The sequence below is a fragment of the Mammaliicoccus sp. J-M41 genome, from assembly GCF_022385935.1.
GTDB lineage: Bacteria > Bacillota > Bacilli > Staphylococcales > Staphylococcaceae > Mammaliicoccus > Mammaliicoccus sciuri_A.
Genome location: NZ_JAJNIR010000022.1, coordinates 1 through 44293 on the forward strand (window position 1 = coordinate 1; position 44293 = coordinate 44293).

48 protein-coding genes are annotated in these 44293 nt (G+C 31.5%); 13 read left to right on the forward strand and 35 right to left on the reverse strand.

All coding sequences use genetic code 11. From position 1 onward, the window contains the following. The first annotated feature begins 517 nt into the window (after positions 1-517). Complete coding sequence (locus LQ686_RS09010; RefSeq protein WP_037590543.1) at positions 518-958, forward strand: YgzB family protein; 441 nt, start codon at positions 518-520, stop codon at positions 956-958. Between the two features lie 25 nt (positions 959-983). Here the strand turns inward: LQ686_RS09010 and perR are convergent, their stop codons facing one another. From perR to bcp, 3 genes are all read right to left on the reverse strand, one after another. After that, on the reverse strand, positions 984-1436 hold the full coding sequence (perR, locus tag LQ686_RS09015) for a peroxide-responsive transcriptional repressor PerR (RefSeq protein ID WP_025907200.1): 453 nt from the start codon (positions 1434-1436) through the stop codon (positions 984-986). A 78-nt stretch (positions 1437-1514) separates the two neighbouring features. Then, positions 1515-2468, reverse strand: coding sequence for a phosphoglycerate dehydrogenase (locus tag LQ686_RS09020; RefSeq protein ID WP_107565630.1), 954 nt, complete (start codon positions 2466-2468; stop codon positions 1515-1517). Between the two features lie 5 nt (positions 2469-2473). Next, positions 2474-2932: a thioredoxin-dependent thiol peroxidase gene (gene bcp / locus LQ686_RS09025; RefSeq protein ID WP_103361890.1), complete on the reverse strand. Its 459-nt coding sequence runs from the start codon at positions 2930-2932 to the stop codon at positions 2474-2476. An 84-nt stretch (positions 2933-3016) separates the two neighbouring features. On the opposite strand from bcp, the gene LQ686_RS09030 reads away from it, so the two are divergent. Further along, positions 3017-4303 (forward strand): glutamate-1-semialdehyde 2,1-aminomutase, encoded by a 1287-nt coding sequence (locus LQ686_RS09030; RefSeq protein WP_239733284.1) that lies wholly within the window; start codon positions 3017-3019, stop codon positions 4301-4303. A 95-nt stretch (positions 4304-4398) separates the two neighbouring features. After that, on the forward strand, positions 4399-5493 hold the full coding sequence (locus LQ686_RS09035) for an FUSC family protein (protein ID WP_103361888.1): 1095 nt from the start codon (positions 4399-4401) through the stop codon (positions 5491-5493). 36 nt (positions 5494-5529) lie between these two features. Here LQ686_RS09035 and LQ686_RS09040 read toward each other — a convergent pair whose 3' ends face one another. From LQ686_RS09040 to mutY, 4 genes are all read right to left on the reverse strand, one after another. Further along, positions 5530-7116, reverse strand: a complete 1587-nt coding sequence (locus LQ686_RS09040) for an FMN-binding glutamate synthase family protein (protein ID WP_107565628.1) — start codon at positions 7114-7116, stop codon at positions 5530-5532. A 66-nt stretch (positions 7117-7182) separates the two neighbouring features. Beyond that, the gene (locus tag LQ686_RS09045) at positions 7183-8922 is read right to left on the reverse strand and encodes an ABC transporter ATP-binding protein (RefSeq protein WP_103360895.1); all 1740 of its coding nucleotides are present in this window, start codon (positions 8920-8922) and stop codon (positions 7183-7185) included. Positions 8923-8989: 67 nt separating this feature from the next. Next, the gene (gene ntdP / locus LQ686_RS09050) at positions 8990-9538 is read right to left on the reverse strand and encodes a nucleoside tri-diphosphate phosphatase (RefSeq protein WP_025907189.1); all 549 of its coding nucleotides are present in this window, start codon (positions 9536-9538) and stop codon (positions 8990-8992) included. Positions 9539-9617: 79 nt separating this feature from the next. Beyond that, on the reverse strand, positions 9618-10649 hold the full coding sequence (gene mutY / locus LQ686_RS09055) for an A/G-specific adenine glycosylase (protein WP_103360894.1): 1032 nt from the start codon (positions 10647-10649) through the stop codon (positions 9618-9620). A 93-nt stretch (positions 10650-10742) separates the two neighbouring features. Here mutY and LQ686_RS09060 point away from each other — a divergent pair, with 93 nt between their 5' ends. Next, positions 10743-11717 (forward strand): metal-dependent hydrolase, encoded by a 975-nt coding sequence (locus LQ686_RS09060; protein ID WP_103360893.1) that lies wholly within the window; start codon positions 10743-10745, stop codon positions 11715-11717. Between the two features lie 46 nt (positions 11718-11763). Here the strand turns inward: LQ686_RS09060 and LQ686_RS09065 are convergent, their stop codons facing one another. From LQ686_RS09065 to sgtB, 5 genes are all read right to left on the reverse strand, one after another. Then, positions 11764-12534 carry an ABC transporter permease gene (locus tag LQ686_RS09065; protein WP_049320376.1) on the reverse strand — a complete coding sequence of 257 codons (771 nt, stop codon included), beginning with the start codon at positions 12532-12534 and terminating at the stop codon, positions 11764-11766. Positions 12535-12543: 9 nt separating this feature from the next. Next, entirely contained in the window at positions 12544-14091 is a 1548-nt protein-coding gene (locus tag LQ686_RS09070) for an ABC transporter ATP-binding protein (RefSeq protein ID WP_107565626.1), read from the reverse strand. Between the two features lie 12 nt (positions 14092-14103). Continuing rightward, entirely contained in the window at positions 14104-14421 is a 318-nt protein-coding gene (locus tag LQ686_RS09075) for a YfhH family protein (protein ID WP_025905625.1), read from the reverse strand. Next, on the reverse strand, positions 14414-15217 hold the full coding sequence (recX, locus tag LQ686_RS09080; protein WP_103360891.1) for a recombination regulator RecX: 804 nt from the start codon (positions 15215-15217) through the stop codon (positions 14414-14416). Before recX ends, LQ686_RS09075 begins: the two co-directional genes overlap by 8 nt. An 82-nt stretch (positions 15218-15299) precedes the next feature. Further along, entirely contained in the window at positions 15300-16115 is an 816-nt protein-coding gene (gene sgtB, locus LQ686_RS09085) for a monofunctional peptidoglycan glycosyltransferase SgtB (RefSeq protein ID WP_103360890.1), read from the reverse strand. A 161-nt stretch (positions 16116-16276) separates the two neighbouring features. On the opposite strand from sgtB, the gene LQ686_RS09090 reads away from it, so the two are divergent. Continuing rightward, on the forward strand, positions 16277-18010 hold the full coding sequence (locus tag LQ686_RS09090) for a pyruvate oxidase (RefSeq protein WP_107565624.1): 1734 nt from the start codon (positions 16277-16279) through the stop codon (positions 18008-18010). Between the two features lie 219 nt (positions 18011-18229). Here LQ686_RS09090 and LQ686_RS09095 read toward each other — a convergent pair whose 3' ends face one another. The 4 genes from LQ686_RS09095 to LQ686_RS09110 form a co-directional block, all read right to left on the reverse strand. Then, on the reverse strand, positions 18230-19114 hold the full coding sequence (locus tag LQ686_RS09095) for a nuclease-related domain-containing protein (protein ID WP_107565623.1): 885 nt from the start codon (positions 19112-19114) through the stop codon (positions 18230-18232). 91 nt (positions 19115-19205) lie between these two features. Further along, positions 19206-19721 (reverse strand): type 1 glutamine amidotransferase domain-containing protein, encoded by a 516-nt coding sequence (locus LQ686_RS09100; RefSeq protein WP_025905630.1) that lies wholly within the window; start codon positions 19719-19721, stop codon positions 19206-19208. Positions 19722-19786: 65 nt separating this feature from the next. Beyond that, positions 19787-21148 carry a 23S rRNA (uracil(1939)-C(5))-methyltransferase RlmD gene (rlmD, locus tag LQ686_RS09105; RefSeq protein ID WP_103360887.1) on the reverse strand — a complete coding sequence of 454 codons (1362 nt, stop codon included), beginning with the start codon at positions 21146-21148 and terminating at the stop codon, positions 19787-19789. 12 nt (positions 21149-21160) lie between these two features. Then, the gene (locus LQ686_RS09110; protein ID WP_049320382.1) at positions 21161-21322 is read right to left on the reverse strand and encodes an SE1561 family protein; all 162 of its coding nucleotides are present in this window, start codon (positions 21320-21322) and stop codon (positions 21161-21163) included. A 136-nt stretch (positions 21323-21458) separates the two neighbouring features. Between LQ686_RS09110 and yfkAB the strand changes: the two genes are divergently transcribed. Beyond that, positions 21459-22586, forward strand: a complete 1128-nt coding sequence (yfkAB, locus tag LQ686_RS09115; protein WP_103360886.1) for a radical SAM/CxCxxxxC motif protein YfkAB — start codon at positions 21459-21461, stop codon at positions 22584-22586. A 49-nt stretch (positions 22587-22635) separates the two neighbouring features. Here the strand turns inward: yfkAB and LQ686_RS09120 are convergent, their stop codons facing one another. The 4 genes from LQ686_RS09120 to LQ686_RS09135 form a co-directional block, all read right to left on the reverse strand. Next, on the reverse strand, positions 22636-23148 hold the full coding sequence (locus LQ686_RS09120) for an acyl-CoA thioesterase (protein WP_103360885.1): 513 nt from the start codon (positions 23146-23148) through the stop codon (positions 22636-22638). Positions 23149-23220: 72 nt separating this feature from the next. Then, positions 23221-23400: a hypothetical protein gene (locus tag LQ686_RS09125; RefSeq protein ID WP_048540679.1), complete on the reverse strand. Its 180-nt coding sequence runs from the start codon at positions 23398-23400 to the stop codon at positions 23221-23223. A gap of 77 nt (positions 23401-23477) precedes the next feature. Beyond that, positions 23478-24707 (reverse strand): aminopeptidase, encoded by a 1230-nt coding sequence (locus tag LQ686_RS09130; protein WP_107572625.1) that lies wholly within the window; start codon positions 24705-24707, stop codon positions 23478-23480. An 18-nt stretch (positions 24708-24725) separates the two neighbouring features. Beyond that, a complete protein-coding gene (locus tag LQ686_RS09135; protein ID WP_025905159.1) occupies positions 24726-24929 on the reverse strand; it encodes a DUF1128 family protein in 204 nt (67 codons plus the stop codon). 137 nt (positions 24930-25066) lie between these two features. Between LQ686_RS09135 and LQ686_RS09140 the strand changes: the two genes are divergently transcribed. The 4 genes from LQ686_RS09140 to LQ686_RS09155 all read left to right on the forward strand — a co-directional run bounded on the left by LQ686_RS09140 (position 25067) and on the right by LQ686_RS09155 (position 27587). Beyond that, the gene (locus LQ686_RS09140; protein WP_103360883.1) at positions 25067-25432 is read left to right on the forward strand and encodes a PH domain-containing protein; all 366 of its coding nucleotides are present in this window, start codon (positions 25067-25069) and stop codon (positions 25430-25432) included. Between the two features lie 162 nt (positions 25433-25594). Next, positions 25595-25894, forward strand: coding sequence for a YtxH domain-containing protein (locus LQ686_RS09145; RefSeq protein WP_025905157.1), 300 nt, complete (start codon positions 25595-25597; stop codon positions 25892-25894). Positions 25895-25966: 72 nt separating this feature from the next. Next, the gene (locus LQ686_RS09150) at positions 25967-27034 is read left to right on the forward strand and encodes a YihY/virulence factor BrkB family protein (RefSeq protein ID WP_025905156.1); all 1068 of its coding nucleotides are present in this window, start codon (positions 25967-25969) and stop codon (positions 27032-27034) included. Next, on the forward strand, positions 27018-27587 hold the full coding sequence (locus LQ686_RS09155) for a beta-class carbonic anhydrase (protein ID WP_103360882.1): 570 nt from the start codon (positions 27018-27020) through the stop codon (positions 27585-27587). The genes LQ686_RS09150 and LQ686_RS09155 overlap by 17 nt, the downstream gene beginning before the upstream one ends. 39 nt (positions 27588-27626) lie before the next feature. On the opposite strand, the gene LQ686_RS09160 is transcribed toward LQ686_RS09155, so the two are convergent. The 5 genes from LQ686_RS09160 to map all read right to left on the reverse strand — a co-directional run bounded on the left by LQ686_RS09160 (position 27627) and on the right by map (position 31323). Further along, complete coding sequence (locus LQ686_RS09160; RefSeq protein ID WP_025905154.1) at positions 27627-28256, reverse strand: response regulator transcription factor; 630 nt, start codon at positions 28254-28256, stop codon at positions 27627-27629. Next, positions 28246-29289, reverse strand: a complete 1044-nt coding sequence (locus LQ686_RS09165; protein WP_037590451.1) for a sensor histidine kinase — start codon at positions 29287-29289, stop codon at positions 28246-28248. Before LQ686_RS09165 ends, LQ686_RS09160 begins: the two co-directional genes overlap by 11 nt. Continuing rightward, complete coding sequence (liaF, locus tag LQ686_RS09170; RefSeq protein WP_025905152.1) at positions 29286-29996, reverse strand: cell wall-active antibiotics response protein LiaF; 711 nt, start codon at positions 29994-29996, stop codon at positions 29286-29288. The genes LQ686_RS09165 and liaF overlap by 4 nt, the downstream gene beginning before the upstream one ends. A gap of 15 nt (positions 29997-30011) precedes the next feature. Continuing rightward, complete coding sequence (locus tag LQ686_RS09175) at positions 30012-30422, reverse strand: hypothetical protein (protein WP_233670693.1); 411 nt, start codon at positions 30420-30422, stop codon at positions 30012-30014. Between the two features lie 145 nt (positions 30423-30567). Continuing rightward, entirely contained in the window at positions 30568-31323 is a 756-nt protein-coding gene (gene map, locus LQ686_RS09180; RefSeq protein ID WP_025905150.1) for a type I methionyl aminopeptidase, read from the reverse strand. A 97-nt stretch (positions 31324-31420) separates the two neighbouring features. Between map and LQ686_RS09185 the strand changes: the two genes are divergently transcribed. Further along, the gene (locus LQ686_RS09185; protein WP_103360881.1) at positions 31421-32416 is read left to right on the forward strand and encodes an FUSC family protein; all 996 of its coding nucleotides are present in this window, start codon (positions 31421-31423) and stop codon (positions 32414-32416) included. 133 nt (positions 32417-32549) lie between these two features. On the opposite strand, the gene gatD is transcribed toward LQ686_RS09185, so the two are convergent. Together gatD and murT are read right to left on the reverse strand one after the other, a co-directional pair. Then, positions 32550-33272, reverse strand: a complete 723-nt coding sequence (gene gatD, locus LQ686_RS09190) for a lipid II isoglutaminyl synthase subunit GatD (protein WP_025905148.1) — start codon at positions 33270-33272, stop codon at positions 32550-32552. Then, complete coding sequence (gene murT / locus LQ686_RS09195) at positions 33272-34582, reverse strand: lipid II isoglutaminyl synthase subunit MurT (protein ID WP_103360879.1); 1311 nt, start codon at positions 34580-34582, stop codon at positions 33272-33274. The genes gatD and murT overlap by 1 nt, the downstream gene beginning before the upstream one ends. A gap of 146 nt (positions 34583-34728) precedes the next feature. On the opposite strand from murT, the gene LQ686_RS09200 reads away from it, so the two are divergent. Then, positions 34729-35235, forward strand: coding sequence for a ferritin (locus LQ686_RS09200; protein ID WP_239733285.1), 507 nt, complete (start codon positions 34729-34731; stop codon positions 35233-35235). 144 nt (positions 35236-35379) lie between these two features. Continuing rightward, positions 35380-35934 (forward strand): 3'-5' exonuclease, encoded by a 555-nt coding sequence (locus LQ686_RS09205; protein ID WP_103360878.1) that lies wholly within the window; start codon positions 35380-35382, stop codon positions 35932-35934. Positions 35935-35987: 53 nt separating this feature from the next. On the opposite strand, the gene LQ686_RS09210 is transcribed toward LQ686_RS09205, so the two are convergent. The 8 genes from LQ686_RS09210 to LQ686_RS09245 all read right to left on the reverse strand — a co-directional run. Beyond that, on the reverse strand, positions 35988-36203 hold the full coding sequence (locus LQ686_RS09210) for a hypothetical protein (protein ID WP_048540669.1): 216 nt from the start codon (positions 36201-36203) through the stop codon (positions 35988-35990). A gap of 118 nt (positions 36204-36321) precedes the next feature. Further along, positions 36322-37389 (reverse strand): DNA polymerase IV, encoded by a 1068-nt coding sequence (dinB, locus tag LQ686_RS09215; RefSeq protein ID WP_103360877.1) that lies wholly within the window; start codon positions 37387-37389, stop codon positions 36322-36324. A 69-nt stretch (positions 37390-37458) separates the two neighbouring features. Further along, positions 37459-38004 carry a DUF3267 domain-containing protein gene (locus tag LQ686_RS09220; protein ID WP_058591878.1) on the reverse strand — a complete coding sequence of 182 codons (546 nt, stop codon included), beginning with the start codon at positions 38002-38004 and terminating at the stop codon, positions 37459-37461. A gap of 95 nt (positions 38005-38099) precedes the next feature. Continuing rightward, positions 38100-39224: a PQQ-dependent sugar dehydrogenase gene (locus LQ686_RS09225; RefSeq protein ID WP_239733286.1), complete on the reverse strand. Its 1125-nt coding sequence runs from the start codon at positions 39222-39224 to the stop codon at positions 38100-38102. A 106-nt stretch (positions 39225-39330) separates the two neighbouring features. Next, positions 39331-40704, reverse strand: coding sequence for a 23S rRNA (uracil(1939)-C(5))-methyltransferase RlmD (gene rlmD, locus LQ686_RS09230; RefSeq protein WP_103360874.1), 1374 nt, complete (start codon positions 40702-40704; stop codon positions 39331-39333). A gap of 60 nt (positions 40705-40764) precedes the next feature. Next, entirely contained in the window at positions 40765-41730 is a 966-nt protein-coding gene (locus LQ686_RS09235) for a diacylglycerol kinase (protein WP_025905139.1), read from the reverse strand. 71 nt (positions 41731-41801) lie between these two features. Beyond that, the gene (locus LQ686_RS09240; protein WP_103360873.1) at positions 41802-43253 is read right to left on the reverse strand and encodes a helicase HerA-like domain-containing protein; all 1452 of its coding nucleotides are present in this window, start codon (positions 43251-43253) and stop codon (positions 41802-41804) included. A 218-nt stretch (positions 43254-43471) separates the two neighbouring features. Beyond that, positions 43472-44293, reverse strand: an 822-nt coding sequence (locus LQ686_RS09245; protein ID WP_239733287.1) for an IS3 family transposase, incomplete at its 5' end; no start/stop codon positions are given.

Consider the following 44293-nt stretch of genomic DNA (forward strand, 5'->3'; position numbering starts at 1 on the left):
TCATCCTGAGCCAGGATCAAACTCTCCATAAAAGAAGTAAGCTTGATAAGCTCATTTTTGATTGGTTAAGCCAATCACTCTGAAGTACTTTCAGTACTCAATTATTGGAATTAACGTTGACATATTGTCATTCAGTTTTCAATGTTCATTTTAATCGCTACAAGAAACAATTATACTAGTTATTAAATATCAAGTCAAGTATTATTTTTAAAAAATAATAATTTGTTTTGTTCGGTTTGACTCAGCTTTTCAAGTGGTCGTTTCCGTTTCAATCAACTTGCATAATTTATATTACATTGTTATTTAGTTAATTTCAAGCGTTAAATTTACACTTTATTAACCTTTTTAACAATCGTTTTATTTTGCGATGTCTGTCTGTTTTGACGACTTTTATATAATATCAAGATATATACTATACGTCAACGATTTATATAAACAAAATTGTGTATTATTTCGCTTTATTAGGGACTATATATTTTAATAGAAATTATGCTATACTTTATCAGTATTAATAAGTATGGAGGGAATAGATTTGAAGCTATTTCGCAAAAAACCTACTAGTAAAATAAATAGAATTAGATCTTTTGCATTAGGATTAATCTTCTTAGGTATGATTGTTATGTACATAGGTGTATTCTTCTTTTACTATTTTAAGAGCCAAATTGTATTTAGTATATTCTTAGTTTTAGGAATGTTAGCTCTTGGTCTTTCATTTATAGTTTACTTTTGGATTGGCATGTTGAGTTCTCGGACTATACAAGTGCAATGTCCAAACTGTGATCATTATACAAAAATGTTAGGACGAGCAGATATTTGTGCTAATTGTAATCAACCTCTTACATTAGATAAGAATTTAGAGGGTAAAGCCTTTAATCAAGATTATAATAATAAGCGCAAATCTAAGAAACTAGAAGAGCAGCAAACTGAAGAACATACTGAAGAAAAGAAAAAAAGCTAAAGGCATCCGCCTTTAGCTTTTTGTTTTATTTATTCTTGTTTTGACATTCTGGACAAACACCATATATTTCCATTCTGTGGTGCGTTACTGAAAAACTAGTGACATGTTGTGCCAATTGTTCTACTTCATCTAATCGTGGATAATGAAAATCAGATATCTTACCACATTGATCACAGATAATATGATAGTGATTATGTGTTTCAAAATCAAAACGACTTGAAGCGTCACCGTATGTTAATTCTTTAACAAGCCCAGTTTCTTTAAAAACTTTTAAGTTATTATAAACTGTAGCAACACTCATATTTGGAAATTGTGGTGAAAGTGACTGATAAATTTCATCAGCAGTAGGATGACTATCTGTTTCGATTAAATATTGAAGTATCGATTGACGTTGTGGTGTAATTCTAACACCAGTACTTCTTAAAGTACCAATTGCATCGTCTAACATATGTTCAACATTCTCAATATTTTGTTGCATCCTTACACCCACCTTCTAATTTATAATGATTATTATTTATAATATATCCCTTTTAGTAGCATTTTGTCAAACAATTAATCAGTATCCCGCTTCTGAGTTAACAATGTTTATTAACTTATCTGACTCATCATTTTCAATATGTTTGAGATTTTCAATTAGAATATCTGTACTTCTCTTTAAATTGTTAAGATCATTACCTGTAATATGAGCTGTGATAAACACATTATCTAAATCATATAGTCTAGAGTTTTCAGGTAATGGTTCTTCTTCAAATACATCTAAAGATGCATATCTAATTTCTTTACTATCCAATGCTTCATATAAGACACTTTCTGATACGACTGTACCTCTACCTACATTTATAAAATGTGTATCTTCATTCATATGTTTAAAGTCTTCTTTCTGTAGTAAATGTATCGTATCTTCTGTTTCAGGTAATACATTCACAACAAAGTCAGCTTTATGATATACATGACGTCTTTCTTCTATAGAATAAACTTCATCAAATCCAGGCACTTCATGTCCAGTTGTATTAATACCAATAACCTTCATATTAAATGCTTTAGCTACTTCAGCAGTTCTTTGCGGAATCTTGCCTGTACCTAAAAATAGAATCGTCTTTTCATTTATTGAATCAGGTTTAAGCTTATGATTAAATTCACGTTTCCTTTGAGACTCATATGAAGTACTGAATAATTTAATATCATTTAGAATATATGCAAAAATAAATTCAGCGATTTGAATGGCATGTACCCCTCTTGCATTAGTCAGTTTAATTCCTCTATCTTGAATGTAACCTAATGGTAATTGATTCACGCCTGTAGCAAACCATGCGATCAGTTTGATGTTCTTACATTTATCTAAAAATGAAGGAGTTACTTCTCCATGATAACTAACTAGTACATCAACATCTTCTAAATCTTCATCACGTGCTTCATTCGGATGCTTATAAAATTTAAAATCTACATTAGGAAATGTTTCTTTTAATCTCTCTTCTTGTTCTTTTAGCCTCATTAAAGTAACGACTTTCATTTATATCATTCCTTTATAAAGTTTTTTAAGTCTTCAATTTGAGTTTTAACTTTTACTTTGTCAATTTTATGTATGACAGTACCTCCTTCATCTAAAACAAAAGTCGTTCTAACGATCCCCATTGATTCTTTACCAAATGATTTCTTCAATTGATATACGCCTACTTCTTCAGAAAGCTTATAGTCTTCATCTACTAGTAAATCAAAATTCAAATTATGTTTATTAGAGAAATTAGCATGTTTCTTTTCACTATCTCCACTAATACCATAAACTTTCGTATTTAACTCATTAAAATCTTCTAAGTTATCTCTAAAATCACATGCTTCTGTCGTACATGTCGGTGTATTATCTCTAGGGTAAAAATAAACAACGACTTTAGACCCTTTTAAGTCCTCATTACTAATTAATTCACCATTTTGATTCTTTAACTTGAAATCCGGAAATTTTTCACCAATTTGTATCATATTTTACACTCCTTATAAACGATAGATGTTTAATTTTATGATACGATATAAATGAAAATAATTAAATTAAAAGAGGTTGATAATATGGAATTTACAAAAAGTGAGTACTTACAAACACTTTCAAATGAATATATTCTTGGTGGTGTCAATTCACCATCTCGTTCATATAAAGCTGTAGGTGGTGGCGCACCTGTAGTTATGCAAAAAGGTAAAGGTGCGTATTTTTACGATGTTGATGGCAATAAATATATTGACTATCTTCAAGCATATGGACCAATCATAGCTGGACATGCACATCCACATATAACGGAAGCTATAAAAGCTGCAGCTGAAGATGGTGTATTATTCGGTACACCTACTGAATATGAAATTACGTTTGCTAAAAAACTACGAAATGCTATTCCATCATTAGAAAAAATTAGATTTGTAAACTCTGGTACTGAAGCTGTTATGACAACAATTAGAGTTGCACGCGCTTATACTAAGCGAGATAAAATCATTAAATTCGCTGGATGTTATCACGGACATTCTGACTTAGTACTTGTTGCTGCAGGAAGTGGCCCATCTCAACTTGGCACACCTGATTCTGCTGGTGTACCGAAAAGTGTAGCACAAGAAGTTATTACAGTTCCTTTTAATGATATAGATTCATTTAAAGAAGCTATGAAACATTGGGGCGATCAAGTTGCTGGTGTTTTAGTAGAACCAATCGTTGGAAACTTTGGTATGGTTGAACCTAAAGAAGGCTTTTTAGAAGCAGTAAATGAAGTAACACATCAATACGGTGGTTTAGTTATTTATGATGAAGTTATTACAGCATTTAGATTCCATTACGGTGCTGCACAAGATTTATTAGGCGTTTATCCTGACTTAACTGCATTTGGTAAAATTATTGGAGGCGGCTTACCAATCGGTGCATATGGTGGACGTCAAGAAATCATGGAACATGTTGCACCACTTGGTCCAGCATACCAAGCAGGTACAATGGCGGGTAACCCACTTTCAATGAGAGCTGGAATTGCTTTATTAGAAATATTGGAACAACCTGGTGTTTACGATAAATTGAATCAATTAGGTCAACAATTAGAAGAAGGTTTATTGGAATTAATTAAAAAGCATAACGTTAAAGCAACAGTTAATCGAATCAAAGGTGCTTTAACACTTTACTTTACAGACGAAAAAGTTGAAAACTATGTTCAAGCGGAAAATACTGACGGTGAACAGTTCGCAAAATTCTTTAAGTTAATGTTAAATCAAGGTATTAATTTAGCACCTTCTAAATATGAAGCATGGTTCTTAACAACTGAACATACTGAAAAAGACATAAATCAAACATTAAATGCAGTTGATTACGCTTTCTCTCAATTATAAACTTGAAAAGTTAGCCAAAACGTTGTATAACCAATATATACTAGGCTTGTGATATTTGTTACAACCCTGTTTTAAAAACAAAAAGGAATGGTTCTATGAAATTTGGGGCAAGAATATTTAAAACTGGTATCGCGATTGTCCTAGCAATATTTATAGCTAATTTACTCCCAGGACCGGCAATGATAACATCAATAGCTGGTGTTGCTGCAATGGTCGCCATGCAACCAAGTGTCTATCGTTCGTTCAAAACGATTGTAGAACAATTTCAAGGTAATGTTATTGGTGCGATTACAGCTGTTGCCATATTCTCTATATTTGGTAACAATGTTGTATTTATAGGCTTAACAGCGATTATCATTATTTCAATACTTTACAAATTTAATCTACAACATGTTTCTAACTTAGCAGTTGTAACAGCTTTAATCATACTTGGACATCACGAAGGAGATTTCTATATCTCTGCGTTCTATCGTTTCGTCTTAGTTATGATTGGTGTGTTAAGTGCTTTCCTTGTTAACTTTACGTTTTTACCACCGAAATTCGAAACTAAAATGTATTATAACTCACTTAATATTTCTACTGATATATTTAAATGGTTTAGATTAGTGTTAAATAGTACAACTGAGTTTCACTACGTAAAGCAAGATTTAGAAACAATCAGAACACGTATCGTAAAGCTTGAACAATTTTATTTATATTATAAAGAAGAAAGAGCTTACACTAAGAAACAAGCTTTTAGTCAAATGCGTAAGAAGATTCTTTTCAAAGAGATTATTGCATCAACACGTAGAGCATATGAAGTATTAAGGAAAATGAATCGTTACGAAAACGATATTCATAACTTAAATGATGATCTCAAAGTACAAATGAAGTTTGAACTGGATGAACTGATGGCACAGCATGAACAAATATTAGTAAGGATATCACAAAAAGCTAAACACGAAATTGATCAAGTTCCTGATTATTTAGTAGAACCTTATAAAGAAGATTTAATGGAAATATTCATTAAAGATATTATGGAAAATCCTGATCAAGAAGATTACTATATTGAGAACGTCATGCAAGTTATTTCAGCAATGTTAGATTATAAAGCGACTATTTTACATTTAGACAAATTATCTTCTAGTTATTTCAAATTTCATCCAGAAGATAGCGACATACAAATTGAAGATGAAGATTTTGATTTATAAAAGTAGACCTGAACAGATAACTGTTCAGGTCTATTTTTAATTCTCTTTATATATGGATTTTTTATATTGATTAACATTCATGACATTTCCATTAGCACTTCTATATAATAAATGGTTTTCATTTATTTGATTAGGACTTTTCACACCTACTGCTGCTGCTAAATTAAATAACCCTTCATGTAAACTCACAATATAATTTGAAACTCTGTATTCTTTTTCTGATACAACTAAAGCAGATTCTTTTTTTGGATCTGTAGTAGCTACACCTACTGGACAATTATTTGTATGACATTGTTGAGCCATAATACAACCTACATTAATCATTAAACTTCTTGCTACATTAACGAGGTCTGCACCTAACGCTAAAGCAATAGCAATTTGATCAGGTGTGATAAGTTTTCCAGATGCAAATACTTTCACTTTATCCCTTATTTTAAATTTTTTAAGTTCTACATCTAATATTGGTAATGCAGAAAATAATGGCAAACCAACTGTATCGACAAGTTCTTGATAAGTCGCACCTGTTCCACCTTCTCCACCGTCGACTGTAATAAAATCAGGAATAATGTTTGATGATACCATTTCATGTATTAATTTCTTTAAATCATTTATGTTTCCGACAACTATTTTTATGCCAACTGGTTTGTCAGATAGTTCTCTTAACCTCTGTACAAATTGTAACAACTCTTTATTATTATGAAGAAATTCAAACCTATTAGGTGAGTTAACTGTTTCAAAAGGCGTTACATTTCTAATTTCAGCAATTTCTTCTGTTACTTTTGCCCCTTCAATATGTCCACCTCTCGTTTTGGCACCTTGCGCTAACTTTAATTCAAATGCCTTCACTTGTTTCATGTTAGCTTTTTCAAAAAATTCTTTCTCATCAAAATTCCCTTCTTTATCTCGAACGCCAAATAAACCTGGTCCTATTTGAAAGATGATATCACAATCTCCACTTAAATGATGATTGCTTAATCCTCCTTCTCCTGTATTCATCCATGAACCGCTTCTGCCCAAACCTTTTGACAATGCAGTAATTGCATTTTTACCTAGTGCACCATAGCTCATACCTGATTGTCCAACCAACCTATTAACGATAAATGGATGTTTTAAGTCACCACCTATAATTATCTGGTTATCTGTTGTTAATTTATATGGATCAACATCTTTTTGTTTTTGTTCTTCTTTACGATCAAAAAGTCCTTCATTAGAAATTTCATAAATAAAAGTAGACATTTGTTCATCTTGGTTAATTTCTAATTCGTCTTGGTCTACTGGAAACATTGTATTTTGTAAATAAAATCCTGGCTCTTCAAATTTTCTCAACGACCCAAAACTTTCGATTCTATTTTTATATTTACCTGGCATGACGATATTTAAATATTGTTTTCTTGAAAATGGTTTTCCAGCATTATCATTTAATATTAAATACTGTCTAAGTTCTGGTCCTATACTTTCTAAAAAGTATCTCACTCTACCAAGTACAGGGTAATTTCTTAATACACTATGATGCTTTTGCCTTTTATCTATAACATACAAAGAAATACAAGCAATAATACCACCAATAATGATGACAAAGAATAAAATATTCACAATCAATTGTAGTATGCTTAAAAAAGTCATAAAAATTCCCCCTCAGTCTATCTCTATTAAATTAATAATAGCATAGAATGAGGGGGTGTTGTAATTTTACCCGAACGATTGAATATTATATAAGTTGTAATAACTTCCTTGTGCTGCCATTAATTCTTTGTGTGAACCAACTTCTTCAATTTGTCCATTTTGAATAACAACTATTTTATCCGCATGTGTAATCGTTGATAATCTATGCGCAACGATTAAAGTCGTTCTTTCAGTACTTAATATTTCAAGTGCATCTTGGATGATTTTTTCACTTTCTAAATCAAGTGCACTCGTCGCTTCATCAAGTACTAACACAGGAGGATTATTCAAGAATATTCTTGCAATAGATACTCTTTGTTTTTGTCCACCTGATAATTTCACACCACGTTCGCCGACTTCTGTATCATAACCATTTGGTAATGACATAATAAAGTCATGTGCATTTGCTTTTTTACTTGCCTCTATAACTTCTTCGTCAGTTGCATTTGGTTTTCCTAATAAAATATTTTCTTTAATAGAATCAGAGAATAAAATATTATCTTGCTCAACCATACCTACTTGATTTCTGAGACTTTCAGTTGTGAAATCTTTAACGTTATGATTATCAATACTAATGCTACCTTTCGTCACATCATAGAATCTTGGCAGTAAACTAATAAGTGTTGATTTACCGCCACCACTCATACCTACAAATGCGACCGTTTCACCTTTATTAATATCTAAGTTAATATGTTTGAGCACTTCATCTTCATAATCATTATATTTAAAAGATACGTCATCAAACGTAATGTGCCCTTCTTTAATGACAATGTCTCGTGCGTCATCTTCATTTTTGACATCATATTTTTCATCAAACAAATGAAATACTCTGTCCATTGAAGCGATACTTTGCGTTAAAGTTGTAGATGATGAAACCAATCTTCTTAAAGGTCCGTATAACTGTTCAAGATATGCTACAAATGCTGCTAATGTCCCAACAGTTAAATTCCCTTGAATAACAAGAAAACCACCGATACCTACTACCAATAATGGACCAATATCTGTGACTGTATTAATAACTGCAAATGATTTGGCATTCCATTTCGTATGATCAGTTGCTTTAGTTAAGAAGTTTTGGTTCCTTTTATCAAATCGTTTTTCTTCATTTTTTTCTATAGCAAAACTTTTTATAACAGACATCCCTGAAACACGTTCATGAAGAAATCCTTGAAGTTCTGCTAAACTTTGCGATCTTCTTCTCGTTAAACTACGTAATTTTCCGAAGAAGTAATAAATACTAAATATAAATACTGGGAAAATCGCAATTGCCGTAAATGTTAATTTAATATCTAAAACAAACATAATACTTAATGCGATGACGATTGTTACTAAATCTAACCAAACATTCATAAGTCCTGTAAGGATAAAGTCTTTAGTTTGTTCAACGTCATTAATTACTCTTGATATAACTTCCCCTGCTTTATTATTAGCATAAAATCTTGAGCTTAATGCCTGTAGATGTGTGTATAATTTTTTACGAATATCATACAGAATTTTATTAGATGTCCATTGTGCTAAATATTGTCTGAAGTATTCTATAGGTGGTCTTAGTACAACAAATATAAATCCCATAATTAACATTGCATATGTTAATTTTTCTGTTTTTTGTCCAATTGATAGTGCACCATTATTAATGACATCATCGATTACATATTTAATCAGTAATGGAAGTAATAATGGGATACCAAATTTCAAAATTCCAATGATAATCGTACCTACAATATGCCATTTGTATGGTTTTACAAATTGTAAATACCTTTTAATCATTATTGTTCCCCCAATCTTAGTCCAAACGAAACAGCCTAGCTTTAGCTAGGCTGTGATATTTTCATTCTCAAGAATTACGTCTATCAATTGAATGAAATCTTTCTTGCCAAACTTTAATAAAGTCTGGCGCAAATGGTCCTTTCTTGCGTTCAATCCATTGTTGTAGAATATCAACATTTCTTCTAAGTATTACATCAATGTCTTTAGGATAATTCATTTGTTTCATATGTTGTTTATATTCATCTTCATCCAACAAATGATATTTGCCGCTTGGATAAACTTTAATGTCTAAATCATAATCGATATATTTAATCGCTTCTTCATCACAAACAAATGGTGATGATAAATTACAATAATAATAAACACCGTCTTCGCGGAACATACAAATGACGTTAAACCAATATTCTGAATGGAAATAAACAATCGCTGGTTCCCTTGTTACCCAAGTTCTACCATCACTTTCTGTTACGAGTGTACGATTATTCCCACCGATAATAACATGACTCGTACCTTTAAGAATTGTTGTTTCAGACCACACACGATGTATATTACCATCATGTTTATAACTTTGTATTTTAATTACTTGGCCTTCTTTTGGTATGGATTCTTTGACCATGTTCCACACCACCTTTTAAATATTTACCAAGTTATTATATCATATTTAAATAAATAAGCTAAAATTATGTTTCTTGTCATTATCCATTGAGCTGATTAAAAATTTTACTCATAGATGTTGAAAATGATAACTGGTCTTTTTCTTCTTTTTTTATCCATTTATATGGGTAATCAAAATCACTTTTTTGAGTATGCGCTCGGTATACATTCATATTCCATGTCATATGTGTAAAAACATGCTTAGTTGTAAATTCAGGCGTTTGATCGATATCAATGACTGCATCTAATGTTTCTTCAATGCTGTGTATACTTTCATCAGCTTCAAACATTGGAAATTCCCACATGCCATTTAATAATTTTGTATCTCTTTGGCGTACTAATATCTCGCCAGAACGATTCGTGATATATAATACGTTAAAATCAATTGTCTTTTTCTTTATTTTTTTCTTTTTAACTGGTAATTCATCCACTACACCATTAGCAAATGCATAACAATGTTTTTGAACAGGGCACATAATACATAAAGTCTTTTTAGGTGTACAAATGGTTGCTCCTAATTCCATCATTGCTTGATTAAAATCTCCTGAATGGTCTTCTACAAATGGCTGTAATTCATCTTCATATAATTTTTTCGTCTTCGGTGCAGCTATATCACTGTCATTACCAGTCAATCTACTCCACACTCTTAACACATTACCATCAACTGCTGGTATCGGATGATTATGCACGATACTCATAACTGCTGCATTTGTATATGGTCCAACACCTTTTAACTTTTTAAAATCATCAGGGTTATCTGGTACTAATCCGTGATAACTATGGTGAACTTCTTTAACCGCTTCTTGAAAATTTCTAACCCTAGAATAATAACCTAAACCTTCCCAATATTTAAGTACATCTTCTTCGTTTGCTTCACTCAAACTTTCTATAGTTGGGAAACGCTCAATAAATGCTTTGTAATATGGTCGAACCGTATTAACCTGTGTTTGTTGCAACATTACTTCACTTAACCAAATATAATATGGATTTGATGTTTCTCTCCACGGCATTTGTCGTTTATTTTTATGAAACCAATTAAGCAAATCGTCTTTAAATTGTTTCGTTTCTATCATTTATGACACTACTTTCTTGTGAATTGCTTTCAGATTACTATGCATATGCTATATAATATATATCATATAGATTAAAGTAAAGTGGTGATTTTTATGGATACTGGTACACACGTTGTCATGGGTGTTGCGTTAACTGGTCTTGCGACATTAGATCCACATGTTACACCTACATTTGCTGCAGTGGCAACTGGTATAATGGTTGGATCACAAATACCTGATATTGATACAGTATTAAAATTAAAAAATAATGCGATATATGTTAAAAACCATAGAGGTATCACTCATTCTATACCTTTTACATTATTATGGCCTTTAATATTAACGTTTCTAATATTCGTTATCTTTCCAGGAGTAGATGTCTTGCATATTTGGTTATGGACGCAATTTGCCGTATTCTTTCATGTTTTTGTAGATATTTTTAATTCATATGGTACACAGGCGCTTAGACCGATATCTAATAAATGGATTCAATTAAGTATTATTAATACGTTTGACCCCATTATCTTTGTAGCACACTTAGTTGCCATACTGCTCTGGACACTCGGTGTTAATGCTGGCATTGCCTTTGGTACATTATACTTCTTGTTAATATTCTATTATATTGTGCGATTTATATTACAAAAAGCGATAAAAGACCAAGCTTTAAAACAAATACAACAAGAAGATAATCCCGTTAAAATATTTGTTGCACCGACAATACGATTTATGGAATGGCGAATTGCTATTCAAACTGAAACACATGATTATGTTGGACGTAGTTATGGTCGTAACGTAGCATTTAATGATGTATTCAAAAGACAAGCATTCCCGAATGACCATATAATGGCTTATGCTAAATATGATGAGAATTTAAGATCTTTCTTAAGTTTCAGTTCTATTTATCGATGGGAAGTTACAAGAATAGATAAAAAAACAACAGAACTAAGATTTATTGATTTAAGATATTTGAAGAATGGTCATTACCCATTTGTAGCTATACTACATTTAGATGATGATATGAAAGTGACAAACTCATATATCGGCTGGGTATTTACCGAGGAGAAATTAATGAAAAAACTTGAAGCATAGAAACACAAATAAGGCTGAGACGGTTAGATCGTCTCAGCCTTATTTTTTATTTAAAGTATTCAGTTTTATAAGCTTTATTAATATTGATCCAAGCTAAATAGATAAATGCTACTTCAAAATAGAACAGAATATGATATGGCAAATTCGTAACGGATGCGTTACCTAACACCATTGATTGTTGGAACCCATTAATAATATAGAATAATGGATTGAGTTTTAAAACATTAACCCAAACTGCATACATATTATTAGGTACGTACAATATCGGTACGACAAATAATAATACAATCAATAATCCGAAAACGATAAACCGTGCAGAATATACATATTTACCAAACACACCAATAATCGATGCTACTGGTACAAGTAATATGTATGCCATTACTAAATAATAGAAAAATCCTAAATGGTTAATTTCGATTAAATTTGATGTCGAAAATGTTGAAACAATCCCAGTAAGCGTTACAACAATCAAGAATATGATCATTGTTAAAAATACTTGTGAAGAAGCGCCAACATAGTACGGTACTGATAATCTATTATAAAGTGCCCCTTGTTTTCTGACTGTCTTTTCAGAATTAAAAAGTGATAAAAAGACCCACATGTAAGCGAAAAAGCCAATCAACTTATAATAAGACGTTGATTGTTGTACATCTATCGCATCAGTAATCCATAACTTCAAATATGTGAAGATCAATAATACTAACATGATAGCAAAAGCAGATACATAATATTTATAATGAGTTTTAACTTCATAGAAGCAATATTTAAGCATATGTGGAAAATGTTTAATATGTTGTTCAAATAATTCGTTCATATTGACCTCCTATAATTGTATAAAAATCCATTTGTTTTCTGCTAAGTCTGCTATCATAAAGCCATCTCTTGATTTAACGACCCAAGTGTCACTTGAAATATTGTATTTCTTAACTAATTTAGCTTTGTTTTTCATATCAAATGTAAAACCAGTTAATTGATTGTCACTGTTGAAAACCATATGTACTTTTTGGCCTTCCATTTGTTCATTAAATCGGTTTGCTTTATCAGCTGTAATGGTCTCAGAAACTTTCTTATGTGATTTATGCATAAAGCTGTTATAAAAATCAATATAATTTAAATAACTATCATCAACATAATCTTCTAAATCTGACCAATCAACGTCTTCATATAGTCCTGCAGGATTGAAAAAGTACAAGTTATTCTTTTTAGAGATATAAGTCTTGTCATCTACTTCAAGTCTATAATTAGATTGATTTTCACCTGTTACATCTACAAAACTATATTGAGGTAATTTCAACTTTGAGCCTTTGGATGAAGGTGTGAGTTCTGTATCATGTTTTAGCGATAGGACATAAGCTGACTTATCTATGTATTTAGGTTCACTATTTGTTGTGATGACCTGTTTTGATGTAACTTCTTTTTCTGTAGGAGAGCTCCCTACACCTATAAACATAAATAGTGCTGCTAATGTAGCACCAAAGATAAATGTTAAGCCATAAAATATCATTTTCTCAATAGATTTCGGCACTCTACCGTATTGATATTTACGCATTCTTTTATAACCTTCGCCGTGCGCTATAGGAAGTTCTTGCTGAGACATCTTCCATTTAAGATCGTAAAGTTCTTTTTGGTCTTTATCTTGAATTTGATTATATTTCTTATGATATTCTCGGTAATGACCTAATACTTCTTTAACGGTACCTTCTTTTCTAACTTGACCATAAGTTAACCAGATAAGATAGTTACTCATCTTCTCAATTGAGTGTATATGGTCATCGATTACGACAGCAGCACGATCATATTCTTTTTGTTCATTTAAAAATTCATGGAACTTCTTCTGAAATGATTCGTCTAAGTATTGAATGATATTAGTAAAAATTGCAACGGTAGGTCTCATATATTTGGCTATACTAACTAATAATTGAGCATATTCCGCTTCATTAATATCTTGGCACGTCTTTGAAGCTTTATCCGATAATTTAGCAAAGCTTAATATTTGTCTTTGAATCGTCGTAATGTCTCTAATTTCTACACCGGATAAACTCAAAGTACGAATAATCATTTCATTCAATGTTTGATGATCATCAGCTTTATGCCTAACATCCGCTAAAAATGTTTGCGCATGATTTGTTACTTTACCTAAATTAGGTGCAACTTCTTTAATCATTAATTTACTGATCATTTCTTTACCAGACTGATCATCGCCGATAATGCCCAGCACTTCACCTCTATAAAGATGCACGGTAACATTTTTAAGTACAATGTCCTTGTTAAGGTGCTTTAACTTAAATAATGATTTAAATTTATTCTGTTCTTTACTTATATAATAATATTTAGTTGCGTTAACAACTCTCAGTAATATTTGCTGTGTCATTCTGCACCACCATTATAGTTGTAGAAGACTTACAGGAATGCCTTCTTCAATTTTTGATCCTTTTAATCTAAATCCCCAAGCAAATACACCATTAATGCGTTCTACTTTAAAGTAACTAGGTGTGTCACCTATTAAGCCATATACTTTTCCTACTTCTATTTTTGAAGTGTCGACAAGGTAACTTTCTGCTATGAGCGCTTTTCTCTTATATACTTCATATTCATTTAGTATACCCATCATTTCTGATTTTCTCATCTTTTCGCGATATTCAGCAATTGCGTTTTTTAGTTCATATTCTGTCATTTCAACAAATTTTTTATCATTATTCATCTACAATACCACTTTCTACTAATTTGTCATTAATCATTTCAAATGTATACCCTTTTCTTACGAGTGCTTGAATAACATGTGACTTAAGTTCATATCCATTATATTTCTTTTGATATTTATTATATACCTTTTCCAAATCTTTCATCAAAATATTTTCAACATCATCAGATGTCGGTTCAATATTCAAATCTGTTAGATGTTCATTGATTAATGAAAAAGCATAGCCTCTTTGTTGAAGTGTTTGGACAATCGTTTGTTTTAAACGGTTAGGAGGTTGTTTCTTTTTTTGCATAATCTTTTCTGCGATATTCGGAATTCGATCTTCCGACATTTCCATTTCAAACTTTTCTTTGAATTCGTATACTAAATCTTGTTCTATACCTTTTTCTTTAGCTACTCTTTCAAAATGGTCAGGACCTTTATCCGTTGTTTTTAAAATGGTGTTTTTTAAACTTTCAATATAATCTTTATGGTCTATGTATTTATTAGATTGACAATACTCTATCACTCTATCAATTAAGTCACTGCCATATTCTTTGTCAGTTAAATATTTTTCTACTTCATATTTCGTACGCTTTTTATGAGATAAATAGACAATCGCTTGATTAAGTGCCTGTCTATATTGATCGTAGTCCTTAATTTCTTGTAACTTACTTTTTGTAATTTCTAAATCTTTTCTTAAATTAAAGTAGATGTATGTTGCTTGATCAATACCCATTTCAAATTCATTATTAATAAATAAATTTAAACGTTCTTTGTTTTTCTTTTGTACTTCAAGTTTAGTTATTTTAAGCATTTTACATCCCTCCACACATATATATAGGATACAATAAAACACACTGAGTTTAAAAGTTTAATCTCTTAACTCAGTGTGTTTATTATTGATTTAATTCATTTATAGCTTCAGTATACTCTGATTCAGTAATATAATTCTGTTGTTTCATTTTTTCAAGTGTTGTTTTGATACGTGTCATATAACTATCACTAATATTATTAATATCAAAATTGGATGGTGCATTTACGACACTAGCTAAAATTGCACTTTGTAATACCGTTACTTGAGGAAGGTTTGGATTATTTTTATCGACTGTCGCACCGAAGTAATAATTTGCCGCTTCCTCAATCGTATAATTATTTTGACCGAAATAGATATTATTGACATAATAACTCAAAATATCATTCTTACTATATTTATCTTCAACACGTTTCGCCACAAACATCTCTTTCACTTTTCTTGTCAGTTGCGTTTCATTCGTATAGAAATAGTTTTTAACGACTTGTTGTGTAATCGTACTTCCACCTTGTGTAAGTTCACCATTTTTCAAACTTACAGCAAGCGCACGTGATACACCTCTTAAGTCAATTCCATCATGATCATAAAATCGTTTATCTTCAACTGCTACAAAAGCATTTTTAGTATAATCAGGCATATCTTCAACTTGAACATAAGATTGTTTATCTTCAATTTTTACTAAATCATCAACATCAGATGTTCTTGACCACATATACATAACTGCTAAATAAAAAACAATCGAAAGTATAATAAGTATTGTTACAAGACCAAATAGCTTTGAAATTCTTTTTCTCTTTCTCGGCTGTACAGGTTCTTGATAATAATGTTGATATCTTCTATATTGAACTTCTTCTGAATTAGGTTGTGGTATTTCATTCTTCTTATTCTTAAATAGCCCCATCTGTATTCTCCCTTATTCATATTTCTTACATCATTATAGCTTGTAATAATGAATTTAAACACTTCTTTTTACTGAAAAACAACAAAATCAGTCCTGAGTCTTATTTATAAGTATAACTTTTAGCGTATTTGGGTATAGATAACGATAAGGAGGAATTTTAAATGGCAAAAATTAAAGCAAACAAAGCACTCGTACAAGTCTTAAAGAATTGGCAAATTGACCACGTATATGGCATACCTGGTGATTCAATAGATAAAGTCGTAGATGCACTTAAAACAGAAGAAGATAACATTAAATTCTATGATGTAAGACACGAAGAAGTTGCAACTTTAGCTGCTAGTAGTTATGCTAAATTAACAGGCAAGATAGCAGTAGCATTAAGTATTGGTGGTCCTGGCGCAATACATATGTTAAATGGTATGTATGACGCTAAAATGGATAATGTCCCTATGCTCGTTTTAGCAGGTCAAACAGATTCGAAATTATTGGGCACGAAATTCTTCCAAGAAGTTAATTTGACAGCCCTATTCGAAGATGTAGCCGTTTATAATAAACAATTAGAATCAGCTGAAAATGTACATGAAATTGTAGATGAAGCTATCAAAACTGCATATGCTAAAAAAGGCGTTGCAGTATTAACGATTCCAAGTGATGTTCTAGGTGAGAAAATTGAAGACAATGTCCCTAGAGAAACGTATAAATTTGAAAATGCAGTAACTTACGCTAAAGATGAAGATGTTAAAAAAGCTGCAGAACTTATAAATAAAAGTGAAAAACCGGTCGTCCTAACTGGTGTTGGTGCTAAAGATGCTAAGGAAGAATTACTTAACTTCTTAGATCATATCGATGCACCTGGTTTAATTACATTACCAGCAAAAGGTATCATACCGGATAAACATCCTAATTTCATGGGTAACTTAGGTAAAATTGGTACTAAACCAGCATTTGAAGCATCTAAAGATGCTGATTTATTAATTTTAGTTGGTACGAATTATCCATATGTAGATTATTTACCTGATAAAGATATACCATGTATACAAATTGATATTAATCAAACAAATATTGGCAAACGTTTTAATGTCGATGTCGGCTTAATAGGCGATACAAAAAATGTATTAGCTGCTTTAACAGAAGCATCTGAAAAAGTAACTGGTCGTAAATTCTTAAAAGCATGCCAAGAAAATATGAAAGCATGGAACAGATGGTTAGAAGAAGATAGAAATAATGACAGCAAACCAATCAGACCAGAATTACTAATGTCTGAAATCGAAAAAATTTCAACAGATGACACAGTATTTTCAGTTGACGTCGGCACTTCAACAGTATGGAGCACACGATATTTACAACTCGGTCACAACCATAAATTTATCACGTCATCTTGGTTAGGTACGATGGGCTGTGCATTACCAGGAGCGATTGCAAGTAAAGTCGCAAATCCAGATAAGCAAGCAATTGCTATCACTGGTGACGGTGGATTTGCAATGGTTATGCAAGACTTCGTTACAGCGGTACAATATAAACTACCAATTATCGTCGTCGTATTAAATAACCAAGAATTAGCATTCATAAAATATGAACAACAAGCAGCTGGTGAGTTAGAATATGCTATTGATTTAGGCGATATCGACTTTGCTAAATTTGCAGATAGCTGTGGCGGTATAGGCTATAATGTTGTAGATGTAGAAGATATCGCCCCTACACTTGAAAAAGCTAAAAATGCAAATAAACCTGTAGTTGTAAACGTAAAAGTAGATCCAGATGCTGCCCCATTACCAGGTAAAATAATATGGGACGAGGCAAAAGGATATGCAAAATTCGAAATAAGAACAGCATTAGAAGAAAACAGACTCGAAAAAATGCCACCACTCAAAACACTAATAAGAAGATTCTTCTAATAAAAATAAAAAAGCAGTGTAGTTTATGACGAACTTCACTGCTTTTTCTATTGGGTTAAAATTAAGTATTTTCAATAAAATTTTTAAAATAGCGTGCTGAGATGTGGAATTTTGTAAATTGTGATGGGAGTTGTTAAGTGCATTTTTAGGAATTGTAGTAATTAGAACGCTGTAACTTCCATTATTCTGAATTCTGGTAATTAGCTAACTCATCTAAATCTAAATATAGAATTTCTTATACCTTTTACCTATACTTTTGAAGTTTTGTTCACATACTCTTCGAATTGTAGTTTTACTATTCCCTCCTAACCACCATACTGCTTCGGTGATTGTGAATGGCTCTTGTTTTAAATAATACAGTTCTTGCAAATTATATTCATAAAGATATTTTTTATCCATGACAGACTCACAATATTGGCATGTACATTTCTGTTTGTCTTGTTCAATTTTTACTGTGAACATGCGATGACATCGAGGACATTTGATACCTGGCTTGATTTGTTCAAACGGTATTGTCACACCTTTACTGTATTGTGCATCAAATGAATTTCTTACTGATAATAGTTTCTGTTTAATTCTTATATTTTCTGATTGATTTTGATTTTTAAAAAGTTGGGTAATGGAGCCTAATTCTGAGGGTAAGATAACTTGATCTTTTAATATGTTTCTATTTTTAAAGTTAAAGTAAGGATTGGTAAAGACTAATTTTGAAATGACGGGTTTACCAATTTCTAGATAGTGACATAGTTTATTGAATTCATTTCTAGCTCGTTCCATTTGTATGAACGGTGAGGTAAATGAACTTCCAAAATTATTTTTTAACAACGTGTCTTCTAAATAATAAATGCCTTTATAATTCTTTATCTCGAATAAATATATTGCATAATCATCGATGACGATTGTATCTATTTGAATTTGACTATTGTATGCAAATTGAAAGTCATTCAAATATACGATATCCGTAACACAATCTAAAATGGCACTAAAATAATTTTCGCCATCGTTTCCACTTGATTTATTTTGGATTGATTTCAAAATATTTTCGGTTAATTCAGCGCGCCCTATTAATGATTGAAAATACTTTGTATCATGCTTACTTTCCATAAACCACGCTCCTTACATATTATAAAAAAATTATATAATAGCCTGCACAAAAAAACCACTCACTATAAAAGTGAGTGGCTCATCAAAGCATCTATTGAAGCAATGCAAGTGATTCACGGTTAAAGTCTTCTAAGTCGTCTGGAGTTCGACTTGTGACGATGCCATTGTCAACGACTACAGATTCGTCAACGACTTTTGCACCTGCATTTTGTAAGTCTTTTCTAACTGACAAGAAACTAGTAACAGTTCTGCCATTTAATAAATCTGTATCAATTAATAATTGAGGTCCGTGGCAAATTGCAAATGAAGGTTTTTCATTTTGTACGAAATGTTTAACAAATTCGCCAAAACGTCCTTGTTCATCTCCACGTAATAAATCTGGTGAAAATCCGCCAGGAATTAAGACTGCATCATAATCTGCAGCATTTGCTTCATCAATACCAACTTCTACTGTAACTTTTTCGCCTTTTTTACCAGTGATTTCTTTACCTTTTTCTTCACCAATAATAACAACTTCATGTCCAGCATCAGTTAATGCTTTTTGTGGACTTGTTAATTCAACGTCCTCGAATAAATCTGTTACAACTGCTGCTACTTTTTTACTCATAATATCAATCTCTTCCTTTCATAGTATGTCTAATATTTATATACCACTTTTGAAAGGTTTTAAACTTATTTTGCAACTAATTTTGCTACGACTTCTACTTGTGCTGTTTGTGGAAACATATCAATAGGTTGCATGCTTACGACTTTATATTTTTTAGATAAGTGTGCTAAATCTTTCGCTAAAGTTGATGGATTACAACTTGTATACACAAATGTTTTTGGATGAACGGATTTAATAAGTTCAACAGCTTTAATACCTAATCCAGTTCTTGGCGGATCAACTGTTATCACGTCTGGTTTAAAGCCTTCTTTAATCCATTTATCCATAACTTTATATGCATCACCAACTTCATAGTGTACATTATGACGATTATTGAGTTCAGCATTTTTCTTAGCGTCATCAATACCTTCTTTAATGATATCCATACCTCTTACTTCTTTCGCATTTTGAGAAAGCCAAATACCTATTGTACCTGTTCCGCAAAATGCATCTACAACTGATTCATTACCTGTTAAATTCGCTTGAGCTTCAATTTCACCGTACATTTTTGTAGCTTGTTCCGGATTTAATTGGAAAAATGAATCTGGCGATAAATCATAATAGTATTGACCAAGCGTTTCTGTAATTTGTTGTTTACCACTTACATGAATTGTTTGACTGCCTAGTACTCGTGATGTCTTCTCTTTATTAATATTGATGGATAAACTTTCAACGAAAGACAAATTCATGATTTGATCAATAAGAGACTGATTATACTTCAATTGATCATCCGTACAAACTAACGTAACTTGTATTTGTTGACTATGCTTTGCCACTCTCGTAACAATATATCTTAGCCCTTGTTCTTTATTTGGATTTCTACATACTTTAACTTGTAAATTCATCAAAATATTTCTCAGTTCATTCGTAACTTGAATCGTACGTTTGTCTTGAACTGGACATTTTTTAATATCAATTAATTGATGACTGTCTTTTTCATAAAGGCCTGCAATGAGTTGATTTCCTTTCTTCTGAACAGGAAATTGATTTTTATTACGGTATCCCCAAGGATTATCCATACCGATTGTAGGTTTTACAATTTTTGTTGGGATATTTTTTGCATATTTAGTTAACGCATCTTTTACAATTTGTGATTTGAATAAAAGTTGCGCATCATAATTTAAATGTTGCAGTTGGCATCCACCACAAATATCATAAACTTTACATTTAGGTTTAACCCTTTCTTTACTACGTTCACGGATTTTGACTACTTTCGCTTCTATAAAATTTGGTTTCGCTTTTACGACTTGGACAAGTCCAACTTCTCCCGGCAATAAACCTTCTACAAATGTTATCTTCTTCTTATAATAGCCAATACCTTCACCATTAATACCTAATCGTTTGATCGTTAAAGGAAACTTCTGTCCTACTTTTACTGAAACATTCATCTATGGTCACCATTAATCATGCATAGCTTGAACTTTTTTCTCAAGTTCATCAAGCAAAGCAATCCATTCATCTACATCAGATACTTCCATATCTTCAGGATTCATTGCTTCCATTTCATCTAAAAAGTCTGATAACCTTTGTTTGATTTCATTAAGTGATGTTTTTTTACTCATTTTAATACTCCTTTATTTTTAATAATATTATTATGAATGATAACAAGTATAAAAACAATCATAAATCAGTATTGGAAAATTTGATAACAAGTGTTACGCTCATAGATAGGAAAAAAATCAGAAAGAAGGATATATCATGATATACGACTTGAAAAGTCCTATTTCAATAAAAAACGACCCGTGGGAGGCCTATAACGATATAGACGAACACGGTTCATTACAACTGAGTAATATAGAATTTACAACGACTACACTCTGTAATATGCGTTGTGCACATTGTGCAGTAGGTTATACGTTACAATTACGAGACCCTGACACATTACCGATGGATTTAATTTTAAAGAGACTTGATGAAGTCCCTCATTTAAAAACAATCTCAATTACTGGCGGAGAACCAATGTTCAGTAAAAAATCAATTCGAGAAACTGTCGTTCCTTTATTAAAATATGCACACAAACGAGGCATTTACACGCAAATGAATTCTAATTTAACGTTACCACTTGATCGTTATTTAGAAATTGCTGAGTATATTGATGTTATGCACATTTCACATAACTGGGGAACAATCGATGAATTCAGTGAAGTTGGTTTCCATGTAATGGACAAGAAACCTCCTTTAAAAGTAAGATATCGACTATACGAACAAATGATTCAAAACTCTGCCACACTATCAGAACAAGGTATGTTTGTATCTGCTGAAACGATGTTAAATAAAAGTACTAAACCTTATTTACAAAAAATCCATAATGAAATTGTTCATGATATGAAATGTAGTCGTCATGAAATACATCCTATGTACCCTTCTGACTTTGCAAGTCAGTTAAATATTATGAGTTTAGATGAAATGAAAGATACTATTCATGAGATTTTAGACTTTAGAGATGAAGATACTTGGATGTTATTTGGAACGTTACCTTTTTACCCTTGTTTCATGAATGAATCAGACCAAAACTTATTATCTAGATTAAAATCATCTAAAAATGTAAGTTTAAGAAATGATCCAGATGGAAGAAGTAGATTAAACGTAAATGTATTTTCTGGAGATGTAATCGTTACAGACTTCGGCGATGAAACAGGATCTATCGCAAATATTAAACAAGATAAACTTGAAGATGTTTATCAAACATGGATGAATTCATCTTTAGCAAAATCACTTAACTGTCACTGTCCTAAAGTGAGATGTTTAGGTCCAAATTTACTCGTAAAAGATATGTACTATAAAGATGTCGACTTTAAAGCAAACGAATTAAGAATGAATCAATAATATAATAAAGGGCTAGGACAACAATTGTTGTCCTAGCCCTTTATTTAAATTAGATATATAGTTTTGTAGACATGAATTCTAATGTTTTCTTACTTTCTTTTCTTCTTTCTTGGCGTAGTTTCACTCTATCTTGCGCACTTTCATAGAACCATTTTTCATCATCTGTTTCAGGATATATTGCTGGAACTTCTGCTTTATTTCCTTCTTTATCTAAAGCTACAAATGTTAAAAAGCTATACGCTGCTAAATGTTTCTTTTGATTAATATTGTCTTCACTAATGACTTTTACGCAAATCTCCATAGATGATTTACCTGCATAAGTGACAAAAGAAACTAACGATATCACTTCACCTGTTCCGATTGGTTGTAAGAAGTCTACTGAATCCGTAGATGCTGTTACAACTGAGTTCCCACTATGTCTCATCGCTGCGATTGCTGCGATTTCATCAATTTCCGCCATTAATTTACCACCGAACATCGTATTGTGGTGATTTGTGTCCTCTGGAAATATTTGAATGGATTTGACACTTCTTGATTCTTTCATTGGTTTCTTCGTTTTCATATTATAACCCCGTCCAGTTTTGCTTATTTTTATTGAAAAAAATAGCCAGGTTTCCCTGGCTATTCATTCTTATTAATGATAATGTTCCTCATCATCAAAGACTTTCTTCTCTAGTGCTTCTTCAGCAGTATCAATTCGTACAGACTCTCTACTATCGAATGTTTGAACAAGATACATCATTAATGCGCCGCCAAATGTAAAAATTGCGAACACAAATGCGATCATTACACTCCATTCCATTGGTGTACTCATGATATCCCCTCCTTTGAATGGCTATAAAGACTTTATTTATCTTTATTATACATGATGTATTCTTAAATGGCTATCTTTTAAAATGCCCAATTACCATCTCTAAATACTGGTTCTTTTTCACCATTTTCCAAAATACCATCAATTGATAAATCTTTGCTACCAATCATAAAGTCAACATGTGTTGTGGAATCATTTAAACCATTTTCAGCTAATTGTTCAGCAGTCATATCTTTGCCACCTTCGATACAAAATGCATAAGCAGATCCTAATGCAATATGACAAGAAGCATTTTCATCAAATAATGTATTATAGAATAACGTGTTCATGTTAGAAATTGGTGAATCAACAGGTACTAATGCTACCTCACCTAGTCGTTTTGAACCTTCATCTGTTTCTAGAATCGATTTCAAAATTTCTTCACCAACACCTGCTTTGTAGTCTACTACTTCACCATCTTTAAATGTTAAAGTAAAGTCATCAATAATATTACCTGAATAACTTAAAGGTAATGTATTACTTACTGTTCCATTAACACCATTTTTATGTGGTGCAGTAAATACTTCTTCAGTAGGCATATTCGCTACAAAGCTGTTGCCTTTTGAGTTTACAGAACTAGCACCCGACCAATATTGACCGTTTGGTAATTCAATTGTTAAGTCAGTACCTTCTGATTTGTAATGCAATGCTTTATATTTTTTGTTATTTAAATAATCTGCTTTTTCATGTAATAAGTGATCATGTTCTTCCCAAGCTTTCACTGGGTCTTCTTGATCAACTCTTACTGTTTTTAAAATTGTTTCAAGTAATTTATTGACTGCTTCATCATCACTTAATTCAGGGAACATCATTTTAGCCCAACCAACCGATGGATATGAAGCTACACACCAACTCATGCGATCACTTTGAACAGCAACCATATAGTCTTTAAATGCTTTTCCGTTTGCTGCCATAGATTTGCGAATTTTATTAGGATCAGCATCTTTCAAACTATCTGGACTAGATGAAACAATTGATAAGAACGCTGCTTTTCTATCTAAATAATCCATTTTTTCATCAATATCATATTGTTTAACATTCTCAAAAAATGATTCAGGTTCATATTGATATTTAAGCTGTGCAATTCTATCATCTTTGTAACTAACTTTTACGTCTTCTGCCCCTATTTTGTATGCTTCCTCAACAACTAAATGTACAAATTCACTTGCATCAATTGAAGCTTGAATATATACAGGTTCTTTTTCCTGAACATTCAAACCAACTTTAACTAATAACTCTGCATATTTTTTAAGCTGTTTTTCATAACCCATTTGTTTAACCACCTTTGTTTATTTTCTAAGGTCACCTAAAGCTTGTGTAATAGCTGTCATTTCACTAGCTGATATGTTTTTTCTAGACATGACCATAGTATGTATTTCTTTCAATTCTTCTTTCTTTTCTTCAGGTATTGCATCTTTATTCAATACACTTGTATTTACTAATCGTAGCTTGCCTTTTAAATCATCTACCATTTGTTCTATTGATTCAGTCATATTTTTTATCATCCTTTCAAAATTTAGTTTAGCAAAAAGTAATTATAATTAAAACTATCAAACTTATATATTCACTTTACAATTTATATGAATATTTTATACAATAAACATGAATTATAAGGTGAGGAGTGATTCTAGTGGCTGTTCAAGATATACTTTCATGGACGCTTTTCGAACAAGTTGCAGTACCAGATAATATTTCGCAATATCTCGTTGAAGGCGAAGAAGCTTATAGTGCTTTTAAGACATTCAGAGATACTGCCGTATTTACAAATAAACGAATTATCATTCGTGATATGCAAGGTATCACCGGTAAGAAAATAGAAACTTACTCTATACCTTATAACATTATACTCATGTGGTCTACTGAGAATGCTGGTAAACTACTTGATTTAAACGGTGAAATCACATTATGGACAAGAGCTGGGCATTTTAAAATTAAAATAGGCAGAAATTTAGATATTATGCCTTTTGAAAAGCTATTGTCTAATGCACTATTATAAACTACAATTGTGTTTATATCTCTAAATTTATGGGAATAAACAACATTAGTGATATTTATAACATATATTAACGCCTATATTCTCTAATTTGAGATTCATTTGTGATATGATATGTAGGTCAATGTTAATTTAAAGTTATATTCTTGAAAGGGGAAAAACATTATGCAAAACAAATTAGTTCCTGCTATTTTAATAGGTGGTACAATTGGCGCAATTATTGCATTAGCTGATAAAAACACTCGCCAATCGTTATCAAACCAAGTGCAAAACATTAAAGAAGGCAACACTTCAAGAGAACCTTCTAAATTAGATCAAATTAAAGATGAAGTTCTATACTGGAAAGATGTAATCGAAGAAATTCGTCGTAAAAATCCAGAATTAGAGCAATCAATTATGGATGCTAAAGATACATTCATTGAGAAAAAGAATCAAAGACAAATCTCAGGTTCAAACCATTCATAATTTATATTAAAGACTAGGCTTATTCATCTAACCTAGTCTTTTTTAACATCATATTAAATTAGGAGAATTTATATGGGAAATGATAAATCGAGCTCAAAATTTTTAGAACAAGCTAAAAACTTTAAAGACGAACAAAAAAAGTCTATTAAGAAAGAATATTATATTCCACCACAAAAATTTGAATCTAAGACAGCAAAGAAAGATAACCAAATATTTTATGTTTCAAAAATTAATAAGCCAGCTAAATTTACGAAAGACGGTAATATTTTATCAACTTTAATTTACAGAATTGGTAAGGATAATGCTACAGGACTTGCAGCACAGCTTTCATATTACTTCTTACTTGCGTTATTCCCTACTCTAATATTTGTGTTAACGTTGATACCACTATTCCAAGTCAATCCTGATACAATTACAAATATGATATCAGAGAATGCACCTGGTGATACGGCAAAGTTAATTACTGGCATAATTGATGACGTTATGAATAATGCTAGTGGTGGCTTATTCTCATTCGGTTTAATCGCAGCATTATGGTCTGCATCAAATGGTATGACTGCTTTAATGAACGCATTTAATGTCGCTTATGATGTTGAAGATGGAAGAAATGCTATCATACTTAAAATCATGAGTGTCTTCTTCACAGTTATTATGGTTGTTGTATTCGGTATTGCAATAGCACTACCTATATTTGGTCAACAAATCGGCAATTTATTATTTGGTCCTTTAGGATTAGAATCTGAATTACGTTGGATATTTAGTTTAATAAAAGTCGTACTACCATTAATTGTGACGTTTATCGTATTTATCACACTATATACGCTTGCACCAAACATTAAAATCAAATTATTATCAGTTGTTCCTGGTGCAGCTTTTACAACAATTGCATGGTTAGGTTCAAGTGCTTTATTTGGTGTTTATGTTAATAATTTCGCTAACTACTCTAAAACATACGGTAGTATCGGAGGTATTATCGTATTGATGATTTGGTTATTCTTAACTGGATTAATTATTATCATCGGTGCAGAAATAAACGCAGTACTACATCAGAAGAAAATGCTTAAAAATGGATCACCAGAAGAACAAGCATTTAATAACTTAACAGAAAACGGTGATATGACTAATGCCTCTATTGAATGATATTTTAGAATATAATGCAGCTTTTATAGAAAATAAGGAATATAAAAATCTTATAACAACAAAGACACCTAACGCTAAAGCAGTATTGCTCACGTGTATGGATACGCGATTAACAGAACTTTCTACGCGTGCATTAGGCTTTAAAAATGGCGATATCAAAGTTGTTAAAAACGCTGGCGCAACTATTTCTCATCCATATGGTTCTACAATGCGAAGTTTATTAGTAGCGATTTATGCACTTGGCGCTGAAGAAATCATTATCATGGGTCATAAAGACTGTGGTATGGGGAATTTGGATGTGGATTCAGTAATAGATACAATGAAAAGTCGTGGTATCACAGATGATACACTAAATACAATCGAACATTCAGGTATTAATATCCATCAATTCTTAAGAGGATTCGATGATGTAACTGAAAATGTTCAAACAAATATACAAAAAGTATATAACCATCCATTATTTGATCAATCTGTTCCGATACATGGACTCGTAATTGATCCACATAATGGTGATTTAGAAGTTATACAAAATGGATATGAATTTACTAAATAAAAGAAGTTGAGCTCCTTTATGGAAGCTCAACTTCTTTTATTATGATATTAAATTATGTTGAAAGGCATATATAACAGCCTGTGTTCTATCTTGTACTTCTAATTTACTTAATATATTACTAACGTGCGTTTTAACTGTCTTAATCGTAATATGTGAGGCACTTGCTATTTCTTGGTTTGAATAACCTTTAGCGATTAATAATAATATTTCCATTTCACGTTCAGTCAACATTTCGAATAATTCAGCTTTTTGATTCATTCTATTTCTCATTTTTACAAGTACTTCTGGTTCAAAAATAGACTCTTTGTTGTACGTCTTACGTATAGCATTTGCGATATCATCTGCAGAAGTCGTCTTTAATATATAACTATCAACACCTGCATCTAAGGCTTGGTAGACTTCATTATCTTCAATGAAACTTGTTAACATGACGATTTTAACACTTGGTTGATGCTTTTTTATATGTTGTGTTGCTTCTATACCATTCATATCATCCATCACTAAATCCATTAAAATGACATCGGGTTCTAATTCTTCAGCTTTTTCAATACCTTCTCTTCCTGATGCTGCTTCCCCTATGACGGATATATCTTCTTGTGTAGATAAATAACTAGAGATTCCGATTCGAACCATTTCATGATCATCTACAAATAATACTCTAATTGTCATATTGTTCCTCCTTATTATTTGGTACCTTAACTTCAATACGCGTTCCCGATTCAGGCATTGAAATAATATTGAGAGTGGCTCCAATTTCTAATGCACGTTCGTTCATAGTATTTAGCCCATAACTCTGTGGATCTCTTTTAGATGTGTCAAAACCTACCCCATCATCTTGTATACGTAATATAACATAATCATTCGTATCTATTAACTCTATTGAAACTTTTGTACCTTTAGAATGACGTAACGTATTAGATATGGCTTCTTGAGTTATACGGAATAGATGGTCTTCCGTACCTTTGGCTATTTCTATATCTTCTATATCATAAACAACTTTCATTGGTATTTTTTGTTTCAAGTCGACTACTAAATCTTTAATACCTTCACCAAGAGATTTATTTTTTAATCCTAAAGGTCTTAAATGTAATAATAAAGCACGCATTTCTAATTGCGAATCTTGTATCATTTTTTCTAATAAGTCTACTTGTTTAGCTAATGGCTCTTTTAATTCTGATGATTTAATTGCAGATAACATCATACTTGCCGCAAATAATTGCTGACTTACTGAGTCATGTAATTCTCTTGCTAATCTTTGTCGCTCATCTTCTATGATTTTTTTAACGACGGAATCTTGCATTTGATACGATTCATTAATAATTTGTTGAGACTTTAATCTCAACGTGTATAGTTCTTCATGCAACGGAATTAATGTTTGATAAATTTCTAAAGTTTCTTTGTGCAAATCAATTTCATGGTGATTCACACCTAACATTTCTCCTTGAAAAGATCTTTCGATTTGTTCTTTAATCCAATGGTGCTGTTGATTAATTTTGTAAGCTACTGCAGTCCCTATTATGATACATAGTAAAATTACTACAATATTAATAAACAGGAATGCTGGTACACCTAATATTTGTGTGTAAAATAAACCTTGAAAATATATAATATTAATAAAAATTCGATCTAAGAAAAATAAAATGCCGACAATTGTATAAACAAGAATAAGCATTGAACCGATAATTCTTGTGTAGTTATTCATCGATAAATCACCTCAACATCTCCCATAAATGTTGAGAAGAATATATTAACTTTAAATGAATTTTTATGACTATTTTCCTCATAATGTACTGTTTCATTTTTTACTCTGTACACTTGATCATTCATATATAATCTGCCATATAAAGCAGTTATATGTACATGTACATGGTAATTATATGGAACAATAATTTGCGTCTTTCCAATATATTGTCTCACGACAATAACATTATGCTCAGATAAATTAGCAGCTAAAGATAAATCTAATTCAATATCTCCAATTGCTTGTTGAATTTGTATATCTTCCCATTTATAAATATAGTGTGGTGTCTTTTGTGGAGAGAACCATCGCTGTTTTATAAATGATTCGTTAATATTTTCATTTGATGTTTGATCGACATGTTCTACTCTTAATGGTTTCTTACGATATAAAAGATATCTAATAACTAAAAATACTAAGAATAAAAATAAAATGGCAAGCATGTATGGATTAGAAAGTAATGCATAAATCATTAAAATGGCGCCTATCCAAAATATAATTAATCCCCGTAATTTATGAAAATATAAATATCCTACATATATAAATATCGTACCCATTACAACAACGAGTAATAAGCCTATTTTCTCAAAGAAAATATAGTAAATGTTTGATAACAAAATCAATACAGATAATACGATCAACAATTCCGTTGATATAAATTTATTCTTCAACATACCACTCCTTTTTTAGAGAAGTGAATTCATCTGAGTAAGCATCGTACGCTCAGCTATAGTATCAGCAATTTTATCAAAAGTACTTTTCATAGCTTCGTCAATTTTCGCTAATTCACTTTCTAACATATTAATTTGCTTTTGTAACCATTGTAAATCATGATCTTCTAATTTTTTAGCACATTTAATTTTAAAATCTTCAATCTTGTCCATATACTTATTGTCTAATTCTAAAGTATATTTATCAATTAATTTACTTAATTGACAACGTTTTTGTTCAAGATACGTTAAGTACTGCTTCATAGCTTTAATTTTAACATCTAAGCGCTTAGCACATGTATCTAAACTTTCATAATATGAAACAAGAATTAATTGTTTTAATTGATCTGAAACAACATTAAACATAGAATCACCTACTTCTGTCATATTAAACTCTATTATAAAATGTTATTTCAAATCTAAAAATGGACCTAGGATTGAATTTTCAATAGGACCTTAGTCTTAGAAAAATAAAAAGGAGTAGTATAGAATCTTGTATGTTTAATCAATTCTATCCACTCCTCTTATATTTTTAGTCTTCTAATTTAGTTAATAATAATGGTCCTTCTTTAGTTACAACAATTGTGTGCTCAATTTGAGCGACGAAACTTTTATCTTTCGTTTCAAATGCCCAATCATTTTTACCGTCGCTAACGATTGTCGCGTTTGATGAGATAAATGGTTCTACTGCAAGTACCATACCTTCTTTAAGCAATTGTTTTTCTAATGGATCATAATAGTTCATAACATGTTGTGGTGAATCGTGTAATGAACGTCCAACACCATGTCCTGTTAAGTTTTTAATAACTTTTAAGCCATTTTTACGTGCAGTAGCATTTACTGCTCTACCAATTTGAGATAATTTAGCACCTGGCTTAACTTTCTTCATTGCTTCTTCAAAAGCCATAGCTGCTACATCAACTACTAATTGTTTTTTCGGATCATCTGCATTACCAACAACAAATGAAATACCTGTATCTGCATAATAGCCATTTTTACGAGCTGAAACGTCTATATTTACAAGATCGCCTTCGTTAATCACACGTTTACCAGGTATACCGTGCGCAACCTCTTCATTTACACTTATACATGTGTAACCAGGAAAATCATACTCTGCAATAGGTGCTGATTCTGCTTCTAACTCTTCAAATCTTTCCTTTGCGATGTTATCTAATTCTTTAGTTGTAATTCCGGGTTTAGTTGCTTCTTTTAACTCATCACGAATTATTGCACAAATTTTACCTATTTCTTTTAGGCCTTCAAGTTCTTCATTGTTTTGAATTATCATTTAAATCCCGTTCTTTCTTTTAAAATTTTTTTGTCGTTTATCATTATATCAGAAAATGCATGTTATACTATAAAAAAATGATTTCGGAGTTTTGAATATGAAAGAAAATTGGTTATCTCGAATTATCGGTGCAAGAATTATTAAAACTGGATTAGCAACTTTTTTAACTGCTTTAATATGTATGTCTTTAAATTTAAATCCTATATTTGCGGTTATCACATCTATTGTGACAATTGAACCTACAGCTAAAGCATCCTTAAAGAAAGCATTTGTGAGGTTCCCCGCTTCTATACTTGGTGCATTTATAGCCGTTATTAGTACATACTTCTTTGGAGAATCACCTTTAAGTTATTCATTAGCAGCAACCGTCACGATTTTAGTATGTTATAAACTTAAATTATTTGATGGTATGTTAGTAGCTGCCATTACAGCTGTCGCAATGGTTCCGGTTATCCATGAAGCATTCGTATATAATTTCGTATCACGATTAGCGACGACTACAATTGGTCTTGCAACAGCAGGCATCGTCAACTTCATTATTTTGCCACCTAAATATATAAATCAAATAGAAGACATCAATCATAAGATGGATCAAAGCATTTTAGAAATATACATAGCTAGACTTAAAGAACTCTTACTAGGTGAATACGAATCTACTTTATCCATGAAAAAAGTATCAACATTGCAACAACAAGCTACTAAAATTGAACAACTTATAAAATATCAAAAAGAAGAATACGATTACCATAGAGCAAAGAAAGAATCTAAATCTCACATTAGAAAAGTCGAAATGAAATATCACATTAACCGACTACTAAATGCACATTTATTAAACTTAGTATATTTACCAGAGAATACGCACATCGTCTTTACCGAAAAAGAACGCACAGCAATCTCAAATTTCATCAAATCCTATGAACATTTAATAAAAGCAAATGAATATAAAAAACAAAAAAATGCAGCATCCACATTAAAAAATAGTGTTAAAGGACTAAACGAATTTGATGAAAACCAAATCAAAAGTCACATTATTTATGAAATACTCATGATTAATAAAATTTTAAACGATAGATATTCAAGATTAACAAAATAACTATGCTAAAACATAAATAGCGGCCAGGACATTAAAATATGTCCCAGCCGCTTTTTATGTTTTAATGATGTGAGTTACTTATTATGATTTTTAATGAACTCGTGAGTTTACTACCTCTTTAACTCACATCTTATTATTTTGCTTTTAACAATCGTTTAATAATAGCTTGTTTTGCCGCTTCTTCAACTGTATTGTCTAATTGTTCTGGTTCGAATGTTATACCTTTTCGGATACATGCTTGTTTTAATAAGTAATCGGTGATTTCGTGGTTTTTAGGTAATATTGGTCCATGTAAATATGTACCTAATAAATTCTTATAATGGATACCCTCTTTCTTATCCGTATCATTATTACCATAACCATCAACGACTTTACCTAATGTAGGATATTCGTGATATGTTCTACCACCATGATTCTCAAAACCGACAATTTGTCCAAATGTTTCTGATTCAATTACAATATCTCCTATTAGACGGTCTTTCTTAGATTCTGTATAAATATCAAGAATGTTTAAACCTTCTAATCTTGTACCATCTGGTGTTACATATTCAGATCCTAAAAATTGATAGCCTCCACATATTGTTAAGGTTGGCATGCCGTCTTCAATTGCATCTTTGAGTTGTGTTTTAATTTTCTTTAATTGTTCTGTTGCTAAACTTTGTTCTCTATCACTTCCACCGCCAATAAAGAAAATGTCACAATCATCTAAACTTAATTGATCAGTATCTGTTATATCTATTACTTCTACTTCTATATTACGCCATTTCGCACGTTGCTTCAGTGCAATAATATTGCCAATATCGCCGTATAAATTTAATTTATCTGGCATAAAATGAAATATTTTTATTGCTGACATTATGCTTCCTCCTTGAAGGCTTTATTCAATGTTCGATGCATTGGTGATAAAGATGTATAGTTTGGAATTGCAACTGTAAACTGATTGTAAGTCATCGATAGTTCCGTTGCCTTTTCTATTGAATGTTCTATAATAACTTCCGCTTCAACTTCAGCATATTTCAGTCTTAATGCTAATTCTTCAGCTCTTTGTCCTGTACAGATGATGGTTTTGATATTCTGTCTAGATAATTTTTCAAAGTCTGCATCATAAATCCATGAAATATCTCTTCCATCTGCACCATTATCATTCAAACTGATTAAATAAACTTTTTCTCCATCAATTTGTTCACCTACAGACAAACTTGCATTCAGACCTGCAGGGTTTTTAGCTAAGTTAATAAGCGCTTCTTTTTTACTATTTCTATAGTATTGCATACGTCCATTATCAGAAGTATATGTTTCAAATCCAATTTTAATAGATTGATCATATAAACCTAATTCTCTTAATACTGAATAAGCTGCAATGACATTAAATACATTAAAATCACCGGCAATCTTCATATCAAAATGAGCATCATTTAAGCCTACATGTATGAATGGTTCTTGTTTAAATGCTGTCACTTCATATTGTGGTGTTGCTCTATTGAATCCACATTCACATGTATAATGACCAATTTGATTGTAATGAATATGACTATAATTTAATAATCTTCCACAATTAGGACAGTATTTACTTTCAACCATTGAACTTTGTTCAAAGTCGTGTATCCCTTTTTGCATACCATAATATACGATGTCATCACTTGCTATTTTTAATCGACTAACGAAAGGATCATCTGCATTCAGTAATAGTTTGATCCCTTTATCTTTGATTGAGTTGGCAATATTATCTACCATCGTATCGATTTCACCAAATCTATCCATTTGGTCTCTAAAGAAGTTTGTCACTACCATCATAGAAGGTGTCATTTCTTTTAACACTCTTGGTATAGAACCCTCATCTATTTCTATAACAGCAATTTTAGTATTTTTATTAGATTGAACAATAAAGCTTGAAGTAATCCCAGCTGCCATATTGGCACCTTCAGTATTATGTATAATTTCAATATTGTTCTTCTTTAATGTATAACCTATTAAATTCGATGTCGTCGTTTTACCGTTCGTACCACTAATCATCACGATTTCATCTACTTCATTTGCTAACTTTCTTAAAATAAGCGGGTCTATTTTTCGAGCTATTTGTCCCGGAAGATCCGTACCTTGTTTACCTACTTTTCTACTAGCATATCGAGCTAGCTTTGCTATATTTTTCGCAACATACTTCTTCATACGTTACCTCCTTGTTCTGTCACATCATTATACCACGTTCAAAAGCTTTAAAAAAAGTGTTTAACTGTATCAAATCGTTGGTTTCATTTTGTTGTTATTGTATAATAAAAATGTAAGTTAAAATTATTATAGAAGGGAAGATTTCTATGTTATCTAAAAATATTTTAAATGCTTTAAACAATCAGTTGAATCATGAATTTTACGCAGCACATGCATATATGGCAATGGCAGCTTATTGTGCAGATAAGAGTTACGATGGATTTGCAAACTTCTATATTCAACAAGCTAAAGAAGAACGTTTCCATGGTATGAAAATATATGACTATATTAACGATCGTGGTGAAAAAGCTATTTTCACAGCTTTAGATGCTCCTAAGACTGAATTCAGTTCTTTATTAGAGACATTTAAAGATGGATTAGCTCAAGAACAAGATGTTACACGTCGATTCTATAATTTATCTGAAATTGCTAAAGAAGAAAAAGACTTTGCTACAATTTCATTCTTAAACTGGTTCTTAGATGAGCAAGTTGAAGAAGAGTCTATGTTTGAAACACATATTGACTACTTAGAAAGAATTCAAGAAGACAATAACGCATTATTTATCTATGAAAAAGATTTAGCTTCTCGTCACTTCGATGAAGATGCTGAATAATTTATAGTCTTACTATACTTAAATGAAGACCATCACCGTGAGCTACTCATGGTGGATGGTCTTTATTCATTCTATCTTACATACCATCATCATTTACATTATTCCAACAAATGTTTATAATAACTTTCTAAAGGAAGTGATGGTATGTCTTCATTTGTAGCACTTGATTTTGAAACAGCAAATGGAAGTCCGGAAAGTATTTGTTCTGTCGGAATGGTCAAAGTAATTGATCATCAAATTACAGAAACTTTTTACACATTAGTGAATCCCGAGGATTATTTTTCAAATATAAATATTAAAATTCATAAAATTAAACCTTCTGATGTGACAAATTCACCTACTTTCGATGTCGTGTTTCCATATATGATGGATTTCATCGGTACACTACCAGTTGTAGCACATAATGCTAAATTTGATATGACTGTATTGTTTAAATCTCTCATTAAACACCAAATCGAAATTCCTGAATTAACGTATTTTTGTTCATGTATATTAGCTAGAAAAACAGTCAACAATCATAGATATGGACTTGCGCCAATGATGGATTATTATAATATTGATTTTAAAGGTCACCATCATGCGTTAAATGATGCTAAAGCATGTGCGATTATTACGTATCGATTGTTAAAACATTACCCAGACTTAGATTCTGTATTAGATATTTACGGCAAAACGTTAACCGATAAAAAATATGTATAAATAAAAAGCTTCTAGGATATCATGACGCATCCTAGAAGCTTTTATTCTTTTATTTACTCTTTGTGTTGGAATTCTTTTTTTATGTCTCTTTTTAAACTCGCTTTATTAACAGGTCTTTCTAATTTTCTATCAACCCAGAATAATAATATTGCTATCGCAATAATACCTAGTAATTTGATAATATCGAATGAACCTGTTTCAATGGAACTTTTAATAAATAAAATGATTAATAATACTGTAATTGCAATAATTGAAAATTTAAATTTCATATCAATCTCTACTTTCTTATTATAAGTATTAATAAATACCCACTTCTCATGTAGCCGAAACGCGCATTCAACAATATTCAGAATACTAAGGATACATGATGATATCAAGTAAATCGGTTTAAATAAAATCATATATTGTTAAATTACGATACGTTCTTGAAACTAAATTCCCGATTGATACACCTACTAAACGTATAGAAGTCTCGGGGTCTTTTAATGAATTATATAAATCATATGCTATATTATATATTTCAACTTCGTCATAGACGGGTGTATGACTACTTGTTTGTTTAGATAATGTTTCAAAGTTATGTGTCTTAAGTTTAACTGTTATCGTTCGTCCTGCTAGTTCATGTTTATCTGCTCTATTAGCAACTTCAGTACTCAATTTTCTAATTGTATTGAGTATAAAGTCATCATCATTTTGATCTGTTTCAAATGTTGTTTCTCGACCGATTGATTTTCTAACACGTGTTGGTTTCACTGGAGAATGATCAATACCGCGTACTTTATTATAAAAGCTTACACCACGTTTACCGAATAATTGAATCAATTCCATTTGGTCATATGCGTATAAATCTTTACCACTATTGATCCCCAATGATTTCATCTTTTCTTCTGTTACTTTTCCAATACCCGCAAAATCTCCTATAGGCAACGACATCAACAAATCATGTACATTCTCATAATCTATCACTGTACGACCACTCGGTTTATTCATACCGCTAGCGAGCTTTGCTAAAAATTTATTATAAGAAACACCCGCTGAAGAAGTTAGATGCGTCTTATCATAAATATCTCGTTGAATGTATTGTGCAATCGTTGACGCAGGTAAGTCTTTTCTCACAAGTTCAGTAACGTCTAAATAAGCTTCATCTAACGATAAAGGTTCTACAATATCTGTATAACTTTTAAATATTGCCATTATATCATTCGACACTTCTCGATAATAATTAATTCTTGGGCGTACATAATAACCATCCGGACAAAGTTGATGTGCTTGAGCCATGGGCATAGCTGAATGAACACCAAATTTACGAGCTTCATAACTAGCTGTCGAAACAACCCCTCTACCTGAAGCACGTCCACCTATAATCACTGGTTTTCCTTTTAATTTTGGATTATCTCTTATTTCTACTTGAGCAAAGAAAGCATCCATATCAATGTGAATGATTCGCCGTTCCATTCTAAACACCTCTACAAAAAAATAGGAAGTTGGTTGCCCAAATTCCTATATATTATATCAAAAATCTTATTAACTTGTTGATTGAACGTCTTTATTATCCGTAAATAAATTAATACCTACTTCTGTATCTTCTACATAATTCATCTGCTTATTACTATAAATCACTTGCGCCATGTAAAAATCACCGATACATGCTGCACCATGAAAAGCAAATACATAAATAATAGAAGTGACTTGAAGCCATAATAATACAATTAATAATCCTATACTAATTAAAACAAATGGTGCTAATAATATGATATAAAATTGTTTTCTTGTAAAAATAGCATGTGGCATCGTTGCATAAAACATGCCTTTCATATATCCATATTTAACCTTTCCCTTTGGGTTAAATATTTTAAAACAAATACCGTGTATTAACTCATGGATAAACACTAATATAATTAAACCAACTAACCCGACTATAATATTTCTTACAAAGCCTTCTTCATAAATATATATGATATTCGCAATTAACTTAAAACTAATTAATATTAATGAAAGAAATAAAACAAATTGTAAAAGTGCTAACCTTTTTAATACAGATATATTGTTAACTAAGTCAATTTTAAGCATCCAATACCCCCGTGAAACCATTTCTTAATAACCTTTACATAATGATTATAAAATATAAATTCAATTTATACTAATGATTTTATGCTCGGTTTGAATTATGAATTTAATTGACTTAGTGAAACTTTATACATCTTATCATCATTTTGAGAAGGATTACCCCTACCATCTGTATTATTACTTACAAAATACAAATCATCATTTACAATGTAAACATCTCTAATTCTTCCATATTTAGTCGCCACTTTTTTCATTTCATCTTTTTCTACATCAAATTTCATAATACCTTCTCCACGCAACGCAGCTGAATAAATGATACCGTCTTTAAATGCGATGCCTGAAGGTGCCCATGTATCATCTGATCCTGAAGTAAATATCGGTGTTTCCATATTATTATTTTCTTCATTGCCTTCAATCACTGGCCAACCGTAATTATGACCTTCTTTAATCTCATTTATTTCATCATTAGCCTGATTACCATGTTCACTCGCATACATCTGTCCATCAGGGGTCCATACAATTCCTTGTAGATTTCTGTGACCATAACTATAAACATATGAATTAGAAATCGGATTATCTTTAGGCTTACTACCATCAAGATTAATTCTTAAAATTTTACCACCTAAAGTATCTTTATCTTGTGCATTTTGTTCGTCTGAAGCATCTCCAGTTGTCGCGTATAATTTATCATCCGGTCCAATTTTTAAACGACCACCATGATGATATTGACCACTCGGAATTTTATCAATTAATACCTCTTCTTCTTTCCACGTATCATTTTCTAATTTTAATTTTACGATACGATTAAACTGGCCATTATCTTCATATGTGTAATACGCATATGCTTCTTGAGAATCTTTAAAATCAGGTGCAAGAACGAATCCTAATAAACCCGCTTCAGTAGCTGTAGAAACTTCCTTATCTAAATCCACTTGTTGCTCATTCTTTTTATTGCCATCGATTTTAATAATTTTGCCAGGACGTTCTGATAAATAAAACACATCATTTGATTTCGCAATACTCCACGGTGTATCTAAACCTTGAGCTACCGTTTCAATACCTTTAGTCTCTTTACGATCTTGGTTGTCATCTGACTGACTCTGTTCATGTTCCATTTCATTCTGAGTTTGCTTACCTTTATCTTCAGTTTCATCACGCGAATCATTACTACAAGCAGATAAAATAAAACTAGCAGAAATTGCACTAATCATTAGTCGTTTCATAAACAACCCTCCTTACATTATTTATACAGTTGTAAACACTTTCACACAAACATAACGCTCAAAAACCCAAGCCAACGTATAAGTTGGCTTGGGTTTTTGGTGAATTCTATTCTTTTATTTTTTCGATTAAAGCTACTGTTTCGACATGTGTTGTATGTGGAAACATATCCACTGGTGTGATTTCTTTTAGTTGATAACCGCTATTTTTCAACAATTCTACATCTCTCACCTGTGTTGCTGGGTTACATGAAATATACACGATTCTTTTTGGTGATAATTCGATTAATGTTTCAATAAATGTTTGATCGCATCCTTTTCTTGGTGGATCGACCATTACAACTTCTGGTTTAATACCTTCTTGTTGCCATTTTAAGATAATTTCTTCTGCTTTTCCTGCTTCCCATGTCGCATTGTCTATATGGTTGATTTGCGCATTTTCTTTTGCGTTTTCTATAGCTTGTTCTACGACTTCCACGCCATAAACGTGTTTTGCTTTTTGTGACATGTATGAACCGATTGTCCCAATACCACAATACGCATCAATGACAGTTTCTTCTCCATCTAATTGTGCATATTCTAGCGCTTTATGATAAAGTTTTTCTGTTTGTGTTGGATTGATTTGATAGAAAGAAGTGTCGGATATTTTAAATTCATATTCAGAAAGTTTATCTGTAATTGTATCTTTCCCGTATAAAGTATGTGACGTATGTCCCATAATAACATTTGATTTTTCTAAATTAATATTATGTTTAATGCTGACCACATTTTCAAATTCTGTTTGTATAAAATCAATAATTTTATTTTTATGGCTAAGTTGTTTACTATTCGTCACGAATATAACCATTGTTTCTCCAGTATAATAACCAGTTCTCAAGATGATATGTCTTAATTCACCTTTATGCTTTTGTTCATTATAAATACTGATGTTTGTTTCATCTAAAAGTTTCTTAAGTTTCTTCATAATTAAATCATGCTTTTCATCTTGAATCATGCAATGATCTATATTCACAATATCGTGACTTCTTTGTCTATAGAATCCTAGTTCAATTTCACCAGATTTATTTTTCCCCACTGGTATTTGGGATTTATTACGATAATGCCAAGGATTTTCCATGCCAACTGTATCGTGAATAATTGTATCTTCAAAATGTGATTTTCTCTTGAATAGATTAATCACTTGTTCTTTTTTCATTTCTAATTGCGCATTGTAACTTAAATGTTGAAGTTGACATCCACCACAAACTTTATAATATTCACATGGTGGTTCAATTCTGTCCTTTGATGCTTCTTCAATGGAGATTAATTTACCAATAGCAAATTGCTTTTTCACTTTGATGACTTTAAATGAAATGGTTTCATCTTTAATTGCATTTGGTACGAAAATTGGATAACGATCGAATTTTACAACACCATGCCCTTCATGTGTAAAATCGATAACCTCTCCAGTATATATTTCATTCTTATTTACGACTCCTGCCATATTAACTCCCTCTTTCACGATAAACATAGAAAAAAGGGACAAAATAATGTCCCTATGTATTTATTCTTCTGTTTGTTCTTCGTGTAGTCTTTCTCGTTCTCTTTCTACTGTTTCAATTCCGTGCTCTCTCTTAACCCTTTCAAGTTTAGAAAAGACTTGTATATGTTGTTTTAAGTTTAAGAAATTAGCAGGTAATACGCCACCAAATTCACCATCAACATTTAATTGAATTTGCTCAAATGATGAGACATTAATTGTTTTAGCTTTTGTGTAATGTACTTTCGGATGATTGATATGATCACCTCTAGAAGCCAATGTCATAATATGTCCAAGTTCTGCTATATTCACTTTCTCTAATATAAGCAAAGTAAAATTACCATCATTAATATCAGCATCTGGTACAAGCTTTTCAAAGCCGCCTATTGAATTCGTTAAGCCAATTAAAAACATCATCGCTTCGCCTTGGAATACATTACCATCATATTCGATACGTATATCAGTCGCTTTAATTTGTGGTAACATCTCTAAGCCTTTAATGTAATAAGCGAGTGGTCCAACCATTGTTTTCAATTTACTTGGCGCTTCATAAGAAACTTCTGTTATTTTACCGCCACCAGCAATGTTAATAAAATAGCGATTGTTCATTTTACCAACATCTACAGGTACAAGATCACCTTTAATGATTGTATCTACAGCTTCCATTATATTGTTTGGAATAAGAAGTGCTCTACCAAAATCGTTAACTGTCCCCATAGGAATTAACCCTAGTTTAGGTCGCTTCTTTGCTTCTGCTATACCATTGATAACTTCATTTAAAGTACCATCTCCACCAGCAGCAATGATTACATCATAATCATATTTTAGAGCTTCCCTAGCAGCATGTGTCGCATCTCCAGCACTTGTTGTAGCATGAGCGCTTGTCTCATAACCAGCCTGTTCTAACTTAATTAATACATCAGGTAATGCTCTTTTAAATAACTCTCTTCCTGATGTTGGGTTGTAAATGATTCTAGCTTTTTTCTTCATTATGATCCCTCTTGTATATTCTTATATCTTTATATTAAAGCATATACTAAATATAAGAAAGCAAAAAATAATTAGCGTCTTTTCGTTCCAAATATATTACGTACTATTTCTCTACCAATTTGTCTTCCAACTGTTGATAAGAATTTAGATGTTTCTTTTTGGAATTGTGAAGGTTTTTCTTTCTTCTTAGATGTTGTTTCTTTCTTAGTTGACTGTGATTTCTTAGTTTTTTGTTCTTCTTCAGGTTGCTTTTCAATCTTATTTTGTAACATTTCATATGCACTTTCACGATCAAATGTTTCTTTATACGTTTCATTTAATGGTGCATTATCAATTAAATCTTTTTTAACAGATTCATCGATTACACCAATTTTACTTTCAGGTGGACGAATAAATGCGCGTTCAACAACATTTGGTTGGCCTTCATCATTTAAGAATGAAATCAATGCTTCCCCTGTTTTCAATTCTCCGATTACTTGAGCAGTGTCAAAGCTTTCATTTTGACGGAAAGTTTGTGCAGCACTTTTAATCGCTTTTTGATCTTTAGGTGTGTAACTTCTAAGTGCATGTTGCACTCTATTACCTAGTTGTCCAAGCACTGATTCTGGAATATCAATTGGATTTTGAGTTACGAAATAAATACCTACACCTTTAGATCGGATTAAACGTACAACTTGTTCAACTTTTTCAATTAACTCTTTTGAACTATCATTAAATAAAAGATGAGCTTCATCAAAGAAGAAGACAATTTTTGGTTTTTCAGGATCGCCTACTTCTGGAAGACTTTCAAATAACTCCGATAATAACCATAATAAGAACGTTGCATATAATTTAGGCTTTTGATATAAAACAGATGCATCAAGTACATTGATCATACCTCTGCCTGATTCATCAAACTTAATAAAATCTTCTAATTGTAACGCAGGTTCTCCGAAGAATGTTTCAGCACCTTCAGATTCTAATCTTAATAATGCACGCTGAATTGCACCAATTGATGCAGAAGAAATATTTCCATACTTTTCAGCATACTCTGCTCTATTTTCATTAATTTCTTTTAAAAGTGCTTTAAAATCTTTCATATCAATTAGAAGCAGACCACTTTCATCAGCAACTTTAAATACAATATCTAACACACCTAATTGAGTATTATTTAAATCTAATAATTTACCGATTAATAGTGGACCCATTTCTGTAATTGTTGTACGAACAGGTACACCCGTTTTTTGAAATACATCAAACAACGTTACAGGAAAAGCATTATTTTTGTAATCGTCAATTTTCATCATATCAATACGTTCTTGAATCTTATCATTGATAGAGGCAGCCTCTGCAATACTTGAGATGTCCCCTTTAACATCTGACATAAAGACTGGAACACCAGCTTTAGAAAATTGTTCAGCCAATACTTTTAAAGTAATTGTTTTACCAGTACCAGTAGCACCAGCAATCAAGCCATGTCTATTAGCTTGGCCTAACTCTAAATTGATTTCATTTTCATTTTTAGCTATTTTAATTTGTGTCATATGTAGTTACTCCTCCATCATCATTATGATTTAATACTATTGTACTTCAACACACCAACCATGCAAGTAATTAGATATAGAATTTGCAATTTAATAAGATCAAGAATTAATGGAGGTGTATCTTCCATTATTCTGAATTCTGGTAATTAGGTGGGCGCTCTCTTACGGACACTTCTCGGAATTCTGTCCCTAACGACACCTGGTATGTCAACAAAAACTTAGACAGAATTCATAAGTTTATAAGAGGTTGGCGTTTGATAATTTAATCCTGCATGTATTCTTTCATTGTTATACCAGTTTATATACATTTTTAATTCAATTTCTAATTGTTCTATCGTATAGAATCTTGTAGTATTTATGAATTCTGTCTTTACTGCTTTAAATATTGTTTCTGCTACTGCGTTATCATATGGATTTCCCTTACGGCTTAAAGAACGGTTAATATTGAATACATCAATTACTTTATCGATTAATTGATTATCAAATTCTCGTCCTCTATCTGTATGGATATAGCTTATATTAAATAGATTTGTTTCTATACTTGCTAATGCTTTGAATACTAAGTCAGCGTTTTTGCGTTGTCCTACACTATAGCCTATAATCTCACGATTATATAAATCACTAAATAAGCATACATAATGCCATCTATTGTCCACACGGACATAAGTTAAATCTGAAACAATGTATTTATACTGTTTATGTTTTTTAAAGTTACGATTTAAATGATTCTTGGTAGTAGATTGGTTTACCTTGCTTGATGTTACTTTAAATTTCATCTTTGTATAAGTAGAAACTAAGTTTCTTTGTTTCATCAATACACCAATCTTACGCCTAGACACATATAGTCCTCGTTTCGTTAAAGCAATCTTTATTTTACGTGTACCGTAACAACGTCTATTAGAGATGAATATATCTTCAATTTCATCTGCTAATATCTCATCATTGTTTTCTTTATTAACTTTATGTTGGTTATTTTGGTGGTAATAGTAGGTACTTCTTGGCATTTGTAGGACTTTGCACATTGCTGATACTGAATATTT

What these genes read in the sequence shown, in the direction of transcription:
- LQ686_RS09010 (WP_037590543.1), top strand. Translation starts at nt 518, where the DNA reads ATGGAGGGAATAGATTTGAAGCTATTTCGCAAAAAACCTACTAGTAAA.
- perR (WP_025907200.1), bottom strand. Translation starts at nt 1,436, where the DNA reads ATGCAACAAAATATTGAGAATGTTGAACATATGTTAGACGATGCAATT.
- LQ686_RS09020 (WP_107565630.1), bottom strand. Translation starts at nt 2,468, where the DNA reads ATGAAAGTCGTTACTTTAATGAGGCTAAAAGAACAAGAAGAGAGATTA.
- bcp (WP_103361890.1), bottom strand. Translation starts at nt 2,932, where the DNA reads ATGATACAAATTGGTGAAAAATTTCCGGATTTCAAGTTAAAGAATCAA.
- LQ686_RS09030 (WP_239733284.1), top strand. Translation starts at nt 3,017, where the DNA reads ATGGAATTTACAAAAAGTGAGTACTTACAAACACTTTCAAATGAATAT.
- LQ686_RS09035 (WP_103361888.1), top strand. Translation starts at nt 4,399, where the DNA reads ATGAAATTTGGGGCAAGAATATTTAAAACTGGTATCGCGATTGTCCTA.
- LQ686_RS09040 (WP_107565628.1), bottom strand. Translation starts at nt 7,116, where the DNA reads ATGACTTTTTTAAGCATACTACAATTGATTGTGAATATTTTATTCTTT.
- LQ686_RS09045 (WP_103360895.1), bottom strand. Translation starts at nt 8,922, where the DNA reads ATGATTAAAAGGTATTTACAATTTGTAAAACCATACAAATGGCATATT.
- ntdP (WP_025907189.1), bottom strand. Translation starts at nt 9,538, where the DNA reads ATGGTCAAAGAATCCATACCAAAAGAAGGCCAAGTAATTAAAATACAA.
- mutY (WP_103360894.1), bottom strand. Translation starts at nt 10,649, where the DNA reads ATGATAGAAACGAAACAATTTAAAGACGATTTGCTTAATTGGTTTCAT.
- LQ686_RS09060 (WP_103360893.1), top strand. Translation starts at nt 10,743, where the DNA reads ATGGATACTGGTACACACGTTGTCATGGGTGTTGCGTTAACTGGTCTT.
- LQ686_RS09065 (WP_049320376.1), bottom strand. Translation starts at nt 12,534, where the DNA reads ATGAACGAATTATTTGAACAACATATTAAACATTTTCCACATATGCTT.
- LQ686_RS09070 (WP_107565626.1), bottom strand. Translation starts at nt 14,091, where the DNA reads ATGACACAGCAAATATTACTGAGAGTTGTTAACGCAACTAAATATTAT.
- LQ686_RS09075 (WP_025905625.1), bottom strand. Translation starts at nt 14,421, where the DNA reads ATGAATAATGATAAAAAATTTGTTGAAATGACAGAATATGAACTAAAA.
- recX (WP_103360891.1), bottom strand. Translation starts at nt 15,217, where the DNA reads ATGCTTAAAATAACTAAACTTGAAGTACAAAAGAAAAACAAAGAACGT.
- sgtB (WP_103360890.1), bottom strand. Translation starts at nt 16,115, where the DNA reads ATGGGGCTATTTAAGAATAAGAAGAATGAAATACCACAACCTAATTCA.
- LQ686_RS09090 (WP_107565624.1), top strand. Translation starts at nt 16,277, where the DNA reads ATGGCAAAAATTAAAGCAAACAAAGCACTCGTACAAGTCTTAAAGAAT.
- LQ686_RS09095 (WP_107565623.1), bottom strand. Translation starts at nt 19,114, where the DNA reads ATGGAAAGTAAGCATGATACAAAGTATTTTCAATCATTAATAGGGCGC.
- LQ686_RS09100 (WP_025905630.1), bottom strand. Translation starts at nt 19,721, where the DNA reads ATGAGTAAAAAAGTAGCAGCAGTTGTAACAGATTTATTCGAGGACGTT.
- rlmD (WP_103360887.1), bottom strand. Translation starts at nt 21,148, where the DNA reads ATGAATGTTTCAGTAAAAGTAGGACAGAAGTTTCCTTTAACGATCAAA.
- LQ686_RS09110 (WP_049320382.1), bottom strand. Translation starts at nt 21,322, where the DNA reads ATGAGTAAAAAAACATCACTTAATGAAATCAAACAAAGGTTATCAGAC.
- yfkAB (WP_103360886.1), top strand. Translation starts at nt 21,459, where the DNA reads ATGATATACGACTTGAAAAGTCCTATTTCAATAAAAAACGACCCGTGG.
- LQ686_RS09120 (WP_103360885.1), bottom strand. Translation starts at nt 23,148, where the DNA reads ATGAAAACGAAGAAACCAATGAAAGAATCAAGAAGTGTCAAATCCATT.
- LQ686_RS09125 (WP_048540679.1), bottom strand. Translation starts at nt 23,400, where the DNA reads ATGAGTACACCAATGGAATGGAGTGTAATGATCGCATTTGTGTTCGCA.
- LQ686_RS09130 (WP_107572625.1), bottom strand. Translation starts at nt 24,707, where the DNA reads ATGGGTTATGAAAAACAGCTTAAAAAATATGCAGAGTTATTAGTTAAA.
- LQ686_RS09135 (WP_025905159.1), bottom strand. Translation starts at nt 24,929, where the DNA reads ATGACTGAATCAATAGAACAAATGGTAGATGATTTAAAAGGCAAGCTA.
- LQ686_RS09145 (WP_025905157.1), top strand. Translation starts at nt 25,595, where the DNA reads ATGCAAAACAAATTAGTTCCTGCTATTTTAATAGGTGGTACAATTGGC.
- LQ686_RS09150 (WP_025905156.1), top strand. Translation starts at nt 25,967, where the DNA reads ATGGGAAATGATAAATCGAGCTCAAAATTTTTAGAACAAGCTAAAAAC.
- LQ686_RS09155 (WP_103360882.1), top strand. Translation starts at nt 27,018, where the DNA reads ATGCCTCTATTGAATGATATTTTAGAATATAATGCAGCTTTTATAGAA.
- LQ686_RS09160 (WP_025905154.1), bottom strand. Translation starts at nt 28,256, where the DNA reads ATGACAATTAGAGTATTATTTGTAGATGATCATGAAATGGTTCGAATC.
- LQ686_RS09165 (WP_037590451.1), bottom strand. Translation starts at nt 29,289, where the DNA reads ATGAATAACTACACAAGAATTATCGGTTCAATGCTTATTCTTGTTTAT.
- LQ686_RS09175 (WP_233670693.1), bottom strand. Translation starts at nt 30,422, where the DNA reads ATGACAGAAGTAGGTGATTCTATGTTTAATGTTGTTTCAGATCAATTA.
- map (WP_025905150.1), bottom strand. Translation starts at nt 31,323, where the DNA reads ATGATAATTCAAAACAATGAAGAACTTGAAGGCCTAAAAGAAATAGGT.
- LQ686_RS09185 (WP_103360881.1), top strand. Translation starts at nt 31,421, where the DNA reads ATGAAAGAAAATTGGTTATCTCGAATTATCGGTGCAAGAATTATTAAA.
- gatD (WP_025905148.1), bottom strand. Translation starts at nt 33,272, where the DNA reads ATGTCAGCAATAAAAATATTTCATTTTATGCCAGATAAATTAAATTTA.
- murT (WP_103360879.1), bottom strand. Translation starts at nt 34,582, where the DNA reads ATGAAGAAGTATGTTGCGAAAAATATAGCAAAGCTAGCTCGATATGCT.
- LQ686_RS09200 (WP_239733285.1), top strand. Translation starts at nt 34,729, where the DNA reads ATGTTATCTAAAAATATTTTAAATGCTTTAAACAATCAGTTGAATCAT.
- LQ686_RS09205 (WP_103360878.1), top strand. Translation starts at nt 35,380, where the DNA reads ATGTCTTCATTTGTAGCACTTGATTTTGAAACAGCAAATGGAAGTCCG.
- LQ686_RS09210 (WP_048540669.1), bottom strand. Translation starts at nt 36,203, where the DNA reads ATGAAATTTAAATTTTCAATTATTGCAATTACAGTATTATTAATCATT.
- dinB (WP_103360877.1), bottom strand. Translation starts at nt 37,389, where the DNA reads ATGGAACGGCGAATCATTCACATTGATATGGATGCTTTCTTTGCTCAA.
- LQ686_RS09220 (WP_058591878.1), bottom strand. Translation starts at nt 38,004, where the DNA reads ATGCTTAAAATTGACTTAGTTAACAATATATCTGTATTAAAAAGGTTA.
- LQ686_RS09225 (WP_239733286.1), bottom strand. Translation starts at nt 39,224, where the DNA reads ATGAAACGACTAATGATTAGTGCAATTTCTGCTAGTTTTATTTTATCT.
- rlmD (WP_103360874.1), bottom strand. Translation starts at nt 40,704, where the DNA reads ATGGCAGGAGTCGTAAATAAGAATGAAATATATACTGGAGAGGTTATC.
- LQ686_RS09235 (WP_025905139.1), bottom strand. Translation starts at nt 41,730, where the DNA reads ATGAAGAAAAAAGCTAGAATCATTTACAACCCAACATCAGGAAGAGAG.
- LQ686_RS09240 (WP_103360873.1), bottom strand. Translation starts at nt 43,253, where the DNA reads ATGACACAAATTAAAATAGCTAAAAATGAAAATGAAATCAATTTAGAG.